At 46.7% G+C, this 57,671-nt stretch carries 53 protein-coding genes and 1 pseudogene (1 of these 54 running past the window's edge); 34 read left to right on the top strand and 20 right to left on the bottom strand.

Features of this window, described 5'->3' with window-relative positions; all coding sequences use genetic code 11:
* Positions 1-483, top strand: the 3' portion of a protein-coding gene (locus ABRS97_RS24100; RefSeq protein WP_367818248.1) for an S-layer homology domain-containing protein. It extends 573 nt beyond the left edge of the window; 483 of the gene's 1,056 nt are visible here — the last part of the coding sequence; its start codon lies off the left edge, out of view; it ends in the stop codon at positions 481-483.
* 608 nt (positions 484-1,091) lie between these two features.
* Here the strand turns inward: ABRS97_RS24100 and ABRS97_RS24095 are convergent.
* The 4 genes from ABRS97_RS24095 to ABRS97_RS24080 form a co-directional block, all read right to left on the bottom strand.
* Positions 1,092-2,264 carry an RCC1 domain-containing protein gene (locus ABRS97_RS24095; protein ID WP_367818246.1) on the bottom strand — a complete coding sequence of 391 codons (1,173 nt, stop codon included), beginning with the start codon at positions 2,262-2,264 and terminating at the stop codon, positions 1,092-1,094.
* 119 nt (positions 2,265-2,383) lie between these two features.
* The gene (locus tag ABRS97_RS24090; RefSeq protein ID WP_367818244.1) at positions 2,384-3,910 is read right to left on the bottom strand and encodes an MDR family MFS transporter; all 1,527 of its coding nucleotides are present in this window, start codon (positions 3,908-3,910) and stop codon (positions 2,384-2,386) included.
* Between the two features lie 147 nt (positions 3,911-4,057).
* Entirely contained in the window at positions 4,058-5,386 is a 1,329-nt protein-coding gene (locus ABRS97_RS24085; RefSeq protein WP_367818242.1) for a sensor histidine kinase, read from the bottom strand.
* Positions 5,383-6,075 carry a response regulator transcription factor gene (locus tag ABRS97_RS24080; RefSeq protein WP_367818241.1) on the bottom strand — a complete coding sequence of 231 codons (693 nt, stop codon included), beginning with the start codon at positions 6,073-6,075 and terminating at the stop codon, positions 5,383-5,385. Before ABRS97_RS24080 ends, ABRS97_RS24085 begins: the two co-directional genes overlap by 4 nt.
* Positions 6,076-6,269: 194 nt before the next feature.
* On the opposite strand from ABRS97_RS24080, the gene ABRS97_RS24075 reads away from it, so the two are divergent.
* The 4 genes from ABRS97_RS24075 to ABRS97_RS24060 are packed head-to-tail and all read left to right on the top strand — an operon-like array spanning position 6,270 to position 8,864.
* Positions 6,270-6,683 (top strand): SDR family oxidoreductase, encoded by a 414-nt coding sequence (locus ABRS97_RS24075; RefSeq protein WP_367818240.1) that lies wholly within the window; start codon positions 6,270-6,272, stop codon positions 6,681-6,683.
* Positions 6,684-6,715: 32 nt separating this feature from the next.
* Complete coding sequence (locus ABRS97_RS24070) at positions 6,716-7,555, top strand: SGNH/GDSL hydrolase family protein (RefSeq protein ID WP_367818238.1); 840 nt, start codon at positions 6,716-6,718, stop codon at positions 7,553-7,555.
* Complete coding sequence (locus ABRS97_RS24065) at positions 7,552-8,184, top strand: NAD(P)-dependent oxidoreductase (protein WP_367818236.1); 633 nt, start codon at positions 7,552-7,554, stop codon at positions 8,182-8,184. Before ABRS97_RS24070 ends, ABRS97_RS24065 begins: the two co-directional genes overlap by 4 nt.
* Before the next feature lie 14 nt (positions 8,185-8,198).
* A complete protein-coding gene (locus ABRS97_RS24060) occupies positions 8,199-8,864 on the top strand; it encodes a DUF2306 domain-containing protein (protein ID WP_367818234.1) in 666 nt (221 codons plus the stop codon).
* A 58-nt stretch (positions 8,865-8,922) separates the two neighbouring features.
* Here the strand turns inward: ABRS97_RS24060 and ABRS97_RS24055 are convergent, their stop codons facing one another.
* The 4 genes from ABRS97_RS24055 to ABRS97_RS24040 form a co-directional block, all read right to left on the bottom strand.
* Positions 8,923-9,276 carry a hypothetical protein gene (locus ABRS97_RS24055; RefSeq protein WP_367818232.1) on the bottom strand — a complete coding sequence of 118 codons (354 nt, stop codon included), beginning with the start codon at positions 9,274-9,276 and terminating at the stop codon, positions 8,923-8,925.
* Between the two features lie 228 nt (positions 9,277-9,504).
* Positions 9,505-10,320, bottom strand: coding sequence for a protein-glutamine gamma-glutamyltransferase (locus tag ABRS97_RS24050; protein ID WP_367818230.1), 816 nt, complete (start codon positions 10,318-10,320; stop codon positions 9,505-9,507).
* 180 nt (positions 10,321-10,500) lie between these two features.
* A complete protein-coding gene (locus tag ABRS97_RS24045) occupies positions 10,501-11,058 on the bottom strand; it encodes a DJ-1/PfpI family protein (protein WP_367818228.1) in 558 nt (185 codons plus the stop codon).
* Between the two features lie 101 nt (positions 11,059-11,159).
* Complete coding sequence (locus ABRS97_RS24040; protein WP_367818226.1) at positions 11,160-11,663, bottom strand: DinB family protein; 504 nt, start codon at positions 11,661-11,663, stop codon at positions 11,160-11,162.
* A gap of 339 nt (positions 11,664-12,002) precedes the next feature.
* Here ABRS97_RS24040 and ABRS97_RS24035 point away from each other — a divergent pair, with 339 nt between their 5' ends.
* The 4 genes from ABRS97_RS24035 (at position 12,003) to ABRS97_RS24020 (ending at position 16,220) form a co-directional block, all read left to right on the top strand.
* Positions 12,003-13,313, top strand: a complete 1,311-nt coding sequence (locus ABRS97_RS24035; RefSeq protein WP_367818268.1) for an LLM class flavin-dependent oxidoreductase — start codon at positions 12,003-12,005, stop codon at positions 13,311-13,313.
* A gap of 29 nt (positions 13,314-13,342) precedes the next feature.
* Positions 13,343-14,176, top strand: coding sequence for a sulfurtransferase (locus ABRS97_RS24030; protein WP_367818224.1), 834 nt, complete (start codon positions 13,343-13,345; stop codon positions 14,174-14,176).
* A gap of 156 nt (positions 14,177-14,332) precedes the next feature.
* Positions 14,333-14,902 (top strand): NAD(P)H-dependent oxidoreductase, encoded by a 570-nt coding sequence (locus tag ABRS97_RS24025; protein WP_367818222.1) that lies wholly within the window; start codon positions 14,333-14,335, stop codon positions 14,900-14,902.
* 664 nt (positions 14,903-15,566) lie between these two features.
* Entirely contained in the window at positions 15,567-16,220 is a 654-nt protein-coding gene (locus tag ABRS97_RS24020) for a FusB/FusC family EF-G-binding protein (RefSeq protein ID WP_367818220.1), read from the top strand.
* A 74-nt stretch (positions 16,221-16,294) separates the two neighbouring features.
* Here ABRS97_RS24020 and ABRS97_RS24015 read toward each other — a convergent pair whose 3' ends face one another.
* Positions 16,295-17,275 carry an aldo/keto reductase gene (locus ABRS97_RS24015; protein WP_367818218.1) on the bottom strand — a complete coding sequence of 327 codons (981 nt, stop codon included), beginning with the start codon at positions 17,273-17,275 and terminating at the stop codon, positions 16,295-16,297.
* Between the two features lie 364 nt (positions 17,276-17,639).
* Between ABRS97_RS24015 and ABRS97_RS24010 the strand changes: the two genes are divergently transcribed.
* From ABRS97_RS24010 to ABRS97_RS24000, 3 genes are all read left to right on the top strand, one after another.
* The gene (locus ABRS97_RS24010) at positions 17,640-18,119 is read left to right on the top strand and encodes a GNAT family N-acetyltransferase (protein ID WP_367818216.1); all 480 of its coding nucleotides are present in this window, start codon (positions 17,640-17,642) and stop codon (positions 18,117-18,119) included.
* Positions 18,120-18,281: 162 nt separating this feature from the next.
* Positions 18,282-19,271: a cysteine synthase A gene (gene cysK / locus ABRS97_RS24005; protein ID WP_367818214.1), complete on the top strand. Its 990-nt coding sequence runs from the start codon at positions 18,282-18,284 to the stop codon at positions 19,269-19,271.
* 12 nt (positions 19,272-19,283) lie between these two features.
* The gene (locus ABRS97_RS24000) at positions 19,284-20,327 is read left to right on the top strand and encodes a 1-aminocyclopropane-1-carboxylate deaminase/D-cysteine desulfhydrase (protein WP_367818212.1); all 1,044 of its coding nucleotides are present in this window, start codon (positions 19,284-19,286) and stop codon (positions 20,325-20,327) included.
* A gap of 880 nt (positions 20,328-21,207) precedes the next feature.
* Here ABRS97_RS24000 and ABRS97_RS23995 read toward each other — a convergent pair.
* Positions 21,208-22,551 carry an LLM class flavin-dependent oxidoreductase gene (locus ABRS97_RS23995; protein WP_367818210.1) on the bottom strand — a complete coding sequence of 448 codons (1,344 nt, stop codon included), beginning with the start codon at positions 22,549-22,551 and terminating at the stop codon, positions 21,208-21,210.
* Positions 22,552-22,905: 354 nt separating this feature from the next.
* On the opposite strand from ABRS97_RS23995, the gene ABRS97_RS23990 reads away from it, so the two are divergent.
* Positions 22,906-24,177, top strand: a complete 1,272-nt coding sequence (locus ABRS97_RS23990; protein WP_367818208.1) for an MFS transporter — start codon at positions 22,906-22,908, stop codon at positions 24,175-24,177.
* A gap of 67 nt (positions 24,178-24,244) precedes the next feature.
* Here the strand turns inward: ABRS97_RS23990 and ABRS97_RS23985 are convergent, their stop codons facing one another.
* From ABRS97_RS23985 to ABRS97_RS23965, 5 genes are all read right to left on the bottom strand, one after another.
* Positions 24,245-25,465, bottom strand: coding sequence for an MFS transporter (locus ABRS97_RS23985; protein WP_367818207.1), 1,221 nt, complete (start codon positions 25,463-25,465; stop codon positions 24,245-24,247).
* Positions 25,466-25,532: 67 nt separating this feature from the next.
* Positions 25,533-25,814 carry an ArsR/SmtB family transcription factor gene (locus ABRS97_RS23980; RefSeq protein ID WP_367818205.1) on the bottom strand — a complete coding sequence of 94 codons (282 nt, stop codon included), beginning with the start codon at positions 25,812-25,814 and terminating at the stop codon, positions 25,533-25,535.
* A gap of 91 nt (positions 25,815-25,905) precedes the next feature.
* The gene (locus tag ABRS97_RS23975) at positions 25,906-26,601 is read right to left on the bottom strand and encodes a 4'-phosphopantetheinyl transferase family protein (protein WP_367818203.1); all 696 of its coding nucleotides are present in this window, start codon (positions 26,599-26,601) and stop codon (positions 25,906-25,908) included.
* 158 nt (positions 26,602-26,759) lie between these two features.
* Entirely contained in the window at positions 26,760-27,941 is a 1,182-nt protein-coding gene (locus ABRS97_RS23970) for an NAD(P)/FAD-dependent oxidoreductase (RefSeq protein WP_367818201.1), read from the bottom strand.
* Positions 27,942-27,962: 21 nt separating this feature from the next.
* Positions 27,963-28,394 (bottom strand): DUF1641 domain-containing protein, encoded by a 432-nt coding sequence (locus ABRS97_RS23965; protein WP_367818199.1) that lies wholly within the window; start codon positions 28,392-28,394, stop codon positions 27,963-27,965.
* 315 nt (positions 28,395-28,709) lie between these two features.
* Here ABRS97_RS23965 and ABRS97_RS23960 point away from each other — a divergent pair, with 315 nt between their 5' ends.
* The 8 genes from ABRS97_RS23960 (at position 28,710) to ABRS97_RS23925 (ending at position 36,122) form a co-directional block, all read left to right on the top strand.
* Complete coding sequence (locus ABRS97_RS23960; RefSeq protein WP_367818197.1) at positions 28,710-29,234, top strand: DoxX family protein; 525 nt, start codon at positions 28,710-28,712, stop codon at positions 29,232-29,234.
* Between the two features lie 42 nt (positions 29,235-29,276).
* Entirely contained in the window at positions 29,277-29,399 is a 123-nt protein-coding gene (locus ABRS97_RS23955) for a cytochrome c oxidase subunit 2A (protein ID WP_367818196.1), read from the top strand.
* Between the two features lie 26 nt (positions 29,400-29,425).
* Positions 29,426-29,896 carry a cytochrome c oxidase subunit II gene (locus ABRS97_RS23950; RefSeq protein WP_367818194.1) on the top strand — a complete coding sequence of 157 codons (471 nt, stop codon included), beginning with the start codon at positions 29,426-29,428 and terminating at the stop codon, positions 29,894-29,896.
* A gap of 30 nt (positions 29,897-29,926) precedes the next feature.
* Entirely contained in the window at positions 29,927-31,591 is a 1,665-nt protein-coding gene (locus ABRS97_RS23945; protein ID WP_367818193.1) for a cbb3-type cytochrome c oxidase subunit I, read from the top strand.
* Positions 31,592-31,871: 280 nt separating this feature from the next.
* Positions 31,872-32,375 (top strand): hypothetical protein, encoded by a 504-nt coding sequence (locus ABRS97_RS23940; protein WP_367818192.1) that lies wholly within the window; start codon positions 31,872-31,874, stop codon positions 32,373-32,375.
* An 871-nt stretch (positions 32,376-33,246) separates the two neighbouring features.
* Positions 33,247-33,666 (top strand): cytochrome-c oxidase, encoded by a 420-nt coding sequence (locus ABRS97_RS23935; RefSeq protein ID WP_367818190.1) that lies wholly within the window; start codon positions 33,247-33,249, stop codon positions 33,664-33,666.
* Between the two features lie 268 nt (positions 33,667-33,934).
* Positions 33,935-35,023, top strand: coding sequence for a glycosyltransferase family protein (locus ABRS97_RS23930; protein WP_367818189.1), 1,089 nt, complete (start codon positions 33,935-33,937; stop codon positions 35,021-35,023).
* Between the two features lie 13 nt (positions 35,024-35,036).
* The gene (locus tag ABRS97_RS23925) at positions 35,037-36,122 is read left to right on the top strand and encodes a glycosyltransferase WbsX family protein (protein ID WP_367818187.1); all 1,086 of its coding nucleotides are present in this window, start codon (positions 35,037-35,039) and stop codon (positions 36,120-36,122) included.
* On the opposite strand, the gene ABRS97_RS23920 is transcribed toward ABRS97_RS23925, so the two are convergent.
* A complete protein-coding gene (locus ABRS97_RS23920) occupies positions 36,097-36,477 on the bottom strand; it encodes a hypothetical protein (protein WP_367818185.1) in 381 nt (126 codons plus the stop codon). The genes ABRS97_RS23925 and ABRS97_RS23920 overlap by 26 nt on opposite strands.
* A gap of 185 nt (positions 36,478-36,662) precedes the next feature.
* Here ABRS97_RS23920 and ABRS97_RS23915 point away from each other — a divergent pair, with 185 nt between their 5' ends.
* The 8 genes from ABRS97_RS23915 to ABRS97_RS23880 all read left to right on the top strand — a co-directional run bounded on the left by ABRS97_RS23915 (position 36,663) and on the right by ABRS97_RS23880 (position 41,122).
* On the top strand, positions 36,663-37,145 hold the full coding sequence (locus tag ABRS97_RS23915) for a MarR family winged helix-turn-helix transcriptional regulator (RefSeq protein WP_367818183.1): 483 nt from the start codon (positions 36,663-36,665) through the stop codon (positions 37,143-37,145).
* A gap of 70 nt (positions 37,146-37,215) precedes the next feature.
* Entirely contained in the window at positions 37,216-37,752 is a 537-nt protein-coding gene (locus tag ABRS97_RS23910) for an HXXEE domain-containing protein (RefSeq protein WP_367818181.1), read from the top strand.
* Between the two features lie 85 nt (positions 37,753-37,837).
* Positions 37,838-39,043 (top strand): ArsA family ATPase, encoded by a 1,206-nt coding sequence (locus ABRS97_RS23905; protein ID WP_367818179.1) that lies wholly within the window; start codon positions 37,838-37,840, stop codon positions 39,041-39,043.
* Positions 39,040-39,288 (top strand): hypothetical protein, encoded by a 249-nt coding sequence (locus ABRS97_RS23900; RefSeq protein WP_367818177.1) that lies wholly within the window; start codon positions 39,040-39,042, stop codon positions 39,286-39,288. Before ABRS97_RS23905 ends, ABRS97_RS23900 begins: the two co-directional genes overlap by 4 nt.
* A gap of 123 nt (positions 39,289-39,411) precedes the next feature.
* Entirely contained in the window at positions 39,412-39,864 is a 453-nt protein-coding gene (locus ABRS97_RS23895; protein ID WP_367818176.1) for a DUF3995 domain-containing protein, read from the top strand.
* Positions 39,865-39,930: 66 nt separating this feature from the next.
* Entirely contained in the window at positions 39,931-40,257 is a 327-nt protein-coding gene (locus tag ABRS97_RS23890; RefSeq protein ID WP_367818174.1) for a hypothetical protein, read from the top strand.
* Between the two features lie 19 nt (positions 40,258-40,276).
* Positions 40,277-40,732: a hypothetical protein gene (locus ABRS97_RS23885; RefSeq protein ID WP_367818172.1), complete on the top strand. Its 456-nt coding sequence runs from the start codon at positions 40,277-40,279 to the stop codon at positions 40,730-40,732.
* An 81-nt stretch (positions 40,733-40,813) separates the two neighbouring features.
* Positions 40,814-41,122 (top strand): MGMT family protein, encoded by a 309-nt coding sequence (locus tag ABRS97_RS23880; RefSeq protein WP_367818170.1) that lies wholly within the window; start codon positions 40,814-40,816, stop codon positions 41,120-41,122.
* On the opposite strand, the gene ABRS97_RS23875 is transcribed toward ABRS97_RS23880, so the two are convergent.
* The 4 genes from ABRS97_RS23875 to ABRS97_RS23860 all read right to left on the bottom strand — a co-directional run bounded on the left by ABRS97_RS23875 (position 41,119) and on the right by ABRS97_RS23860 (position 45,057).
* Complete coding sequence (locus ABRS97_RS23875) at positions 41,119-42,123, bottom strand: zinc-binding dehydrogenase (protein WP_367818169.1); 1,005 nt, start codon at positions 42,121-42,123, stop codon at positions 41,119-41,121. The genes ABRS97_RS23880 and ABRS97_RS23875 overlap by 4 nt on opposite strands.
* 34 nt (positions 42,124-42,157) lie before the next feature.
* The gene (locus ABRS97_RS23870; protein ID WP_367818168.1) at positions 42,158-43,144 is read right to left on the bottom strand and encodes a ParB/RepB/Spo0J family partition protein; all 987 of its coding nucleotides are present in this window, start codon (positions 43,142-43,144) and stop codon (positions 42,158-42,160) included.
* A gap of 153 nt (positions 43,145-43,297) precedes the next feature.
* Complete coding sequence (locus ABRS97_RS23865) at positions 43,298-44,035, bottom strand: glycosyltransferase family 2 protein (RefSeq protein ID WP_367818166.1); 738 nt, start codon at positions 44,033-44,035, stop codon at positions 43,298-43,300.
* Between the two features lie 5 nt (positions 44,036-44,040).
* The gene (locus ABRS97_RS23860; protein ID WP_367818267.1) at positions 44,041-45,057 is read right to left on the bottom strand and encodes a glycosyltransferase family 4 protein; all 1,017 of its coding nucleotides are present in this window, start codon (positions 45,055-45,057) and stop codon (positions 44,041-44,043) included.
* Between the two features lie 262 nt (positions 45,058-45,319).
* Here ABRS97_RS23860 and ABRS97_RS23855 point away from each other — a divergent pair, with 262 nt between their 5' ends.
* The 5 genes and pseudogenes from ABRS97_RS23855 to ABRS97_RS23835 form a co-directional block, all read left to right on the top strand.
* Positions 45,320-46,315 carry a sugar phosphate nucleotidyltransferase gene (locus tag ABRS97_RS23855; RefSeq protein ID WP_367818165.1) on the top strand — a complete coding sequence of 332 codons (996 nt, stop codon included), beginning with the start codon at positions 45,320-45,322 and terminating at the stop codon, positions 46,313-46,315.
* Positions 46,312-47,604 carry a UDP-glucose dehydrogenase family protein gene (locus tag ABRS97_RS23850; protein WP_367818163.1) on the top strand — a complete coding sequence of 431 codons (1,293 nt, stop codon included), beginning with the start codon at positions 46,312-46,314 and terminating at the stop codon, positions 47,602-47,604. The genes ABRS97_RS23855 and ABRS97_RS23850 overlap by 4 nt, the downstream gene beginning before the upstream one ends.
* Before the next feature lie 92 nt (positions 47,605-47,696).
* Positions 47,697-48,761 carry a dual-specificity RNA methyltransferase RlmN gene (gene rlmN / locus ABRS97_RS23845; RefSeq protein WP_367818161.1) on the top strand — a complete coding sequence of 355 codons (1,065 nt, stop codon included), beginning with the start codon at positions 47,697-47,699 and terminating at the stop codon, positions 48,759-48,761.
* Between the two features lie 963 nt (positions 48,762-49,724).
* Complete coding sequence (locus tag ABRS97_RS23840; protein WP_367818159.1) at positions 49,725-53,267, top strand: S8 family serine peptidase; 3,543 nt, start codon at positions 49,725-49,727, stop codon at positions 53,265-53,267.
* Positions 53,268-53,281: 14 nt separating this feature from the next.
* Positions 53,282-57,671: pseudogene (locus tag ABRS97_RS23835) on the top strand (hypothetical protein); the annotation flags it as partial.

Below are 57,671 nucleotides of genomic sequence, written 5' to 3'. Positions count from 1 at the left end.
ACAGGGGAGTGCATATTTAGTCCCAAGGCTCCTGTGACTCGAGCCGACTTTGTCATCCTGCTTATGCAGGCGTTGGAGCTCAAAAGCAAATCTGGACTTAGCTTTGCTGATGTGAGGGAAGGTGAATATTACGCAGAGCCTTTGGCCGAAGCAAGAGGCTTGGGAATCGTGCAAGGGGACGCAAACGGCAGCTTCCATCCGCAGGATTCGATTACTAGAGAGGATATGATGGTTCTTGCAGAGCGGGCCCTGCGGTCGGCGGGTCAACCTTCCACGATGATCAGCAGTTCGTCTGTATTGGATGCTTTCACCGACTCTTCCGCGATATCGGATTATGCAGCTGGCAGCGTTGCTTCCTTAGTGCAACTGGGGCTTGTTCAAGGCTATGCGAATGGCATTCATCCGCATGAGACGACGAATCGCGCGCAGGCTGTGGTGTTCATGCATAAACTCGTGACGTATGTACAGCAAAAGCATCCCTAGCGTAAACGAGCAGCACATACGGAACTCTATGTCCCTGAGTTCATGCCATTCAACGATGGCATGAACTTGAGGATTTGGGCTAAACCGTTAAATCCGCCTTCAGAGAACGCTCTTGCATGCAATTCGTAAATGACGGAGCTTTTTAACCATTCGGGGCTTTCAATTGCTTTAAAATTTTGATACATATACCCCGGATTTTCTTCCGAGATAGCTAAAGTTCTGATCAGGACTTCTCAGTTTTCCGGTACGGTGATCGACGAATTATGCTGTCCGTCCTCGGAGATGGAAGGATTCAAAGGATCTAGGATCCTTTAGTCATGGGGAGAGGAACGTAGATGCGTTATCGATTGCTATATTTGCTTTTTAAGGTCATGAGCGGAACTACAGTGCTTTATGCGAAGGCAATGACCGGGTTTAGGCAGATTTTAACCTATTTAACGTACCGTAGTTCCTTTCCGAAGTGAAAAAGAGGATTATTTAGACGAATAGAGGATCGTTGTTCCGTCTTCATGAGGGAAGAACTAAGTGCGCGGCCGCCGATCTTATATGGAGAGGCCTGTTGTCGCCGGGTCGATTATTGGACTGGAGACGACAGGCCCATTTCAATGCTACTTCATATTGGCATTGAATTCTACTGGAAGCGGATCTTTAATGAAGGTACTATAAGAATTGTTTGTTCCCCACAACCATAACGTGCCGTCCTTTTTCACTACTGCATCAGTACCACTGATTGGGAGGTAGGCAACATCGGATAATGATTTCAATTGGAAAACGTCTCTCCAAGCGCCAACGGGTTCACTGCCAGGGATCCAATCTTCGCTGAAAAACCCCCAGCCCCACACGGTACCGTCTTTTTTCACAAAGAGCGTTTTATTACCCGACTTGCCATTATCGACGATTTTGGAAAAATCGACAATATCAGCAAGTCCAGCTACCTGAAAAGGAGCGATTGCCTTTTCCGAAATGTCACTTTCCGGTTTTGCAAACTTATCGCGTCCCCATATCCAAACCGTGCCGTCTTTCTTCAACGCAATATTATTGCCTAGCTTCGCAATATCGTTTAAATTATTCATCCGAACCGGCTTCGTAGATCGGATTGTGTCGTACAAGGATGGATTATCACCGTGAATTCTTGAAACTGGGATATATGTATCGATCCCCCATATAGTACCATCGTCTTTTAAAAACATTACGCTGTCATTAGAGACGGATACGTCTTTTACATGATCCAGCCCCTCGATAAGTACCGGCTTGGCTTTCAAAGTAAACGTTGGATCATTCTTCAACCAGCGAGGAGCGGATTCAAAGAACCAAGCTTTTCCTTCTCTATCGATCGCTAACCCTAGCATACCGATATCCTGGATTTTGACGATCTCTTTCAGATCGGGAATAGGATCGCCTAACTCTGCAGAAACATGTTGCTTCAAATCGGATGGAGCCACATCGGGCGTTTCGATGGTCCACACCGTTCCATCTTCTCTTAGTACAAGATCCCCGCTCATACGAACTACATGATTCAGTCCCTTAGCCTTTATCATAAGATTGGGGTGATAGCCATCCTTGACAGAAATGGCATGTAACGCACTACACCATACATTTCCTTGGTCGTCAAGCGCTAAAGATGAGCCGGAAGCTGCTACCTGGACAATTTTCGGAGCTGTCTCGGACGTTTCTGCCGCTTGTGCATTCGGAACAGCTAAACAAGAAAGCGATAAAATGGCGGTAGCTGCAATCATAGCAGCTGATTGTTGGATTCGTTTCTTCATCATCATTTGCATCATCTTCCAATCCTCTGTTAATTTAGGGAAACTATAAATGAATATTCCAATTTTACCCAAAAATTAGACGTGAGAAATATGAAAAAAGTTGCGCTTTCCGTTAAATATCATGATTTCATAGCTCACACATTCGAGCTAGGATTAACGACAGCCGGAGCGGCCGGAGCTTCTTCCTTGGCCGTAAGCAGCTCCTTTTTCATAAATAAGCAAGCGATGAAAGCCACAATGGCGAAGCCGATGCCTATGGCGAAAATGTGTTGGAAGGACTCCGCAAAAACCATTTTGATTTTCAACAGCAGCTCTGCGGAAAGTCCCTGTGGAAGGCCACCGTTCATAATCGTCTCTGAAGTTCCGGCAGGGAATTCGCCGGACAACCCGGATAAACCGCTGGAAATATTTCTGGAAAGCAGGCTCCCGAAGATGGAGAAACCGAGCGTTGTGCCTATGGATTGGAATAACTGAACAGTGGCCACACCTACTCCGGTGTGCTCCTTTGCAACGGATTCCTGGACGATCAGATTATCTCCGCCGAATAGAACGCCGATGCCAAGCCCTAGTATGAAAAATGCTGCGATCATGTACATAACCGTCGTATCGACATGGATTTGCGACAGCAGCACGTAGCTGACGATCGGAAAGACGAACGATACGATGAACAGGTACTTGTAGGGAATCTTTGTAATGAGATTTCCGCAAACGATGCTAGCTGGAATAGCACCTGCCATGAAAGCCAGCGACATGTAGCCGGAAGCGGTTGGCGACATGCCCATAACAATCTGAGCGAAGAACGGGAAGCCGGACATGCCGCCCATAATGCCGAGCATCGTTAGAAATACGATACATGACAGGACCACGACCGAGCGATTTTTGAAGAGAACTAGCGGGATAATGGGTTCTTTGGCCTTGGATTCGATTCGAATAAACAGCACGACAAGCGCTAGGGACAGAACCAATAGGCCTATAATGACAGGGGATGACCACGTATAGCCTTTGATGTCGATCAGCACAGGAGCGAGCAGAAGCGAGAGCATGGATAGCACAAGGGTGAAGGCGCCTGCCCAGTCAATGGATTTCTTCTCGCTGTTGTTCGATTCACGCAAGCCCTTGGACACGATAAAGGCAGAGATGAGCCCTATAGGAATGTTGATCAGAAAGATCCAGTGCCAACTCACATGGCCGACAAGATAGCCTCCAACAGTTGGTCCTAGCAGCTGCGGCAGAATTAATAAAGGCCCAATTAAGCTCTGAACCTTAGCACGCTGCTCGAGCGGAAATGTATCTCCGATGATGATCATGCCTAACGGCATAAGGCCACCGGCTCCAATGCCTTGAATGCCTCTTCCGATCAGCAGCACAGTCATGGAATCTGCGAGCCCACAGATGATCGATCCGATCATAAAAAGGGCGACACAGCTTAAATAAATCTTCTTGCGTCCGTAAATATCCGCCAGCTTGCCGAAGATTGGCATGAACATCGTAATGGCGAGCATGTAAATCCCTGCTACCCAGCCGTAAAGCGACAGGCCATGGAGATCACGAATGATGGTTGGCAGCGCTGTTGATACGATCGTCTGATCCAGTTCTGAGAACACCACGCCGAGCAGCAGCCCGATGAGTACCAACGTCTTGTTGTTTCCTTGCTGTTTCACAAGAGCACCTCTATTTCATTTTAATTGGTTGCAGGTTCTACACTTGTTGTCAATTTCTCTTCACTTTTCAAGTATAAGTGAACAAAGGAAAGCAATCGTCAGACGCAGGATTTAAATCCACTCGGTCTAGAGAACGATATGCACCGTCTAAGACGTAACTAAATAAGCTATCCAGCCTGTAAAAATAGCGCTTCCTGTCTGGCTGTGATTCCGGGCTGTGAGATCGCCTTTGTGCGCCCTTAGAATTCGCTGCGCAATGGTAAGTCCAAGTCCGGTGCCGCCATTTTCTGGATTCCTTGATTCATCGCCCCTGTAAAATGCTTTAAAGATGTTAGTCAATTCGTACTCGGGTATTCCCGGGCCCGTATCTTCAACGGTGAAGAGGATGCGAGTTTCCTCCATATGCAAGGTGAGGGTAATGACGCCGTTTCCTGGGGTATAGCGGAGGGCATTTTCGATCAAATTTCCTATCGCTCGCCGCAGCATATGTGCGTCGCCTTGGCGTATATGCTGCTCAGCCGGTTCATCGTACTTCAAAGTTATTCCTTTTTCCTTCGCAATTGGCAGATATTCCGAAACAATATCTGTGAAAAGAGCACTTATATTCAGCTGTTCTTGTCGCAGCAATTGATCCAAGGATGCCATTTGGCTGTAAGAAAAAAGATCGGATACAAGACGTTCTAGCTGTTCCGCTTTTTTACTGCAAATGGCGGCATATCTGGGAATCCTCTCCGGATTGCTGGCCAGACCGCGTTCCAGCCTCGTTAAGAATCCCCGCAAAGCAAATAATGGCGTCCTTAGGTCATGTGCGATCGAGCTAATGAAAAAGCGTCGTTCTTCCTCCAGCTCGGACTGACGAATCAGCGATTCCCGAAGTCCCTTGCCCATCGCATGAAAGGCTGCACGCACATCGGCCACTTCCAGAACAGTGGATTCGGGAAGATGAAAATCCAGATCGCCTCCCGCGATTCGTCTGGCTGCGGAACTCATCGCTTCCAAAGGTTTCACGACAACACGACCCATCTGCCATCCAATAAATAAAATAGCGCAAAGACCAGCTATAAAGGCGAACGCTGTCGCGAGTCCGCTTGTTTGTTTAGGAACGAAGAAGAGGGCATTACCCCGCAGTTGGCCTTGCTCCACGATGCGTATTTGTCGAGAAGCGGTTGCTTCCACTCCTGAAGGCATGGAATGATAGATTTCACGATCGGAAGCATCAAGGAGAATAATCCCCAAATGCGAAGCTGCGATCCTATTCCCAATAGCAGTCTGCCAACTGGGATCGTGCCAGTGCGTGATGTCCGTTTCGCTAACCTCGCTCACCAAGGTGTTCAAGGTTGTTTGCCGCTGCGAATGCTTGGTGTTCTCCCACACATAGCGATCGAACAGGCCAGGGATTTCATAAGACAACTGCGGCAGGATCAGCATAATGAGCATGCCGATCAACATCCATTGGCGTATGCGGAGCGGTTTCATCTTCGCACCCCTTCGAACCGGTAGCCTACGCCCCAAACATTGGTGATGAACGTTGGCTTTCTGGGATCTTCCTCAATTTTCTCGCGAATTCTTCCAATATGAACGGTGACGGAATGCTTGTCTCCAATCCCTTCCCAGAAACGCTGCAGCAATTGTTCATATGTGAATACTTGTCGGGGGTATTCCGCAAATAAGCAAAGGATATCGAATTCTTTGGGAGTTAAAGGCACTGGATGTCCTTCGACTCTTGTTTCATGGGCCAACACATCTAGGACGAGTCGACCGAAGTCAAGCTCGAGCTTGTGATCCTTCTCATTCTTACCGAAGCGGCGGAGCACAGCTTTGATCCGAGCGACAACTTCCTCGGGCGTTGCAGATTTCACAATATAATCGTCGCCGCCTAAGCTAAGGCCACGTATTTTGTCCACATCCTCGCCCCGTGAGCTAAGGAAGAGGATCGGTGTATCTTGCGTTTTCCGAATTTGTCTGCAAAGCTCAAGACCGCTCTGGCCGGGCATCATCACATCCAGCAGGATGCAGTCAACCCGATTGCGGTCCATTGCTTCTAAAGCTTGAGCGGCGTTATAGGCTTCGACCACGCCAAACTGTTCATCTTCGAGGAAATCCCTCATTAACTCTACAATCTCTTTATCATCATCTACGATCAATACCGTACGGTTGATAGGCATGTAGTCCCCTCCAACAAGTTGTAAGAAAGATTTGGAATTATTGTAGCATATCCTTTGTCGCACGTGGTCGGATTGACTGCAATGTACTTGTTTGTTGATCGTTTTGTGACTTTTTCGCACAGCGTTTCGTGAGACTCAGCGGTTATTGTAAGAAATGTTGATCAACCAGATCCATGTGAGAGGAGGGATAGAAGATGCATGTCGGGCGTCTCATCTACAACATATTGGCTTGGCTGTTTTTAGCCTGCATTGTGGTGCAAGTATTTATTGCCGGGATGGCCATTTTTGCTGATCCTGTGAATTGGTCGGCACACAAAACGTTTGTAAAGATCTTCGTCTTGATCCCATTGATCATGTACCTGCTGACTTTTGTTGGCAGGATAAACCGAATTCACGTTAACGCGATTACGCCCGGTGTGATTGCCAACACGTCGAACGATCGGTTTAAGACCGAGGAAATCCGCAAGTCCATCATCGCAGTCATCCCGTTAGGGTGGGAAGGGTTACCGGAAGACGTGGCGGGCGGGGTGCTTTTCCTAGCTTCCGATCTCTCCTCTTTCGTGACAGGAGAGACGATTGAGATCAATGGCGGCATGTTCATGCGATAAACAAAAAAACAACAAAAGGAGATCATACAAAGATGGAACCAACATTAAATCCTAGGTGGGTAAAACTTGTTCAAACACAGCATCCTGAAAAGCTGCTGAGTTTTGCGCGTAATCTCGATGAAAAAACCGTAGCGGCTATATATGGCATAGACTTGGAGACGTATCTGAACGTCAAAGTCCTTTTGGTTCAACAGGCGAAAGTAGCAGCGCAGCAATTGCTGGAAGATCCGGTTTTTGCCGACAGGGTCGATCATCTGCCGTTCAAGGCGGGAGAAACGGTGATTGGAGTAGGCGAAAGTACGACAGATGATCTGCTATCCTGGTTTGAAATCCTGCGCCAGCTGCTTGTGCTGCAAAGACCGCAGGATGGAATACGGTTGGTCAATGAAGGGATTTCCGGCCATACCTCCACGCAAGCCCTTGCGCGCTTCAGCGGCATTGTCGCCAAACAACCGAATTGGATCTTATGCATGCTTGGGGGCAACGATGTGCTGCGCGTCGGTCCGGGTTCGGCCAAAACGCAAGTCAGCGCGGAAGAAACCGCTAAGAATTTAAAAGAAATAAGGCGGATAGCCTCAGCGCGAACCACGGCTAGCTGGGTATGGATCACCCCGCCAACGTTCGACGAAGAACGAGTTGCCGCGTTTCCACATTTTCAGCAGGGACAGCTGAGCTGGCGAAATGAAGATATTCTCGTGATCGGCAACACGATCCGCAGCCTGCCTGACCCAGTCGTAGACACGCAAGAGGGATTTGGATTACCGGCGTCGGCGACATTCATAGGGCCGGATGGACTCCACCCTACAATTGAGGGACACAAAGCCATTGTAACCTGGCTGGTCGAAGAGCTTACAGGGGGAAAAGCGAGATGAAGGTCGTCGTTTTTGGGGCTACAGGCGGCACAGGTCGTCAAGCCGTCATTCAGGCGCTTGAGCTCGGTCACGAAGTCACCGTCATTGTGCGCAATCCCGCAGCGGTTGATATTCGCAATGAACGCTTGGAAGTTGTCCACGGAGATGTTCTGGAGCTATCGTCGTTCAGCAAATGGCTAGCTAACAAAGATGCGGTTCTATCAGCTCTTGGCGTAGCTCACCGCAAACCTACGACCGTTTACTCGGAAGGAACAGATCATATCATGAAGGCGATGCAAGCTGCGGACATACGCCGTTTAGTTTGCTTATCTTCAGCGGGGCTGGAAATCCCTTTAGACACTCCAATGTTGCAGCAGTTTGTCATTCGGCATGTGATTCAGCCCATGTACAAACATGCTTACGAAGATATGTCGCGTATGGAGGCGATCGTGCGAAACTCGGGGTTGGACTGGACGGTTATACGTCCCCCTCGGTTGACGAACGGGCCGAAGACGGAAACGTACCGAACGTCAATCAATGGCGCGTTGCACCAGGCACAGGGGATTTCGCGCGCCGATCTGGCTAATTATATGTTGAGATCGCTGCTGGATCGATCCTCCTTTCAGGCTGTTGTTGAAATATCAAATTAGAGAGGAGCTGCCAAATGTCGAGTGTCCATAAAAACAGGATCGGGTGGAACTCTATCGTCTTGCTTACGTTAGGTGCCGCCGTCTTTGCAATAGCTCCATATATCTTATTAGACCCAGGATATAGCCGCGTAGCGCTTGACGCTTCGTTTTTCCTGCATTTCCCACTGCTGTTAGTCCATATTTTCGCATCGTTTCTTGCTCTCGTTGTAGGCTGGCTGCAATTTCTTCCTGGCCTGCGAAGCAAACGACCGCATATTCATCGTATGGTTGGACGATTTTATTTAGGATTCGTAGCCATTGGAAGCGTGACTGGGCTAGTGGTGGGAATGTATACGGCGAGCTATATCCGGCAAATGGCCTTTTTCACCTTGGTTGCATTATGGTTATTTACTGGATGGATGGGATATCGGGTGGCTCGACAAAAAAGGTTCGAGGCTCATGGCGTATGGATGATCCGCAACTATGCTGTGACGCTTGTCGCAGCAAGCGCGCGTATAGTGACACCGCTGTGTATCATGATGTATCTCGCAGGACATAGGGGGTTACCGTTCCAAGGTGTGGGGCCTATTCTGAATCAGGTACTCGAGGTCAATATTTGGCTCGGTTTGGTCGTTAATCTCGTCATTGCGGAATGGATGATCGTTAATCGTAAACAAGCCTCACGTTTGCACGACTCTTGATATTCAATATTATTTGATCAAAAAAAGGCTCTATTCGCATGAAAGCGAAAGGGCCATTTTACGTTGTACGGGTCAATTGTTTTCCATCAGTACTGGGATCCTTGGTGTTGCTGTGGATGCGTAGCATGGTGATGCGGATGCATAACATGATGATGGTGCGGGTGTAAAACATGGTGATAGTGTGGATGTATAACATGGTGATGGTGCGGATGCGTAACATGGTGATGGTGCGGATGGTAAACAGGGTGATGATGTGGATGGTACACGTGATGCTGCTGCGCATGGTAAACAGGGTCGTGATGTGCATGGTGCGCTTGATGGTGATGATGTGGATGGTACGCATGGTGGTGCTGCGGATGATAAGCATGGTGATGGTGTGGATGCTGAGCATGATGGTGTGGATGTTGAGCATGATGATGATGCGGATGCGCAGGGTGGTACGGGCCAGCTACAGCTGGATTTTGATGAATCGGGAGGTTATCCTCTGTTCTTGCCGGCGTTTGATACAGCTGGAAGTTTTCCTCAGTAACAATTTCTTTAATCATGGATGTTCCCCTTTCTGGTTTGGGCATACAGCATCCTATGCATGGTTGGGAAAAAAAGGCACATGTCTATATAAATTGGGCTTAATCGAATATGTTCATGAAAAGGGCTGGCTTGGTCGTACAAACGTACAATCCCCAACTTTAGCAATAATGGGCTTCACCCGAATGTTGGATTGAAACTTGGCAAAGTAGGAGAAATCGGGAAAAACAATCGTGTCCGTCAGGAACGCCGATTGCGTGCTGTCCGGCTTTCTGTATTTGTTCAGGACAGTAATGATGTCACCTTCAGAAGCGACACCGATACCATGCCCGTGCCCATAGTAAAGGCCGTCTGTCATCTTGACGACGTTTTCTCCTCTCCACCAAGGAAGTATAGGGGCAAATTCGGGGTTATCAAAATAAAGCACATCCCCTGGGACGGCCTCCTCCATACATGTCCGGTCGATTAGATGTAAGTTAGCGTTATAGTCCCAATTAAATAACAGAAGATCTGAAAACAACCAATCGAATTGTTCGGGATCAATGGATTCTAATAAGGCCTTATAGAGGACGACGACGACAGCCGTGGAACATTCGAACGCATACAAGTTTCCGTGGCTGAAAATATCTCTTATCGCAGCTTGCGGGGAAACTCCGCTTTTCAGCCGGAACCTCCCTTGATCGGTATGATGCCAATAAGCCTTGTTGCACACGGAGTTGTTAAATCCGGCAAAAAAAACACCGCTCTTACTCAGTGCCCATGAAGCTTCCATGATTTGAGTTCTCAGTTTGAGTTCAAACAACAGGTCATCGACACAAGCGAACGGGTACTCGACGGGGCTGCTTTTCTTTTTTTGATAGATGGCTTGCTCATCTTCGGACAGTGTTCCTTCTTCAAAGATTATAGTGCTAGTTCCCTCGATTACGATCATGAGCTACTCCTCATTTTGTAAAAACCGCATGGATGATTTTACCTATTGTATGGGGAATACCGATATGAGGTGCACGATGATATCATTTATGTGATGTTCAAGGCGCTCTGCATTGAAGCAGGCTGCCTTAATGACAAAGAGGCTGCCGAATAAGGCAACCTCTCTATATTTATTTAAGGCTTAAGAGAGCAGCTTCAAAAATTCGCGCATGAAGCCAGGCAGATCCGGCCAAGCGTGGCCAGAGACAAGCTTCCCGTCAACATGAAGCGTTTCTTTCGCGTAATGAGCTCCAAGCTGCTCCACATCTAAACGGCATGCGTTATAGGCAGTCATGGTTCGGCCTTCAAAAAACCGATTGTCCTTTAGAGCGGCGAATACTTGCGCTCCATGGCATATGGAGCCAATCGGCTTATCTGCCTCTAGGAAGTGACGAATAATGCGTGGAACATCCACATTCGAACGAATGTATTCCGGGGCTCTGCCGCCAGGAATGATCAGGCCATCGTACTGGTTAGGATCAACATCAGCGAACGCGATGTGCGATTGCAGCTGATGCCCCGGCTTCTCCGTATAAGTCTCCCAATCTTCAACGAAATCGTGAACGACAGTACGAAGCACTTTCTTCGTCGGCGAAGCGATGATGGCTTCGTACCCTTCCTCTAAAACACGAAAATAGGGGTAGTAAACTTCCAGTACTTCTGCGGCATCACCAGTAAGAATTAAGATGCTCTTGGACATGGTATCACTCCTTGGAAATGGATGGTAACCCACATTTAATTATGAACAAACCTGGTAACCTTGTAAATGGGTGGAATTTGATACGAATTGTCGAATCGGCGTTATGTGGAGTACCAATAAAGCGCATACTCGGTCATGACGGAAGCGTGCCCCGACTGCCGCAACATGGCTGTAATATTGCCGCGATGATACGTTGCATGATTGACAACTTGCAGAACGATTTCTGAATAACTGGTTTCTCGAATGCCCGCATAGGGATTATCCAAGACGATGGTTTTCTCCATATTTTCTTGCTCCTTGAAAAACAACGTATATGCCTTAGCCAGTTCGGAGAAAGCTGCTTCCAACTCCTCGATGCTCATCTTCTTGGCAGCTTCTTTTAATTGATTGGCTAATGCCATGGCTTCATTCATGCTCTTACCGGAAAGAATGTGCAACCAACAGGTATCTGTGATGTAGATATGAGGCATCGCCTTTGAAATTGTTGGGAAAACACTTTGGATTTCTTGATAATAGAGCTCCTGCGGAATTTCTTTTAAACGGTCTAGCAGGGTTTTATTCGCCCATACGTGGTAGTTGAACATGTCGATTGCAGATTGTGTCATTAGAATTGACCTCCTGGTTACCATCCAATTTTCGAATGGATTCATGTATATCCCAATCATAACATGGTGATCCTGACAACAATTTGTCAGGAATGTTTCAGATCTTCGGATATGAGGATGAAAAAAAGGAAGCAGCCTCATGAACGGCGGCTCTTTTTGCTGTTGACGGGCAGGAATCGCGGGTGATATGATCGTATTATTCCGACTATTTTAATATGAATTAACGAATTTAAAATGAACATTCATTTCTACCAGACCACTGGAGATTCCGCCTCGTATTTGCGTACCGAGTGCAGGAGTCTCTTTTTGTTTGGAGAGAAGAACAATGACAGAGGTGTGATGACAATGAGCGATCGAAGAATGATTTTGAATCTTATGCTGCAAAATGCGGGCTCTCACCGCGGGGCCTGGCGTCATTCCAGCGCGAAGCTGGAGGAGCTTCATGACAGGAAGTATTTTCAGCGGATTGCCCAGAAGGCGGAGGCTGCCCGGGTGGATTCGCTGTTTATCGCTGACGGCCTGTCGATTGAGGCTAAGGCTGTACAGCATGGTCCCATACTTGGCTTTGAACCGCTCACCTTGCTATCAGCGATCGCCACGGTGACCGAACATATCGGCTTGATTGCCACCGTATCGACAAGCTTTAATGAACCGTACAATGTAGCAAGAATCTTCGCATCGCTGGATCATATCAGCGGGGGCCGGGCGGGCTGGAACATCGTGACCACGGGGGTGGATCGCACAGCGTATAACTTCGGGCTTCCGGGGCTCCCGTCTCATACGCAGCGCTATGAAAGAGCCAGGGAGTTTACAGAGGTAGCCCTCAAATTATGGGACAGCTGGCATGAAGACGCGCTGGTTCAAGATCAGGTTAACGGCATTTATGCCGACGTGGACAAAGTTCGTGATATTCACCACGAAGGCGCCCATTTCTCGGTTCGGGGTGCGCTGAACATTATGCGTACGCCGCAAGGCAGACCGTTGCTCGTTCAAGCAGGCGCATCCGAGGAAGGCAAAGATCTGGCGGCGCAGTATGCGGAGCTGATCTTTACCGTGCAGCAATCGCTGGAGGAAGCGCAGCTTTTTTACCAAGACATTCAATCCAGAGCTGCCAAAGCGGGTCGGCCCCCGGGCAGCATCAAGATTTTGCCGGGCCTGCAAGTGATTGTGGGCAGAACAGAAGAAGAGGCCAAGGAAATTGCCGGCGAGCTGCGGAAACTCGGCTCCATAGAGCGTTCCCTGATGTCGCTATCGAATCTATTAGGGATCGACTTTTCTGTGTATGCGCTGGACGATCCTTTTCCTGAATTGCCTGATCTGTCCCAAGTTAATGCCTATCAATCCTTTTATCAGCGAGTAAAAAAGATCGTGGACAATGAAAAGCTGACGATTAGAGAGCTGCTTGAGAAACACTGGGTAGGCACCGGCGAGCTTACCCTTGCAGGGACAGCGGAGCAAATTGCGGACGTGATGGAGAAATGGTACAACAGCGGCGCAGCTGATGGGTTCAGCGTAATGCCGCAGCTGGCGTCCGGGGGAGCTGAAGCTTTTTTGGAGCAAGTCGTTCCGGAATTGCAGCGGCGTGGATTGTTCCCCAGCTCGTATGCGGGCAGGAACTTGCGTGAAAATTTGGGATTCGAGCGGCTCTAACATTACGAATAGAAGGAGGGGATAAAACAATGACAGTTGTACAAGGTTCCGATTATCCGAACGGGCATCTGCTCGTCGATGTAGAGTGGGTGGATGAACACCGATTTTCTCCAAATGTGATTCTACTTGATGCCAGATCAGAGGGCTATCAAGCCGGACATATCCCAGGAGCAGTCCCCTTGCATGTGAAGGATGTGAAGGATACATCCAACCATACGTTTGTCCGGTCAGATCGTTTGCAGCATGTGCTGGAGGCTGCCGGTTTGAACAATGACACGACGATCATTGTCTACGACGAGGGAGGCGGAGTTCTGGCGGCACGGCTTTTCTATGTTTTGGAGTACCTTGGATTGAAGGATCAGGTGAAGCTGCTGAATGGCGGTTACACGGCATGGGCTTCGGCGGCGAAGGAAATCTCGACGGAATCGCCTGATGTGCCTGCCGGTTCAATCACCATTTCTGCGGATTCATTGCGAGTGGTGACGAAGGAGGACATTCAGAAGGGGCTGGTCAACAGTGTGCTGCTGGATGTTCGTTCCGCGGAAGAGTACGCAGGTCTTGATAAGCGAAACAATCGCAAGGGAGGCCATATCAAGGGAGCGATCCATAAAGAGTGGAAAGAAGCGCTCGATCCGCCGGACGAGGCCGGAGTGATCAGATTTAAGCCGTATGCCGCATTAAAGCGGGAGTTTGAAGTTTTAGGTCTAAGAACGGATCAAACCATAGTGCCCTACTGTCAATCCAATCAGCGAGGTGCACATTCGTATTTTGTTTTGCGCTTGCTCGGTTATTCCGATATACGGCCTTACGAAGGATCGTGGGACGAGTGGGGAAATGACGAGCATACGGAGGTTTTCGTTTAAAAAATGCCGCAAGTAAAAAGCCTGCCCCTCATTTTTAGAGGGCAGGTTTTTCGTTATGGCTGCCCTTCTAAATGTTAATTTGATAAAACTTTACCAAATAAACTTTACTTAATAAATTTTATTTGGTAAAGTTTATTGGAGAGGAGGAATTCATTTATGAAAACGTTGGTTATCGTTGCGCATCCGCAACTGGACATCTCAAAAGTAAACAAAGTATGGCTGGATAGGCTGAATCAAAATGAAGACATTACCGTTCATGATTTGTACGCCGTTTATCCGGATAAAGTCATTGAGGCAACAAAGGAGCAGGAGTTGCTCCTTGCCCATGACCGCATTGTGTTTCAATTTCCTTTTTATTGGTATAGCGCGCCGTCCTTTTTCAAAATGTGGCAGGAAGTGGTTCTGGATTCAAGTTGGCTGATAGGGGGCGGGGGCCGAGGCCGAGGACTTGCTGGCAAAGAGCTGCTTCTTGCCATCTCGACAGGTTCCCACGAGCAGGCGTATCAAGCTGGGGGCTTCCAAGGCTTTGCAATGAGTGAATTTACCAAGCCGTATCAAGCGCTTGCGGGGCTCATTGGCATGAGCTTCTTGCCGAGCTTTATCTTTCATGGAGCCGCTAACGCTTCAGAGGAAGCTATTCAACAAAGCGCTGAACGCTATCTGCAGCATGTGTTGAATCCGAATCTCGACCCCCGGAAGAGCTTAATGCAGGCTATTTCCAAATAAAGCTGATTAGGACGCTGCGAATTACATTATTCTTCTCATATGAGGCTCGCCTGATTGCAGCTGAACATTGAAAATTTCCTTTATACGTGGCAAAATGCAGCTTCATATAAGTAACGATCTGCCGAACAAGTTGTTGTTCGGCTTTTTCTCGCCAGTTTTATCGCTGGACGCAGCAGTCACGAATATGGAAAACGGCTCACGGAACGTGAGTTTCTTATTTATTGATGTAATCGCATACAAGTTATATTCGCGGAACGTCAGTACCTTATTCCTGAAAATTCCGCTTTTTTTCTGGCAAATAGTCAGAATAAGGGAACCATGTTCCTTCACTGCGCTGGAATAAGGGTAAAGTAAATCTTATAAAGGAACGACGTTCCGCATGGGCCAGGAGACGGGACCGGAATCTTCCTTGAACAATACTCTCCATTGAGACAATGGGGAGTATTTTGTATAATGTTTGTATTCAACGTGCGAAGGAGTTGGTATAGATGGCAATTAAAGATTGCCAGATTGGCACAGTCTCATGCAAAGCCTGATGTAGAGGCGATACTTTGCATGGGCGTAACTAATTTCACAAATAATCGCCCTAATAAAGAATACATCGTTTCTAATAACTGGCTTTGCTCCTTATTTTTAATATGAAAAATAAGGAGCTGACCACACCATGTGTGAACCATTCATTAGAAACCATCAATATAATGTGATTAAAAAGCAAGCGGGGATTTTGCAGCAAGCGCTCAGCACGATTTCCGACCCGAAAGTACTGGAAGCCGTCCGGTATGGTGCAGCAACCAAAATAGCCGAACTGTTTCCGGTGTGTACGGACAATCAGAAGCATTTGCTGGACCCATTTATTGGCTTAGACAAACCCGATGATTTTCAAAAGTATCTGACCTCGATAGAATCGCATCTAGCGGCATTCCCGCAGATTACGGAGAAACAGATTCAGAAATTATTCCCCAAGAATAAGAAGCTGAAGATTCCTGATATATCCCTGATCGATTTTCGTTATGTCACTTATCTGGGTTGGACAGATATTGCAACCAATAAATTGTTCATGGTCTACAGCCTGCAAGGAAAAGTCATTGGCATAGAAGGCAAGTTTACACCGACCAATAAGAAGAGTTTTTGCTTTATCTGCAACAGGTATGAGGAGCTTGCGTTATTTTCGGCGGTTTCTAAAAAAAGGCCAGCCAACGCTTCGCCTGATTACTATAAAGCGGTCGGCAACTATTTGTGCATGAATAGTGAGGAATGCAATAAACATATAACCGATACAGGTTCACTGGAAAGATTTATTGAAACGGTTATCGGCTAGACAGGTTTTGAAAATGAAGAAGCAGGCACGATCATTGAAGATGATGATCGTGCCTGCTTTTTGGGTTGCAAACATTAACGTTCAGCACCGGCTTCTTCACTGCGGTCGGTTGCCAGTGGAGGCGCGACGGTAAGGGCAGAGATCGCTGCACGCGTTTCAGCATCCAAGCTATAATCGAGCGCTGCCAGCGACGGCTCCAACTGCTCCACGCTGCGGGCGCCGATGATGGGAGCCGTTATACCGGGGTGGCTTTGCACCCAAGCTACGGCTAACGTAGCAGGATGCACTTCGCGCTGCTTGGCAAATGCGGTAAAGCGCTCCGCTGCATCAAAATAAGCAGCTTCCTCGTAGCGCTTCGTATACATAGGCTGATCCACCAGCCGGCCTTGCTCGGGTTTGCGCTGCAGCCCGTATTTGCCGCTCAGCAATCCGCCGCCCAACGGGCTGTAGCTGATTACGCCAAGCTGCTCGGATTCCGCTAAAGGCAGAATCTCCACTTCCGCCTGTCTTTTCACCAGGTTATACATGGGCTGAATAAGCTCGAAGCGCGCTAATGCCGCTTTCTCCGAAATGCCCAAGGCTTTGGCAATCTGCCATGCAGCCCAGTTGCTCACGGCCGGATAAAGGATTTTGCCTTGCCGCTGCAAGTCATCGAGCGCGCGCAGCGTCTCTTCAATGGCCGTTTGCGAATCAAAATGATGCACGAAATAGAATTCAATCCGATCCGTTTGCAGCCTGCGCAAACTATCTTCAATGGAAAGAAAAATATGCCGGCGAGACAATCCTTTCGCATTCACATCGGATCCTGTCGGGAAGAAAACCTTGCTGGTCAAAACAAGCTCGTCCCTGGACCCTTTAATCAATCTGCCCAGGATTTCCTCCGAAAGACCTCCGTTATAGATGTTCGCCGTATCAAAAAAATTAATGCCTTTTTCGCGGCTTCGGTTAAATATCTCTTTGGATGTTTGCTCATCGGCATTTCCGCCAAAGGACATCGTGCCTAGACAAAGGCTGGAAACGCGTATGCCAGTTTTGCCAATCGTTCGATAACTCATCCTTGGTGCCTCCCGTTTAATTAGATTTCATTTGCGACAATGGTACCAGTTCTTCTGTTTCAAAACGCCAACTTATTCACCATGCAAAAAAGACCCTCTTATTTGCTGAATCAGCGATATAAGAAAGTCTCCATAGGTAAGGTCGACAGGAAGGCATGTGCATTTTTGGAACGCTTGTCATCCACTATAGCACCGTAATTTGCAGGCGTCAAACCGTAAGGAACGATAGAAAAATTAAATGCTAGAATAGAATATCCCTATTAGACGCACCATCCTGGGGATGTTAAATTTAACGATATACTTATTACCTATAAAACCAATGGGCATTATCAGAATATTAACGTCAGATAGGAGTGGTAAGCCGATGAGATCAACCCTAACTGCAGGTCCTGAACCTATTCGCAGTGAAGAATCGGAGCAATTAATCAAGGAGTTGAGCGTAGAACTGGCGGCGCTCTATGACTCCGACGGAACAGCAGGTTTCAAACCGTCCGATGTCGAAGTTCCGCGTGCAGCGTTTGTCGTCGCTCGTCTGGATGGTCATCCGGTTGGCTGCGGCGCGTTAAGGCCGCTTGACGAAACCACAGTTGAAGTGAAACGGATGTATACGCGCTCCGATTATCGCCGCAAGGGCGTAGCGCAGGCTATCCTGGCCGAAATCGAGCGGTTGGCCATCGAATTCGGTTACAGCAGCATTAAGCTGCAAACAGGACCGAAGCAGCCTGAGGCCGCTGCGCTTTATGAACGAGTGGGTTATTACCGGATTCCGATATTTAGCGGTGATTGGGATCTAGTCCTGGCTTATCAGAAAGATCTGATCCCGGTATCCAGTCAGGCCAATTAATGTCCAAAGATTTGGTCCCGCTCGTTGTGACGGTGGAAACCTGGTGCCATGTTGATTGAATGAGCTGAGATACAGGTTTCCCCTAAGGAGGTCTGTATTTTTTTCATATGGAAATGCTTTGTCTGCTGGTGCCCAGCGCTCAAATTGAAGGAGGGAAATCCTGTGGGAGACAGAAAGAAGCTTAGTGACAGTATTCTTGATTTGATCGGCCAAACTCCGCTGGTGCGCATTAACAAGCTTGTTCACGAAGAGGATGCGGAGATCTATTTGAAGTTAGAATCATTTAATCCAGGCGGCAGCGTGAAGGATCGTACGGCATACGGCATTATCCGGCAAGCGGAAAAAGACGGAACTTTGCAGCCTGGAGGCACAATTATTGAGCTTACCAGCGGCAATACAGGGATCGGGCTGGCCTCGATCGGAGCTGTTCTTGGCTATAAAACCATTATTTATATCCGTGAGAAATATAATAAAGAGAGATTTGATCTGCTGCGCGCGTTTGGGGCGCAAATTATTACGTTTGGCGCAGACGAAGAGCTGGAGGCGGTAAAGGAGCGTGTCGAAGAGCTTCATCGCAACACGCCCAACAGCATTATCGCCAGACAAGCCGAGAATCCAGCGAATCCAGCTATTCATCGACAGACGACTGCGGAAGAAATTTTGGAGCAAACCGATGACCATATCGATGCCTTCGTGGCTACGTCCGGTACAGGAGGCACGATAACGGGCGTTGGTGAACGGCTTAAAGAAGTCGTGCCGGGTGTGAAGATTTATCTGGTGGAATCTGAAAGTTCCAAAGTGATCGAAGGAGAAGAGCCAGGGGAGCACAGCATTTATGGCATTAGTCCGCCGATGCTTCCAGAAGTGCTGAACAAAGAGATTTTAGAGGAAATCATTCATATTTCTGATGCGAACGCTTGGGAAACATCGAGGGATTTGGCGCGTCAGGAAGGCATTCTCGCAGGTCCGTCGACAGGAGCCGCCGTATGGGCTGCCCTGCAAGTCGCCCGTAAGCTAGGCAAAGGCAAACGCGTTGTCGCGCTCGCGCCGGACACGGGGGAGCGTTATTTGAGCATCGGCTTATTCGATGAGGAATTGAACTTGCCGAATCTGACCAAGCAGCCTGTTGAGGCGGCCTCATCATCCCATTAGGAGGATTGGATAATGGCACAAGACGTAACAGCGTTACCCCGAGTGGCTTTAGGAGAATGGCCTACCCCTTTGCAGGAGGCAAAGCGTCTGTCTGAGCTATTGGGCAGCAGAGTGCTTGTGAAGCGCGAAGATTTATCAGGACTCGGCGCAGGAGGAAATAAAGCGCGGAAACTGGAGTATCACCTGGCGCAAGCGTTAGCGGAACAAGCGACACATATCATTACGACTGGCGCCGCCCAATCGAATCATGCACACCTGACTGCTGCGGCCGCCAGAAAGCTCGGTTTGAACGTTCATTTGGTCTTAAATGGTCCGGAAGGCGTCCCTTTCACTAGCGGCAATCTATTATTGGATCAAATCTTGCAAGCGGACGTTACTTTCGTTGAAGCTCCAGTCGGCCCAGTCGGTCAGGATTTTATTAATAAAAAGATGCTGGAAGTTGCCGAAGGCATTGCCCAAGCGGGAGGCAAAGCTTTCATTATTCCCGAAGGCGGTACGGACGCGTTGGGTACGGTAGGCTACATAACCGCGCTGCAGGAGCTCGGATCGCAATTAGAGCAATTGAGTCCTAAAGTTAGGCGGGTGCTTGTTGCGGTAGCAGCGGGGACTTGCGGCACGTTTGCCGGATTGATTTCGGGGACGCTGCTTGCGTCATTTCCGTTTGACATTGATATTCTGGGAGTGAGCATCAGCGGCTTTTCGGACCTTAAACGGGCGAAGACGGTCAAGCTTGTGAACGATGCACTTCGGTTAATAGGTTCTGGAACTTCGATACGTTCAGAGAAGATCTGGCTCGAAGACCGTTTTGTCGGTAAGGGGTATGCCCAAATGACGGAGGAGGGTAACGAGGCGATCCGCATCACGGCTCAAGCGGAAGGCATATTTCTCGATCCCGTTTATACGGGGAAAGCGATGGCAGCATTAATTGCCAAAGGACGTGCAGGCGAGCTGAGCGGGTATGATGCAGTCGTTTTTGTGCATACGGGAGGCCTTCCTTTGTTGTTTCATTACGGCGATGATTACATCGATCATAGTTCCGCTAAATTCACCGTCTAGGCCGGGCAAGGGTAATTTGCCCACCACAGATCGTGCAAAAAATAAAAGACCTGAAGCAGAGCCTCAGGATCTTTTGGACAAAAGCCAGCATGTTTAAACCATTTACAGAACTAAAATATTAGGGATACCCGTTCTAATACGTCAGAAAGTATATGTCGTCAGCTATGTGTGTGACGAGCTCGCAGAGCGGAGATTTCGCACGCATCGTGTCGTATGAGCATTTGACAGGATAGACGTAGAAGATCCGGAAGTGCGACAGCGGTTTGGCGTATTGAAATACCGCCTCGATCTGCGAGAGATCGTCTATTGGCACGGGTGAGCGGAACGTAGGTGCGTTATGAGGCGGTATTTTCGGTCGTAGGGACGTTTCGCGGAACTACCGTGCGTTATGAGCAAGAAATGCTGGACTCTTGGTATATTTTCGCTCATTTAACGCACCCTAGTTCCGCTTCAGGGGGAGAAAAGGGACGTTGCCGTGGAATAAGGCATCGTTGTTCCGTCGAAATCGCTGTGCATGGGGCATGGGAGGTCTGGAAGTACCTCCTCTCCTCGGGCGCGTTGTGTCGCTTCCGCATGGCGGCTGTTACACGTTTCTTGCGAAGGCGAAATGTAACCGGAACACCCAATTCCCTCCCCATGCCTTTTAGAAAAGGACCTGAGGCTCAGCCGGGGCCACTGAAAAAGTCCGCTCTTCTAAAAATAATAAAATATTAGAAAAAACGAGCCTATAGAATCGCTTCTAAGGCTCGTTTCGTATTTAGGGAGACATTTTTGATCCTCCTAAATTCTTGATTTTTTCAAAACATTAGTTTTTCAGTGGCACATGCACAGCCTCAGGCCCTTTTGGTATTGCATGTTCCCTACACTAATCCAGCACTGCTTAATGATACAGCTTCGCCTTCGCAAATGAGTTCGCGGGCATGGGCAGCCCATAATGATCGCGCAGCGTTGAACCTGTATACGCTGTGCGGAACAATCCTCGCCGCTGAAGCTCAGGCACGATCAGCTCAAGAAAGTCATCCAGCCCGCCGTTCATAAGCTGCGGCATAATATTAAAGCCATCGGCAGCTTTGCCGGTAAACCATGCTTCCAGCTCATCCGCGATTTGCTTCGGCGTACCGGCGATGGTTTTATGCCCGCGTCCACCTGCTAATTTCAGGAGCAACTGCCTGATCGTTAATTGTTCTCGGTCGGCCAGCTCTTTGATCAATTGTGTACGGCTTTGATGGCCGGCAATCTGATTCGTGTCAGGCAATGTGGGCAGCGGGCCATCGAGCGGATAGCCGGTAAGGTCGAATCCTATCCGGTTGGAGAGCTGCATCAGGCTGTAGACCGGATTGGTCAGCTCATGGAGCTCGGCTTCCTTCGCTTTCGCTTCGGCCTCGGTTGCTCCGATAACAGGGCAGATGCCGGGCAATATTTTTACATGCGCCGGATCCCGCCCGTTCAGGAGCACACGCCTCTTTACATCTGCGTAAAAGGCCTGTGCATCTTCTAGCGTTTGCTGTGCGGTAAAAATCGCTTCCGCACTCTGGGCGGCAAAATCACGCCCATCCTCGGAAGAGCCTGCTTGCACAAGGATAGGACGTCCTTGCGGCGAGCGTGCTGTATTCAGCGGTCCGCGTACGGAGAAGTACTTTCCTCTGTGATGCAACTCATGCACTTTGTTTTTGTCGGCATAGATTCCCGATGACTGGTCAAGAATCAAGGCGTCATCTTCCCAGCTGTCCCACAGCTTGGTTGTGACTTCTACAAATTCCTTCGCACGCTCATACCTTTCATGATGCTGGCTTATTCGATCATGGCTAAAGTTCTGGGCTTCGCTGTCAGTGCCTGAAGTAATGATATTCCAGCCTGCCCGGCCATGGCTCAGGTGATCCAGTGAAGCGAACATGCGGGCGACATGAAACGGTTCGTTGAAACTTGTTGAAACGGTGGCAATAAGGCCTATTCGCTTCGTAACAACAGCAAGGGCGGACAGGAGCGAGATTGGTTCGAAACCGCCAAGTGCGCCATATTGAACGGCTGTTGGCGAGTTCGCATAGCGGTCTGCAATGAATAATGAATCCAGGTTAGCAGCTTCTGCTTTCCTTGCCAGTTGCTGATAGTGTGCAAATTCGTGGACACCGCTAAGATCTGAGCTTGGATGCCGCCAAGCCGCCTCGTGGTGCCCCATACTGACAAGAAAGAGGTTTAAGTGAAGCTGTCGAGGTTGTGCGTTCAATTTCAACACCCTTTACAATTGGCTTATGGATGACGGAATACAAACAAAAAAGCTCCGCAAAACTACCGGTGATTACACGGGCAGCAAGGGAGCCTTTGGTGGACCATTGGGCGTATATGGCTGTTGAAAGTCATGTTAACAGATTTAATCCGACTATACAAGTGGGCAAAATAAGAAAAGTCCTGATTTACTTTTTATTGACAATATTTAGTCGGGGAATTATATTTGTTGTACATACAAAATTGGAAGATGTGCATGGGTTGAAAGCATCAACAATTGCTTGTTTTTCACGGCAAACTGCCTAGGCAAGCAATAACAACAATGGCTAAAATGGCGTTGAAGGGTGGAGATCAAATGAATACAGATGTGAAATCATCAAAAGTTTTTTATGGATGGGTGGTTGTCCTCATTACCTTTGTAACTCTGCTGGTATCGGCGGGAATCCGTTCTATGCCGAGCATCTTCATGCTTCCGTTTGAAAAAGAATTCGGATGGAATCGCGGCGGGATATCCGGCGTTATATCGATGGGTATATTTTTATATGGATTAGTAGGGCCATTCTCGGCCGCGCTGCTGGCGAAGTTCGGTATTCGCAGAGTCATGGTAGTGTCGCTCGCTGTCCTGGCTGTAAGCTTGCTGATAACCCCTCAAATGAAGCACCTGTGGCAGTTTGAAATTTTATGGGGGCTTGTGGCAGGGCTCGGGACAGGAATGATGGCGAACGTGCTGGGCGTTACGGTTTCCAATCATTGGTTCGTGAAGCGAAAAGGACTCGTCGTAGGATTGCTTACAGCGAGTGCGGCTACCGGGCAATTGTTATTCCTGCCTTTGCTGGCCAAAATTACGGTAGAAGTCGGCTGGCGATCTGCGATTTATACAGCAGTGGCATTTATTGTTGTTCTGCTTATCATTGTTGCCATTTGGATGCGAAATCATCCCTTTGATATCGGTGCTGCGGCTTATGGATCCGACGAGCTTGTGCGACCTGCTTTGTTTAAGGGGAGCATCTTTTGGACACCGCTGCGTACACTTCGATCGGCGTTAACCAATAAAGCTTTTTGGCTGCTGGCGGGAACATTTTTCTTCTGCGGTTTCTCGACAAATGGGTTAATCGGCACGCACCTGATTCCCGCCTGCGGTGATTATGGAATTCCTGAAGTGATGGCAGCGGGACTGCTCGCTTTGATGGGGATGTTCGATCTTGTAGGCACAACCCTTTCGGGCTGGCTCTCAGATCGGTTCGACAGCCGATGGCTGCTGTTCTGGTATTATGGCCTTCGCGGTCTTTCCTTACTGTTCTTGCCGTATGCGCTCGATTCAAGTCCAACGTCATTGCTGATTTTTTCCGTGTTTTATGGCCTTGATTGGATTGCTACCGTACCGCCAACCGTTAAACTGGCATCGAAAGAATTTGGCAAAGAACAAGCGGGGATGATATTCGGCTGGATCGTTGTGTCTCACCAAATGGGCGCTTCAGCAGCCGCTTATGGGGCAGGAGTAGTAAGGGAGTGGATGGGATCGTACTCACTTGCTTTTATGAGCGCTGGCTTCGTCTGCTTATTTGCAGCATTAATGGCTATGCGGTTATCCAAAAACAGTGCTTCGCATCAGCAAATACACGCGTAAAAATAGCCCGATAGCCATCTTGATCAGACGGTATATCGGGCTTTGCATGATGAGCTGAGAGCGGTACTCACACGGGGTTCCTGGTGTTAAGAGCTTCTGCTTTGTGCAAAATGGTTTCTTCTGTCTGCCGGAGGGAGCGGCGCGAACGCGACTGTCCGAGAGAAGCGGCAGCAATACCTGCCGCGATAACGACAGCCGCTGCTCCGATCCAACTGATGGCTGCCAGTGACGCTTGCTGAATGACGATGCCGCCAATTCCCGCACCTGCGGCCATGGCAAGCTGTATCGCCGAACTGTTTAGGCTAAGCATGATGCCGGAAGCTTCTGGAGCAAGCGAAATTAAATAAAATTGCTGGGTAGGGCCGGATGACCAGGCTGACATGGACCAGAGCAAGAGCAGAGGGAACACGACAGCAGGAGAGTGCGCCGCTAACGAAATGGCGATAAGCGCAACCGCATGGAGCAGCATGCCACCGATCAAGGTGCGGGGAACGCCCCATTTATCTGTGCTAAAGCCTCCGAATTTGGAGCCGATCAAGCTGGCAATACCGAAAGCGAACAAAGCTATGCTTACTATTTGTTCATTCATGCCCGTAACGCTAAGCAGAAATGGCGATATATACGTATACACGGTGGAATATCCGACAATCCAGAAAAAAGTGATGGATAAAGCAACGACGATTCTCGGTTCCTTCAGCAGCGCTAATTGCTTGAGAAGCGGCACGGGTTCCTCCCCGTCCGTTCGCGGAATCGCAAACGCAACCAGAAAGATGGCGACGAATCCGAGCACACCGATTCCTCCGAATATCGTCTTCCACTCATAGGAGGAAGCAACGATCCGCCCAAGGGGGACACCCACGATGAGAGCAGTGCTGAAGCCCATGATAAGTGTCGCAATGGCGCTTCCCTGTTTACCCGGGGAAGCTAGTTTGGATGCTACCGTTAAGGCTGTAACAACAAAAACGCCGGAGCTTAAAGCTAGAATGATGCGCGAAGCGATGAGCGATTCAAAACCGGACAACACGACGGCGGCGACGTTCCCGATGACGAAAAGGCTGAGTGCGTACAGCATCAGCTTACGCCGCTCTACGCGTGCCGTAGCCGCCATCAGGAAGGGGGTGCCGAAAGCGTAAGCGAGCGAGAAAACAGTGATGAGCTGACCTGCCGCGGCAACTGAAACCCCGATATCCTCGGCGACCTTATCTAATATTCCTGCAATGATAAACTCCGATGTTCCTACCAAAAAACTGACGATGGCCAACATGTATATTTTCCATGTGTTCGACATTCATGCACAGCTCCTTCCAAAATTTTATATTTTATATTTCTAAAAATATAGAAATAAAACAAAAAAATTATTCCAACAGGTAGGGGGCATACTTTTGAGCGATATCGCGGTTTACGCTGTAGTAAATGTATGTTCCGTCTTTGCGGAGGTCCAGCAGACCGCAGTCGGTCAATTGCTTCAGATGGTGCGACAAGGTTGAGCCTGCAATGGATTCCAGCTTGCCTGCAATGGCAGAACAGCACAAATGACTCTCGTCGGTAAGCAACAGAGCGATTTTAAGCCGGGTTGGTTCTCCGAGCGCTTTATATACTTTGACGGCTTGCCGTACGTCTGCTTTTTCCTCAACCATTGCGATCTCACCTTTGCTGGAATTGTTTTTTTGTTGTTTCTATATGTATCGAAATTAGAGTATCACAACTTATGATAAAAGTAAATAAGGTTTATCCACCGTTCAGCATCAAATAAGTTAGGCATGCTTCTGTGCCTGTGAGCTGTGTTGGAGCGGCTGCGAAGTGCTTATGCATGGAACATGCCGCTAACTTGTAATTTGGATCGATAGCGTAATGCTGATAGAAATATTGATCTTCCGGGTAATCCGCGCTCGTGAAGCGGTAGCCTCCATCCGCTTTCGTGAACGAGAAGGAATCAAGGGGAATGGAAAGACCTTTACCTACGGCTTTGATAAAACTTTCTTTTAAGGTCCAGAGATCGAAAAAGTAAGAGATACGTTCATGCTGCGGCTGGCGCATCAAATCTTCATATTCATTCTTTGCAAAGTAACTCTTGGCGATTGCTAGATCGATAGCGCTTATTTCTTCCACATCGATGCCAACAGGATAGGAATCGAAGAGACAAGCGACCCACTTCCCGGAGTGGGAGACATTATAATGGAGATTGAATGGGCCAGCCAAATAAGGTTTGCCATATGGACCTGTCTTAAACTCGATATCTTTATCAGCTTGGTGCAAGGTTTGCATGATATAGGTCCGCACTGTGATTTCTCCCAGTAAAGTCCTTAATTGATCCGATTCCCGGCGATATTTGCGGATTTTCTCTTGTTTGTTGTGCGGCAGGCAGGCCAAGACTCTTTCAAACAAAGCACGATCGATCTCATCAAGATGCGAAATGATGATCAATTTCTGGATATAAACCACCTTTTTCCTTTAAGCATTCTGTAAAATAGATCCCCTAACTATTAATTCAATAGGATAGAAGGAATTCCTCTAATCAAAAAAGGATGTCCCCTAAGCCGGAATAGGCTGAGGAACATCCTTTTTATATTCATGATTTGTATCTAGTATGCCAATGCGAAAAGGCCATGTATATGGGAGAGGTAACGAATGTTACTTGCTTCTTTCATCAGGGAAGCCGGTAAGCCTTTAAGCTGCGTGCTGTTGCCGCCGATTGTACCAATACCGTCTTTGCGGCCCAGGCTGCCGAGCGTTCCGGAGAAAACAGGCACGAATTTGTCCATAACGCCGCCTTTCAATTGAACGGACAGGTTGTAACCGACGGTTTCACCCATTTGCCAAGCCAATTGAGCGGTTGGAGGATAAGGACGGTCTCCGCCTTCCGGGAACACAACGGCGCAATCGCCTGCAAGGAAAATATCAGCGTGCGATGTGGATTGCAGCGTTGAAGTAACGGTAGCGCGGCCGCGGTCTTCTGCGATTCCACAGCTTCCGACAACAGGGTTGCCTTTCACGCCGCCAGTCCAGATGATGGTGTTGGACTCGATGGTTTGTCCGCTTTTGAGCGAAACTGTGTTCTTCGTAGCTTCAGTAATCGCAACGCCAGTAAGGAACGTAATGCCACGTTTCTCAAGGCTTGATACCGCGCGTTCGATCAGAACTTTAGGGAAAATAGGGAGAATGGCTGGGCCGGCTTCTACGCAATATATAGAAATATCGGAGAAATCGATCCCTTTGCTGCGGCAAACTTCAGGCAGTTTATCTGCGAATTCGCCAACAAGCTCAACGCCGGTCAAGCCGCCGCCACCAACGACGATCGTTGCATCGGCTTTATTGCCGGATGCTTTATATGCATCAAGACGCGCTTCGACATGCTCGCGAATGCGGTTAGCATCAGAGGCTGATTTCAGCACGAAGGAGTTCTCTTCGAGGCCAGGAATGCCGAAGTAGTTCGTTTCGCTGCCCAGAGCAACGACAAGAGCGTCATACGTATGAACAGAACCGCTATTTAGAACGACTTGTTTGTCGTTTGGTTTAATTTCTTTAATCGTATCGACGACGATATTCACGTCTTTGTCGCCAAGCAGCTTTTGTAGAGGAAGCGCTACGGCTTTCTCCTTAATGGTGCCGCCAGCTAGACGGTGCAATTCCGTAATAATTTGGTGCGTATCATAGCGATTGATAATCGTAATGCTCGCTTCCGCAGCCGACAAATGTTTGCGAGCTGTCAATGCGGCCAACAGACCGCCATAGCCCCCGCCAAGAATAACAATTTTTTTCGACATCTCAAGCTCCCCTATCTCTTATTATTGTTTACGTTCAGCCAAAACATTCAAAAATGATTGAGCAAAACGAAGAGTTTTTTGGACTTCCGGGTCTTTCAACATTTTGAGCATCGCAAAAAGGCCGATTGTAGAACCGGCTTGAGCTTGTGAACGTTCGCCAGCTTCAATCGCAGCCGAAGCGATGTCTTTTGCTTTTTCTTGCACAGGTTTAACAAATTCGCCGATGCCTTGTGCAAAATCATTAATTAATACTTTATCGGTTGCAACGCCTTGCGCGAAATCATAGGCTTTGGTTAATAGTGTAACCATTTCCGCTAATTTAGGCAGGTTGTCCACCAATACAGTTAAGGATTGTTGCACCTCAGGCTTCAGCAATTGGTCGAGCACGTCTAACGATTTCGGTTCAGCAGCAAGGGTAGCCGCTACTTCTTGAACAGCAGGTGTTTGTGACATCTGAGTTCGTCCTCCTTTACATTGGCAAATTAGTAAGTATAGTCGCGATTGTGTGAAGAATATGCAAGACGTCGTTTCCCATGAGGTTGTAATATTTTTCACATATGAGAATGCAATATGCAATAGACAACGTCTACTAACAATCGGATTTAATCTTACTCATATTCTACAGCTTTTGACAACAATTTTATAAAAGTAAATATTTCAAATTCGTGACGATTCCTGTCTATTTGATTTTTTATGTGTGACTTTTTTCACATACGCACTTATTTTTTGGAGCTAAACTAAAGTCAGAAACGAAAGGAGATGGATCAGATGATGAAATGGTTAAGGGAAAACCGTTACGCTGCCATGTTACTGACGATCATTCGGGTATATGTTGGGTGGGAATGGATGACAGCCGGATGGCACAAAATTACGGGTGAAAAAGCATTTGATGCCGCTGGATATTTAACGAATGCGATTGCTAAGCCGGTTGTCGAAACTGGCACGACCCATGCGGTTTATGGCAACTATCTGGCATTCCTGAAACATGTTGCGCTCCCCCATGTAGGGGCATTCAACATCCTGGTTCCATGGGGAGAAATGTTAGTGGGGCTGGGTCTTCTGATTGGAGCATTGACAACGACGGCGATTTTCTTTGGCTTACTCATGAATTTCATGTATATGTTCGCCGGTACGGTTAGCACCAACCCATGGCTCGTGTTGCTTGGATTCCTGATCATTGCTGCTGGCGCAAACGCTGGCAAATTCGGTGTCGACCATCTGATTCTTCCCTATCTCCATAAATGGATGGACAAAATCATGGATAAATTTCATTTGAAGCCTAAATTACGCTAGTGGCGCTATATCGCCAAACGCAAGCAGGAGGTGGTACTTCATATGAAGCAAAAGGATGACAAGGAACCTGCGCTGAAGGGGACATTCGCGGCAGTCATGCTGTTGGGCGCTTTTCTGGTCATAAGCTGGGTGGCGGTATTTGTCCTCTTCCTGGTTCGGCAATAGAGACAATGATAAAGGTGGGTTAAAGCATGCATATTCATAGGCTTGAAAAGCTTTGGTTGACGATCGGTATCGCGACATTATTTATTTTTCTTGGCGTGCTGGGCGTTTCCGCATTTGCCATGGGCGTAAAACCGCCAAGCGAGCACCATCATCAGATTGATCCGGCAAAGGTCCAAGAGACAGCTCCTTTCGACAAGCCTGGCCTGCGGAAGACAGGTGAAAATGAATACGAGGCGGTGATGACGGCATTCACCTTTGGTTATGCGCCGGATAAAATGGAGGTTCCCGTTGGAGCCACCATCGAATTTGTCGTCACGAGCCAAGATGTTGTGCACGGGTTTGAAATCCCTGGAACCAACATTAATATGATGCTGGTTCCAGGGGAAGTCAGCCATGTGAGCCATACGTTTACGAAGCCGGGCGAATATCTCATTCTTTGCAATGAATATTGCGGCGGTGCGCACGAATATATGAAAACAACCATCATCGTAAAATAGCGAAGGGTTCTCAGAAAGGTGGAAGTCTGCATGAAGTCAGGACGACAAGAGGGGCACGATCTCAAGTTCGATCTCAAGGATGGCAAGCTCGTCGTTGCCCATATCATTGTCGCTTTCATTGCCTTGCTTATTGGCGGTATCGCAGGTTTGCTGCAAACGATGGTAAAGAGCGGCACGATCAAGCTGCCTTACGGTATCGGTTATTATGAACTGTTAACGGCGCATGGCGTTTTGATGGCGATTGTATTTACGACTTATTTCATTATTGGGTTTTTATACTCCGGGGTTTCTTACACATTAGGGGGAAAATTGCTTCCTATTGTCAACCGAATGGGGTGGTTGGGCTTCGCGCTGATGACGGTGGGCACAGCACTTGGCGTCGTGATGGTTTTGGCCGGGAAAGCCAGTGTGCTGTATACCTTTTATGCGCCCCTCAAGGCGTCGCCTTATTTCTATATTGGGTTAGCGCTCCTAGTGGTTGGAAGCTGGATTGGCGGCTGGGGGGTATTTTATCAATATAAATATTGGAAAAAGACGCACCAAGGGAAGTTGTCTCCTCTATTTGCTTTCATGTCCGTCGTTACGTTCCTGATGTGGCAAATCGCGACAATCGGCGTGGCTGCCGAAGTGCTCATACAGCTTATCCCCTGGTCGTTCGGGTGGGTGGAGACGATTAACGTGATGCTGAGCCGCACACTGTTCTGGTATTTCGGTCATCCGCTCGTGTACTTCTGGCTTATGCCTGCTTATATTTGCTGGTATGTCATTATTCCCAAAATCATTGGCGGCAAAATTTACAGTGATGCGCTCGCCCGATTATCGTTCATTCTGCTGCTGCTTTTTTCGATTCCAGTCGGCTTTCATCATCAATTGATGGAGCCGGGCATCAGCGCTTTTTGGAAGTATTTGCAGGTCGTCTTGACCTTCATGGTTGTCATTCCATCGCTCATGACGGCATTCTCCTTGTTTGCGACGTTTGAGCTGAACGGCCGGGCAAAGGGAGCTACAGGACTGTTCGGCTGGGTAAAGGTTATGCCGTGGAAAGATGTCCGTTTTTTTGCGCCTTTCATGGGCATGCTGATCTTCATTCCGGCTGGCGCCGGCGGACTCATCAATGCGAGCAATCAAATGAATGCCGTCATCCACAACACGTTGTGGGTCACCGGGCACTTTCATTTGACTGTGGCGACGAGCGTGGCACTTACGTTTTTTGGAATTACGTACTGGCTGCTGCCTGCCGTAACCGGTCGTGTACTCACGGCGCGCATGCACAAATTGGGCATTCTCCAAACGGTCATCTGGTGTGTTGGCATGTTCTTCATGTCAGGGGCCATGCATCTGGTCGGACTATTCGGCGCACCGCGAAGAACAGCCTTCACGAATTATGAAGGACACGCGGATGCGGCAGGATGGGTGCCTTATTATATGTTTATGGCTATAGGGGGCACGATACTTTTCGTCGGCGTACTGTTAATGGTGTACAATGTGTTCGCTCTGCTTAGAGCGCCGAAAGGCATAACGGAGTATCCAATCGGTGAAGCGATGGAACAAGCGGAAGCGACACCAGCCTATTTGGATCGCTGGCGCATATGGATTGGCTTGTCGATTGCTTTGATTTTGATTGCCTACACCATACCGCTTGCGGATATGATCATGCATCCGGGAGTTGGATCGAAGCCGTTTATTACCTGGTAATTGGGGGCACGAGGGTCGGGTGATTTGTGAAGGGGCTCCAATTGCGGAGCTTCTTTTCTTTTTCCTCATCGTTATTAGGGTTGAGTCTGCCTCCGGGAACGTGGTGTGACATGGTCGAAACAATTGACACGCGAAGAAAGCGAGGCATTCAAGGCGGATCGTGTTCTTGCGGGCGAGGGCGGCTGGAACCCTGTACATGAAGGAGCTTGACAAATGAGCCGCTTTCAAGTGAAATGAATAAGAGCCATAAAGCAGCACGTATCCGGGAGGTTGTCTATAGATGTCGCGCAAGTGGGAAAGAATGGTAAGCAAGAATGCGAAAAAAGCAAATAAAACACGGCTAAAACAAGGGATTCCCCCCGTATCGGATCCGAATCCGAGTCAAGTGTTCAAAGGTCGAAGCACGATATTTTCTCTCTTTTTTGTTGCTGTTTCCATATTTCTGTTGTTTTCGACAAGAACAGTGGACGGTGACAATATGTATTGGTTTACTACACTGAGTTATTTCGCTGTAGGGGTGCTCTTCTATTTCGCGCGCCGGCCGTATTTGAAGGTGAGCAAAACGACGCTTTCGAAGAGGGGATTTGCCAAGGAACTCCACTTAACTCCAGATGCGATTAAACAAATCATCCGAACGAAGGGTTCCGTGATTATCGAACTTAACAATAAATCACGTTGGGTGTACGCCAAAGTGATTAACCGATTTGATGTGGCAGCGATGGCAGACAAGCTGAAGAGCTTCGCTGAGCAACATAACATTGCCTTTGTAGATCAAAGCGTATAAGCAAGGAACGATGAGCCGTCCGGTATCCGGGCGGTTTTTTGTGCAGGAATGTTTAAATCCTTTACAGAACTAAAGCGTTAGGGATACTCTTTCGAAAGTCTATCGACGAGCTCGCGGAGAGGAGAGTCCCGCACGCATCGTGTGGTACGGGCATTTGACAGAATGGACGTAGCCGGAAGTGCCACCGCGGTTTGAAGTATTGGGAATACCGCTTCGACTGCGATAGATTGTCTTTTTGCACGGGTGAGCGGAACGTGGGTGCGTTATGAAGCGGTATTTTCGGCTGTAGGGACATTTTGCGGAACTACCATGCCTTATGAACAAGAAATGGTGAGTTTTTAGGCACATTTCGCTAATATAACGCACCCTAGTTCCTCTTCAGGGGGAGAAGATGGACGTTACCGTGGAATAAGGTATCGTAGTTCCGCCGATATTGCTGTGCATGGGGAATAGGCGGTTCGGCAGTACCTCCTCGGTTTTCTTGCGAAGCTTGCGGAGGCGAAATGTACCCGGAATCTTACAGGGGTGTTCATGGGTAGGAAAACCGGATGGAAGACAGGTTAGTTAAAAGAGAAGAAGAAGGCCGCTCAAAGTAGAACAGAAAGGGAATGGGCATGGGGTGGAGAAGCGATAGCGGTTGGAAGCCCATACCCAATCATATCCAATTCCCTCCTCATGCGTCCAGGCATGGGTTTAGACAAGGACCTGAGGCGCAGCCTCAGGTTTTACTTATGGATAAGAGACTTTTTAAGACTAATTGAAAAAATCACGATCTAAATAAGAATTTTTTGTGAAATTTTTAGTATATATATGACAACGCGCATGCTAAAATTTTCATGAATTTAAGAATATTCCGTTGGGAGAGATGGAAATGGGGCCAAAGTTAATTAAAATCGCTTCGTTGTATTTTGTAATTGGCGTGTTTTTTGGCATGTTTATGTCGATTACGCACAAAATGGAGTATGCATCGGTTCACGCTCACATTAATTTAGTGGGGTGGGTGTCGCTAGCTCTCGCTGGTTTGGTCTACAGCGTGTATCAACAAGCTGCGGAAACCAAGCTGGCCAACATTCATTTTTGGTTGCATAATATTGGGCTTCCGCTTATGATGATCGGGCTTGTCCTGTTGATCAGCGGCGTACCGAATACAGAACCGGTTATCGCAGTCGGAGGTACGTTAACGGCGATTGGCGTTCTCCTATTTGTCATCAACATTTTCAGAACGGTGAAAGCGCCTTCTATTTCAAACAACCCAACGCTTTCAAAGGAGAACAAAACAACCTCTACCTAATCCGTCAGATTAGAATGATCTAATTAAAACACTGTTGGGCAAAAAATGAATGGTGAAAGATAGGGTTCGCTTGAACACGCGCTCAGAGCGCTTCTGTGCTGAAACGAATGCTGCGCTATTTGCCATTTATGAATTAAATCTAAAAAAGGCGAGAGCACACGGGATGTGCGCTCGCCCTTTTTGCATGGGGAAGGACAACTATCATGCTCTAAGCATTATTTGCCATCATAAAATAAGCAGAAACTGCTGAATGGCAAGGAGGCACTTGATGATTAAGAAGACGAAACGCACCCTTCATATTGTCGCTAAGAAAAGCATAGAAAAAAAACGGGCGAAAACCGTACGGTTAGATTCGGTATCCGAACAACTCGTCATGGATAAAGTACTTCACGTTTTGAAGAGAATGAAGACCGCAGAACCCGTAAAACGCACAAATAACTCGAACCCGGCTCGTGTGATATATAAACAATTAAGGATACTTCTCATGTCGGCCTTGTCCGTTGATACGGATTGGCTCACGGAGCATATTATCAAAGAGGGACTGCGCCATCAGGTTAAAGAGGTCGTTTCAATGCCAGCGAATCAGGATCTGTCCGATGCACTGTCTCAGCTGAATCCCGACTTGTTATTGGTCTTGGGCAGCGAGGAGCCGATAGCTGCACATCATCTGAGGGCGCTCGAAACAGCGACTGTCTCCAAAGCGATATGGTTATCTGATGATGTTAATGTAATGGAAACTACTAAGCAAACAGCAGCTTTATTCGATTTTGTATTCACGCAAAATGTTGATCATATCCCCCAATACGAGCATGCAGGGTGTAAAAATGTCAGTTATCTCCCTTTTGCGGCAGATCACACGGTCTTTCACCCGAAGCATGTCGATGAGGCATATCAATCTGACGTTCTTCTCATCGGGGATGCAAAATCGATCCAGAGCGAACAAATTCAAGGGATACTATCAATAATCAGCAATAAAAAAATATTCGCTGCCGGAAATGGGTGGGAAGCTTATGACCCTATCCTAACGATCCAATCCAATGCTCCGCTGCAAGAGTATTACAACGGTGCGGGAATCATCCTCAATTGGCAGCCTTCCCAACGCCAGATCCTTGAAATATCAGCTTGCGGAGCTTTTCAATTCGTTGAAGAGCATCCCAATGTAAATCGCATGATGAATCCCGACGAAGATGTGATTACATTCCGTACGGCGACCGATCTGTGTGTAAAGCTTGAGTATTATATGAATCAAGCGGATCAAAGAAGAATCGTTGCAACCCGAGCGCTGATGGGAAGCAAGTATGATTACTCCTTTTCGCAAATGATTACGAAGCTGCTTGATGCGGTTTTTAATACCTAAGGAGGTAAGCCGTTTGAAACTCATCGCTTTTTTGTTGCCGCAGTTTCATCGCATCCCTGAAAACGATAGGTGGTGGGGCGAAGGATTTACAGAGTGGACGAATACGAGAAAAGCGAGTCCGCTATATGCGAATCACAAGCAGCCGAAAGAGCCGTTATATGATTATTATTACGATTTGACTGATCCTGCAACGCGAAACTGGCAGGCAGAAACAGCCAAATCGTTTGGCATCTATGGTTTCTGTTATTATCACTACTGGTTCAAAGGAAAGCAATTGCTTGAAAAGCCGTTTCAAGACATTCTTGAACTTGGGGAGCCTCGGTTTCCTTTTTGTTTGTCTTGGGCAAACGAACCCTGGACGCGCAAATGGGACGGACTGGAGCATCATCTCCTGATGCCGCAGGAATACGGGGACGAGACGGATTGGGAGATCCATTTCTATGAAGTATTAAAGGCATTCCGGGATGATCGGTATATTCGGATTGACGATAAGCCTTTATTCATTATATATCGGCCTGGGAATATTCCGCGCTGCGAGGAGATGCTCCAATACTGGAACAGTTTGGCCAAACAAAACGGATTAGCAGGCATTTTTTTTGTCCGAACTTTAGGCGGATTTAAAATCCCTAATCAAAGGGGTTTTGATGCAAGTGTGGAGTTTGAGCCGCATTATACGTTTGCGCATAACGAATCGAATCGGTTATGGAGTTATGTGCATATTGACGATAAGAAACACTTGGTGTTTGATTACGATCAGGTTTGGCACTCAATCCTAAATCGTTCTCATCATAGGGACGGGGAGCAAATTTTTCCCGGCGCCTACGTCAATTGGGACAATACGCCTCGGCTCGCTCATGAAGGACAAAGCTGCTTAGGCGCTTCGCCGGCGAAGTTCGGTTATTATTTAGCGAAGCAAATGGAGCGGGCTGTTACGCTATACAATAGCGAGTTTCTGTTTATCAATGCCTGGAATGAATGGGCGGAGGGAACGTATCTGGAGCCAGACAAGCAGCATAAATACGAATATTTGGAGGCGATCCGGAAAGCGTTAGAGACCTCAGGTTTGCAAAAAGTTACAAGGTATGGATTCCGATCGTAGGCGTTGCTCCGGAAGCATCAATGAATATCACATAATCCACGCCATCGGTTCCTCTGAGCACCAGTCCCGGCTGACCTGAAACGCTGTTCGTATGAAATTGGGCCGATACAGACGTCGATCCTCCAACTGGCAGTTGGGCTTGATTCGATACTTTCAGTCCCATATTCGCCGAGGCGATGCCGCCAACGCCCAAATTACTAACGATGGATTCACTGCCATTGATCTGCATGCTCCCTTGAATGGTTGAGCTTCCACTGACATTTAAATTGTTCTGGATCGTTTGACTTCCATTTACTTGCAAATCCTGTTGAATGGTTTGGCTGCCGGTTACCAATACGCTTGAAAATGTTGGCAAAGTTATCAGTCCTTTCAATCTTTATACGCTATAATATGTAAATCGATTAATAGTGTACTAGATTATTGCCAGCATTGCTCATAAATTTCGAGCGTGCTGGTATTTTTTATTTGCAATTACTACGAAAACGTAATAATATAGGTTTATCAAATATTTCCATTTCGTAGTAACTGGAGGAGCAACAGATGTTGGATCAGATGTTGGAGCTATTTTTACAAAACGGTCTGCGGCCCTTGAGCTATTTATCAGAAACGGCTGAGTTGGATCGGGAAGTGAACCGCTCCGAACTAACCGCACTGCTGGTGCTGCAATTTCGGGGACAGCTGACCACGTCCGCGTTGGCCTCACAATTAGGGGTTCCGCTTAGTACGACTACAAGTTTGGTAAAGAGACTTGTTCGTAAAGATCTTGTCAATCGGACCCAGTCCGCCAAAGACCAACGTATCATTCATCTCGAGCTTACCGAAAAAGGCATGCAGCTAGGGTCGGAGGCAAAGGCAATCATGGAAGCGATGTTCGCTCGTGTTCAGTCTGTCCTTAGTCAGGAGGAATTACAGCAGTTTCTTCTGCTTGCAGTGAAAGTTGGAAAGGCTATGCAAGGGAAAGAAGTTCAAGAGAATCATGTGTCAACAGATACAAAACTACGCAAAATTGTGATTGACGACTAACAGGTGCATCCTTATTTTTTGGCTATGTTAAGGGGAATGACTGTTTAATAATTACTTACAGGAGGAGAGTATGCATTGGTTAAATGAACATATAAGTCTGCATTCGCTCATTTGGTTGTTTATCGTTACATTTATGATTCATGATTTCGAAGAAATAATATTTGTAGAGAGATGGATGAACAAAAACCATGCGTCGGCACGTTTAGCACTTCCAAAGCCCCTTAGACGGAGGTTCGATTCCTTTCGAAATATTACTTCCTCACAATTTGCTGTGGCAGTTGCTTTGGAGTTTATTATTTTTATTCCAACAACGATAATGGCGGCTGATTTTCATTATTTCCTACTTTTCATAGGTTTTAATGCTATTCTTCTCATTCATGTTTTCACTCATTTATTTCAAGTCTTTTTCTTACGAATGTACACCCCTGGAGTAGTTACAGCGGTTTTTGTGACCCTTCCTTATTCTGTTTATTTATTCTACCGTTTAGCCGAAATAGGCGTTTTAAATTGGTCATTGTTTTTAAATAGTTTGAATGTTGGGTTAATCCTCCTCCCCCTTGTTATATTCGGGCATATTATTGCTAAAAGAATCATTCCTAATCAATAACAAAGAAAATCAACAATTACGTATAGCTGAGCCATTTTTTTAAGTCAATAATACGAAATCGTAGTAAAGATGGAGGGTCATAACAATGCGAATTATTATTTATACCGGTAAAGGCGGAGTCGGAAAAACGAGCGTTGCTGCAGCAACCGGAGTGAAACTAGCATCGCAGGGGCATCGTACTTTGGTTATGAGTACAGATTCAGCACATAGCTTATCAGATTCGTTTCAATTGCCTCTTGGAAGCGAGCCGGTACAGATCAGCGAAAACTTATGGGGTCAAGAGGTAGATAATTTACGAGAGACGGAGAAGCATTGGGGAGCCGTGCAGAACTGGCTATCCGGCATGATGAGCTGGGCGAAGCTAAACGATATCTCGACGGAGGAAGCACTTGTGTTTCCGGGTATGGAGGAATTGTTCAATCTTATGCAGATTAAGCAGCATGCCGTAAGCGGCGCCTATGACGCAATTATCGTGGACTGCGCTCCCACAGGGCAAACGCTAAGGCTGCTAAGCTACCCGAATTTGCTCAGGTGGTGGATGGAGAAAATTTTTCCGCATGAGCGCCGGTTGATCAAAATGGTTCGACCGATCGCAAAGGTGGTAACAGGGGGCTTAGAGCTGCCGAACGACAACGTTATGGACAGTATCGAGAAGTTTGTGCGCGAGTTGGAAGATCTACAAGCCATGATCGCGGACCATGCGGTTACGACTGTACGGATCGTGATCAATCCGGAAAAAATGGTCATCTCTGAAGCGAGACGGGCGTTTACGTATTTGAATTTGTTTGGATTCAATACAGATGCCGTGATTGTTAACCGGGTGCTTCCCGCAGAGGCGGGTACCGGCTATTGGTCGGCGTGGCGGGACATTCATGCCAAATATGAAGAGGAAATTCGCGACTGCTTCAGTCCATTGCCGATTTTCCGAATTCCCATGATGGAATTGGAAGTGCACGGTTTATCCATGCTTAAACGCATCGGAGAAGCGGCCTTTGCTGAGTGCGATGCCGAAGCGGTGCTGTTCCAGGGCAGAATTCAGGAGATTCGCAAGGCGGGGGACGAATACTACTTGGATATAGAACTGCCTTTTGTGCAAAAAGACCAGCTTCAGCTCAGTGAAAAAGGAGACGAATTGACGATCCAGGCAGGTCCCTATAAGCATAAGGTACTTCTGCCGCGATCCTTGCAGGGACGGCCAATTGCCGGGGCGCGCTTTACGGGGCAAAAGCTGTCGATCCGTTTTGGCGAACGAGCAGATGCTATTAAAAATGAGGAGGGCTATGCAAAATGAATAAGGATTGGATCAAAGTACTGGAGAGTTGGAATGAACTGCGCGAGACGATATGCGAGGCAGTTGTTCCGGCAGAGGCCGGGAAACACTTTCGTTCATCGAGAAGGGAAGCGCTGCTCGGGGTGAGAGCGATTCTAGATCATACTCTAGAGAGGTTGGATGAGCATGCAGGCGCAAGCTCGCAAGAAGGGATGTGCTCTAAGCACTCCAAGCAATCCAGTCATTCCATTCAAATTACAGAGTAGGACTTATTTTTCTGCGTTATGCATTCAACATTCCGATTTTCGCACACTCAATGGGAGGTTCCTGTTGCTTATCGTCTTCACGATCACACTAAAGCTAGAACTACTTCTCGGAGGTGTAAAACAATGAACGAACAACTGGTAGAAGCTGCAGGAATACTCGTAGCAGCAGTTCTTGCAGTAGATGGCTTGCTGCATGCTTATTGGGCGACGGGCGCAATTTGGCCGGCATCAAACAAGCTATCATTGGCTCAGGCAGTGCTCAATAGCAACAAAACGCAGCTCTTCAAACCGAGAGGTCTTATTTTACTCACTACTTTGCTCTGTCTAGGTGCTTTGATTGTGCTGGCGCGGATTCATCATCTAGGCGTTCTAGGGGATTTAATCTCGGATTCGGTACTCCAGCTTGGAATCCTTGTTGTTACTGCGGGGCTTTTACTGCGTGGTCTGGCCGGCATTGTATGGGCGCTCGGCCTTGTAGCTGCCAAGAGCAAGCTGTTTTTCAAACTAAATCTGATGGTTTACACGCCAGCTTGCCTGATACTCTTCGCTGCTGCGGTCGTTGTTGCATGTTCCTAGGTTTGAATGGGGGAGTAACCTAAATGGATTGCACAAAACCTATAGCAAGCAAATTGGAGGGGACAAATGCAAACTTTATATGCTGTGATCTCATCTTTAATCATACTAATTGGAATCATTCACTGTGGTTTAACATGGAAAATATATTCGGAAAAATCACGACTAGAGGCGCTTTGGTTTTTCGGCTGCGGGTTACTGCTGATTGTGGATGGTTTGTTTAATTTTGCGTTAATAAGTGGAAATGATCATGGTGTGTTGAAGTTGTTATGTGTTGCGAGCAACCTTATTGGCACTCTTTTTACGATAGGCGCGGCAATCCTTCTCCCTAAAGTACATGTATATGTTTTACTAGTTTTGCTTATGAGTATTTCAGTGCTTTCTGTATTCATATAAAAGAATGAGGGTGATGGCTATGATTCGATGGAGTAAGGTTATCAAGAACGGCGTTCTTGCTACGATAACGATGGAGCTGTTCTATAGAATAACGAATGTTATCTTTCATCATGGCATTGATGTGCCATACGCGAATGGAACCGTGCTCGCTCTAACTTCCCCGTTTTTGATTTATTTGGCTGGATACTTCGTTTTTTTGTTTGGTGGCGTTATGTTCTCCTTTTTCTATGAACGATTTATCCGTACCAAAAACTATGTGTCAGGTATCCTCTATACGGTATTGTTCGTCTGGCTCATTGTGGATGGGTTGATTTTTGAACCTATAGGGCCTGCAGGCATCTTAATGCTTGGCGCCGGTATAAAGGCTGCTGTGATTAATTTGATTGCACATGTTGTGTACGGTAGTGTTCTGGGATTGACATTTGCAAATGGACGACAAAAAGCACTAACAAGTAACTTTGCAGTGAATAAATAGGAAAAATATAAAGGAGGGTGTTCCTCAGTCAATTATATGACCTTTTGGACACCCTCTTTCGCCGACAAGAGAGGAAGAACGATGACTGCTTTTACAGAGAAAGTAATTGCCATTATCCAATCCATACCAGAGGGGAAAGTCATGACATACGGGCAAATTGCCCGGCTTGCAGGAAGTCCCAGAGGAGCAAGACAGGTCGTTCGCATTCTGCATGCGATGAGTAAAAAGTATCGTTTGCCTTGGCATCGGGTGATCAACGCGAAAGGGGAGATCAGCATTCCCGATGATGAAGCGTTCCACCTGCAAGCCTTTTTATTGCAAGCGGAAGGGATAGAAGTAATGAATGATCGCGAGATCAGTTTGGAACGGTATCAAGTTCAGGTAGATTAGCTGTCAGAAGGCAGTAAAAGCACTTTGCCCGCCGTCATCTGGCTGCTGTAGTGATCGATGGCCGCAGCGGCTTGATCGAGCGCAAAGGTTTGGCTGATGTCCGTTTGAATGGTGTCTCCGATCCATTTTTTCATAGAGGATTGCAGAGACAGAAGCTCTATGATCGATTGCGTCTTCACCCAATCCGATGCCCAGAATCCAGCGATGCGTTTCCGCCGGAAAACAAGATCCTCAGCTTGCACACTCGTGCTGCTGCCGCTTAGTAGTCCGAACTGGTAGAGGGTGGAACCGTCCGGCAAGGCGGAAAGCACTTGCCCTGTTAAATCGCCGCCTACTGCATCGAAGCAGATGGATGCGCCCAGTTCCTGACAGCGTTGCTTTAGTTCGGCGTCAAAGCCGGTTGACTGGCTGTTCACGACGTGTCTAGCCCCGACGTCCTGGAGAAGACGGGCTTGCTCCTCTTTTCTCACAATGCTAATAATCTCTATGCCGGAAAGCTGCCCAAGTTTTATGAGCACTTTGCCTAGTGCGCTGGCTCCTGCGGTTAGTACGATTGCTTTTGACTTTTGCTTCTTGGCTATTTTGATCATCGCAAGCGCGCTCGCGGGATTTACGAAGAAGACGGCCCCTTGCTCATCTGAAACAGAATCGGGCAGAACCATACAGGTCATCGCGCTAGCTTTGGTGTACGGCGCCCATGAGCCGTAATGCTCGGATACAAAAGCTACTCGCTTGCCTTTCAACATGCGGGCTACGATGCTGTTTCCGGTTGCGATAACCGTCCCGCACCCTTCCATACCGCCTACGCAAGGAAGTTTGCGTTTAATTCCATAGTTTCCATGAATAAATAATAAATCGGCCGGATTGATCGAAGCCGCATGAACTTTAATGAGAACTTCCTGATTGTTGATCTCTGGGACCGCTGTCTCCCCGAAGGATAAACCGGAATTCCCATTGTATGCATGGAGCATAATCGCATTCATCGTTTTCATGGTTGGCATTTGCAATCCCCTTTTTTAGCTGTATGTATTTGTTTTATTCCAGCAGTTCTTTGACCTTTGTCCATTCCGCCAAGTGTTTCTCCAGAGAATCGATCAGCGATTCGACATGATTCCGAAAATCAGGCCCATCGGAGGCTTTAATTTCCTCTGCTCCCGCTGACAGAGAACCTGGGGCAGGCAGCGAGGCCATGAGTTGCTGCAGCTTGACCTCGAGCGGAGCTGCTGACGCGACCTCAGGAGCTTTCTCTGTTTTTGTTTCTGACTTCGCTGTTTTGGCAGCTGCCTTAGGCTCTATCGTTTTCGCCCGTTCCGCTTTATTTTGCTGGAAGACAGACCAGGTTTCGATTAACTCCGGTCCCGATTTGTATAAGAGCTTGTCCTTCGTTCCTGCCGAGATGCTCGGATCTTTGAACAGTTTCGCGAGCTTTTTGACGTCGCTGACGGGCAGTTCGTCCCGGGCAACGATCAAGGCGAGGGAATCACGATGCTCGATTGGCAAATCCTTCAGTGGAATTAACTGGTCCTCCGTCAATTTATCCTTCCGGATCTCGGTGCCCCCTACGATCAGCTTTTTCACGGAATTACTGAATTTCAGCAATTCTACTTTGTTTTTGATATAGGATTCCGGTTTACCGAGCTTGCTGGAAAGGTATTTCGTTGAGGCGCTGAATTTCGGATTGTTCAAAAGCTTGCTGAATGCTTCCGCTTCTTCGATCGGCGAGAAGCCTTCTCTCGTCAGGTTCTCAGCGACCTGCTCCAAATAAATCTCCATTTCATCCGTGACCGTGGATACGATACAGGGGATGGTTGGGCGGCCAAGCATCATGCAGGCTTTGTACCGTCTGTTCCCATAAATAATCTTATATCGGCCGTCATTTGTGGTTCTTACTTTAATAGGGGACAGCAGGCCGATCTCTTCAATGCTTTTCATTAATTCGTGCAAGGCTTCTTCATCAAATTGGTATCTGGGTTGATCCGTATCTTCATCAATCAAGTCTGCTTTAAGCTCAATAATGTCCATTTGGTTTTCTCCTATCCTTGGATGAGGTCTTAGCGCGATGCCTGTGGGGACATACGTATTATATACCACGACTGGGAAACTGGAAATGTTTTGCTTATCGAACGCTGAACATAAAGAACCTGAGGCATGAGAGAGCCTCAGGTTCTTCTTATTTTATCGAAAGCGGCGGCTAACGATGTCTCCGTTGGATCCCATATCGCTAGTGGTAATGTAGGGGATAAAGTTATCGGTATGGGCAATTAGCTGGCACATGGACATGTAGGCTTCTGTACTTCTCTTCTGTGTATGTGAATTCGTGTCTCTTCTTCGGATGCAGACGTAGTTATTTTTGGAGACGGAATAGATCGGAATTCCGGCGTCCCGGCATTCTTTTAACCATTGGGAATCGCTGCCGGCGACCTGATTTTCACGAAATTTAATTTTTCTCCACACTTCCTTTCGGAATACCAGTGTTCCCCCTTTCAGCCTGCCCAGATGTTTTTTTTCCCGGCCCTTTCGATACTCCATCAGCGCCCGCTTTTCTTCAAAATACACATAACACGTATGCTTTCCGACAACAGGCGCTTTCTTAGCCCGTAAAGCATTCACCGACTCTCTTAGATAGGCGGGCGCATAGTAATCATCATCGTCAAATTTGGCTATGAACGTGCCTTTCGCTCTGGCAATCGCCCAATTCAAACACTTCCCTAACATATACCTCTGAGGAAGTTGGTATACCCTGACTTCATTCACTTTGTACTGTTGTGCCCGTTCTTTCCAGGCGCGGATGTCCATTTGGTCATTGTTTAGAATAATAATCAGTTCTTTATTCGGCCAATCTTGTCTTTCATAGTTCGCGAAAAGATTATCCATATAAGCGGATCTCATCGTACACGCTATAATTGAAACCAATTACGTCATCTCCTTTTTCGGGCTACTCCCATGTTCCGCTTCTTCCATATCGGATTTTTCAAGATTTTATATGCTTTTTCTCTAATAATTTTTCTGTAGAGCCTGAGAAAGTTTGTGGTCATGATCCGGTCGGAAAAATGTTTTCGGACATAATTTCTACAACTCAGAGGAGAGGGGAATCCGCTTCGATTTTGTACTTTGAGAGCCATCTCTTCGGTACTGTTGCACAGCAATTGCGGGAATCCCTTTAATATTTCCGGGACAGCGCCTTTCTTAAATCCAAGCACAGGGGTGCCACAGGCCAAGGCCTCGATCAGCACGAGTCCGAATGGTTCTTCCCAGGTGGAGGTGAATAGCACGCAACTGGCACTCGACAGCAGGTTTGTTTTAGTTCTGCCTCCGACAGGTCCTACGTATCGGATCTGCTGATTGAGATGCGGTTTAATCTCGGCATTGAAATATTGTTCATAGCTGCTTGTGTTATTCAGCGTGCCGGCGATAATAAGATCTTTTCCCGTTTTTTTCGCCACTTCGATCGCCAGATGGACGCCTTTCTGCTGCATGATCCTTCCTAAATATAGCAGATACCCTTTCTTCTTCTGCCGGAAATTGTAATCGCTGAGCCGGATGCCGTTATGCACATAATAGCCATTATTTTTTCCGATTTTCCTTAACATCGTCTTGCTTACATAGACAGGGATTTGCACCCCGGTAAGGCGTCTATTGGAATGGCTTTGCCTCAAGGTCGGAATAGGCGGGTTTGCTTTGCTGACAATGCCGTAATGGTCATGAATAATATCAGCATCACTTGGCAAATGGCGCATAATAAACTCAAGTTGTTGATCGAGGTCATTGGATGTATACTCAAATATTTTGGTTGCGTTTGTAGTCGATCCCTTCATGGCAAATAAAATGACCTCATGCCCACGCCGCACCAACTCTTCGGTCAAGTAGTGAATGTCGCGTTGCGTCCCCCCATAATCTTTTGGAGGGACCGGTATCGTATTCGTGGATATTTGCACGATTTTCAAACGCCAACAACTCCCCGAGTTTTCATTAAATGATAGGTGTTTTACTTGTTAACATATGGTGATCTTCCGCGGGCTGGAACGGCGATTTCATCAATGAGATGGGGGTATTAGCTGAAAATAGGCATGGGGCGGCGGCCGTTCCTTGCCGTTTTCCACTGTGCGAAAGTTGAACTTTCAGGTGTTGTCCAAACCAATAGTAAAAACTTTTCATAGTTTGATATTATTTGAGATTCTAATTTAGGGGAGATGCGTTTTGAAAGGACTCATTCTTTGTGCTGGAAAAGGAACGCGTTTGTATCCTATCACTCTCTCATATCCCAAAACCCTTATACCTGTAGCCAATACACCACTCTTGCACTCCTGTATTGAAAAACTAGTAGAACAAAACATTGCAGAAATTGGGATTGTCCTTCATCCGTCGCAAGATTCCGCTATCAAGGAACAGATCGGCACAGGCGAGAGATGGGATAGAGCCATCACTTATATTTATCAGACTGAGCCGAAAGGCATTGCGGATGCCGTGAAGCAAGCGGAGCCATTTATTGGCGAAGAATCATTTCTCCTTCTATTAGGAGATAATTTGCTTTTCGATTCTCTCACTGAGCTCAAGGAAAGCATAGAGAATCAGGGCAGCCATGCGGCCATTCTGCTGGAAGAAGTGGTAGATACGCAGCATTACGGCATTGCGGAAGTAAGTAATGGGCGTATTGTCAGCCTGGAGGAGAAGCCGCTTGCTCCTAAATCGAATCTAGCGATTCAGGGCGTATATGCGTTCACTTCATCCATCTTTAAGGCGGTAACGCACGTAAAGCCATCCGCGAGGGGCGAATATGAAATTACGGATGCCATCAGGTGGCTGATTGAGCAAGGCTTTCCGGTGACCTATCATTTGACGCAAAAGATGAACATGGACGTTGGAACATTGTCGCGTTGGCTGGAAGCTAACCGTAGGATGCTTGACCAATTAAATGGTCATACGCAGCTGATCCACGAAACTGTTGCTTTGGACAATTGCGAGATCATCGCCCCGGTCTCGATCGCACAAGGCTGTGTGCTCAAAGACTGTGTCATAGGGCCTTATGTGTCCATAAGCGATGGTTCTCAAATTGAAGGGTGCCGGATCGAGAACAGCATAATTTTACAGGCGGTTCATCTGAAGCAAATACCCTATTCGTTGAAAGATACTGTGATTGGTAACCGGTCCGTCATGGCAGGCACACATGCAAGTGGGGAAGTGAGAGATCAATGAATATTTTGGTCATCGGTACAGGCTATGTGGGGACAACGACGGCCCTTGTATTTGCTGAGCTGGGGTGGAACGTGACGGGGCTCGACAGTAATGCCGCCAAGATCGAGCAGCTGCGGCAGGGCCATCTTCCCATCTATGAACCTGGATTGGAGGAATTGTTAAGGAAACATCTGCAATCAGGACGTATCCGTTTTACGACGGACAAAGCCCAAGCGTTCAGAGCAAACGAAGTGATTTTCATCTCAGTAGGGACACCGTCTCAGCCTGACGGCAGCGCCGATTTACGCTTTGTTAAGCAAGTAGCCGAGGATATCGGTCAAGGCATGAACGGTTATAAGCTGGTCGTTATCAAAAGCACGGTTCCTGTCGGCACGCAGGAGCAGGTGACAGCCTGGATCCAAGCTGCACAGCAGGAAGATCATCCATTCGATGTGGCTTCTAATCCGGAATTTCTGCGGGAGGGCAAGGCTTTGACAGATGCCTTGAATCCGGATCGAGTCATTATCGGCTCTACGAGCAGCAGAGCGATCGAGCATCTCCAAACGCTGTATCAGTCGCTCTCCTGCCCGCTAGTCGTCACTTCGCCGCGAACGGCGGAGCTGATCAAATATGCGTCAAATGCTTATTTGGCAACGAAAATTTCATATATGAACGAACTTGCCAAACTTTGCGATCAATTGGGGGTCAATGTGAAAGAAGTGGCAAACGGGATCGGGCTTGACCATCGCATCGGACCCAGCTTTCTTCATGCCGGTATCGGTTATGGAGGCTCCTGCTTTCCAAAGGATGTGGCCGCATTACTGCGTATAGCACAGGAGAATGCCGTAGAGCTCGGCGTGCTTAAACAAGTCGAATACGTTAACCAGACGCAGCATCTATACATGCTGGGCAAAGCCAGGGAGTGCTTGGGAACCTTGGCCGACGGTACAATAGCCCTGCTGGGGCTAGCTTTTAAACCGGATACGGATGATATTCGCGAAGCGCCAGCCATCCGCCTGATTCAGAGCCTGCTCAGCGAGCATGCGATTATTCGATTGCATGATCCGGTAGCGAAGCTCCCGGAGAGCCTGATGCATGAAAGCGTGACGGTCTGTCCTACACCGGAAGATGCGCTGAAAGGCGCCGATGCGGTATTTCTTTGCACGGAGTGGACGCAATATCGCCAGTTGGATTGGGTGCGGATGAAAAGCTTGATGAATCAGCCCAACCTATTTGATGGCAGAAATCTGCTGGACGCCGATCACATGAAGTTCATTGGCTACTCTTACAGAGGCATCGGGTACGAATAAAGGAAAGCCTTCCCCTTGTGTTAATAAAAAAAATTTGGCACAATAATAGACGGAAGAAGTTTGAATTTGAATGTTTTGAAAAGAGGACAACGATGAGTAAAGAATCCATTTATGGATTGACATTTGATCAATTGGCGGCATGGCTTTTGGAATATGGGCATAAAAAGTTTCGGGCCTCGCAAGTCTGGGATTGGCTGTACAGGAAGCGGGTTACGGACTTTTCTGAAATGGTCGATGTCAACGCAGCATGCATACAATTATTAGCAGACCACTTTGTCATCCAAACCTTAAGCGAGCACCTAAAGCAAGAATCGGCGGACGGTACGGTGAAGTTTCTGCTTAAGCTGCAGGACGGGAACCTGATTGAAACCGTGTTGATGAGACATAAATATGGCTTATCCGTTTGCGTCACGACGCAGGTCGGCTGTAACATTGGATGCAGTTTTTGCGCGAGCGGACTATTGCCAAAAAGCCGCGATTTATCGAGCGGTGAAATCGCTGGACAGATTATGAAAGTCCAGCTGTATCTGGATCAGGCTGGCCGTGATGAACGCGTGAGCCACATTGTGGTGATGGGCATTGGCGAGCCGTTTGATAATTTTACCAACCTGATTGACTTCTTAATGGTTGTTAAAGATGACAAAGGCCTTGCAATTGGCCCCCGACATATTACCGTATCGACGAGCGGTCTTGCGGATAAAATCATTCAGTTCGCGGACACGCCGAATTTGCCGGTCAACCTGGCGATTTCGCTGCACGCCCCGAATAACGAGCTTCGAACGCGAATCATGAAAATCAACCGCGCCATCCCTATCGAGAAACTAATGGAAGCGATAGATTACTATTTGGCAAAAACGAAGCGGAGAATTACGCTGGAGTATATTTTGCTGAAGGATGTTAATGACCGTGTCGAGCATGCCCTGGAGCTTGCCGAACTGGTAGGAAATAGAAGGCAGCTTGCTAATGTGAACTTGATTCCTTATAATCCAGTGGATGAGCACAGCCAATATCAAAGAACCGAGCAGGAATCGGTGCGCGCGTTCTATGACACGTTGAAGAAACAAGGGGTAAGCTGCAGCGTTCGCCTTGAACACGGCACAGATATCGATGCCGCTTGCGGCCAACTGCGAAGCAAACAAATTAAAGCGGCTAACTAGCTAGTGAGCCGGAAGAAGCGCATCCATATGGGTGCGCTTTTTTTTGTGAAGGTAAGGCGCGCGGGGGGAGAGTAGGACGAGAGTAGAGCGAGAGCGGGACGAGAGTAGAGCGAGAGTAGAGCGAGAGCAGGGCGAGAGTGGGACGAGAGCAGGGCGAGAGTGGGACGAGAGCAGGGCGAGAGTAGAGCGAGAGCAGGACGAGAGTAGAGTAGGACGAGAGTAGAGCGAGAGTAGAGCGAGTGTCGGTGAACGGAGGTGAGCCGGGTGAATATGGGGCAAGTGTAGGCGAATGTGGCGAGAGTAGAGCGAGTGTGGGAGTGAGTGCCGGTGAGTCGGGTGAATACGGGGCAAGTGCAGGCGAATGTGGCGCAAGAGTAGAGCGAGTGTGGGAGTGAGTGCCGGTGAGTCGGGTGAATACGGGGCAAGTGTAGGCGAATGTGGCGAGAGTAGAGCGAGTGTGGGAGTGAGTGCCGGAGGTGAGTCTGGAGAGTACGGGAGCGAGTGCAGGCGAATGTGGCGAGAGTAGAGCGAGTTGTAGACCTAAGCGGAACTGGAGTTCGCTATTTCGCAGAAATAGCGGGCCAAGCACTGTCTTGGGGAACTACAGTTCGCTATTTGGTTTGAATGGCAGTTTTAAGCGACTGGAATAGGGGAATAAAGGCCTACAGTTCCCTTAATAGCTCAAAATCACCCAATTTGCGAAGGATAGCGCATCTGTGTTCCCTTTGGCTATTGAGGAACGTAAATTTGACATGCTGACCGATATAGGTGATCTGGTGAGATATCTATTATATGGAATTTCTACCTCAAAGTAACTTGTCCATCAATTGGGCATGGTGCTTCTTTTGCATGCAAATTTTTGTAGTGAATTGATGTAATTCGACAAAACCTCTTACTGATTTAAATACACATTGTCCCTTATATTAGAAATTGTTAGTAGAATATATCGGAAGGAGTCAATTTATGAAGATGATGTTAAAAAATAAGCGTTTTGCCTCTGGAATTATGGTTGCGGCTTTACTCTTTTCACTATCTCCAGCAAGTGGAATGGCAGCAGCGCCTTTTAACAAGAAAGAGGAGGGGGCATTTGCATTATCAAATGCAAGTCAGTACAAACCTGTAAACAGCCATGCCTTTAACCTAATTCAAAACAGTCCCATTTTGTACGCTTCTATTGCAAATAGTAGTGAACACCGGGTCATTGTCACATTTAAGGACAAGAAGAAAATGAACAAGTCCCTCATTCAAAAAGGCAAAGGGAAAATCAAGCGCGAGAACAAACATACTCCATCACTAGCGGTTACGATGACTTCCAATGAAATTGAAACGTTAAAGAATGACCCTGCTGTAGAATCTGTTGAACCTGATATTCAACTGCAAACAGCTGCTCAAACCATGGATTGGGGGGTATCTGTAGTTAATGCAACCTATGCTTGGAACAATGGTTACACAGGTAAGGGAGTGAAGGTGGCAGTTCTCGATTCTGGTATCGATACACATCACGAAGATCTTGTTGTAGCGGGTGGTGCCTCATTTGTGGACTACACTACTTCATTTGATGATGACTTTGGACATGGAACACATGTAGCAGGGATTATTGGGGCTAAAAACAATAATATTGGCATTGTTGGGGTAGCGCCAGATGCAGATTTATTTGCGGTGAAAGTACTTGATTCCACAGGTAAAGGCTATTTATCAGACGTTATTGCTGGTATTGATTGGGCAGTTGAAAACAAGATGGACATTATCAATATGAGTATGGCAACGGGTGTGGATTCACCAGCACTGCATCATGCAGTTGATCAGGCATATGCAAGTGGGCTTTTGGTTGTTGCAGCTGCGGGGAATACAGGAAATGCTGAGGGAACTGGGGTTACGATTCAATATCCAGCGAAGTATAGTTCGGTTATTTCTGTGGGGGCTGTTGACCAAAATCATCAACGTGCATCATTTTCGGCTACGGGAAGTGAACTTGAGATTGTAGCACCAGGTGCTGGAATTACAAGTACATTTCTGAGTAATGGGTATTCCGAGGCTAACGGTACGTCAGTCGCTACACCGTTTGTAGCAGGAGAGTTAGCACTATTAAAACAGCAAAGTCCAAAACTGGGTAATCAACAGATACGTAGTCTCTTAGATATGCATGTAACTGAGCTAGGTGTTGAGGGAAAAGACTCACTTTACGGCTATGGATTACTGGATATCGCAAATACGTCTAGCCATGAAGTGAATAATACGGTTGACCCAACTGTGACTGATGATGTCTATAACAATGTGTACGGAAACATATTTGCTGCCATATCGCCTACAGGTGTCGTAACTGTTGGTGCTCCACCACCTGTAAATACAGGTTTTGCTGGGCTGAGTTCTTTATTGGACGGGAGAATTTTATGTACAACGTGGACAAATATTTATAATCCAGATACTGGGAATTTCGATCTCAAAAACTATGTATATATTTATGATCCAAATACGAATATTTGGACTACAGCAGCTAATTTCCCAACAGCTATGTCAGATTTCAGACAAAGTACATTAAATGATGGTAGAGTTCTAGTTGTAGGGAAAGATCACAGTTATATCTATAACCCTTCAACTAATAGTTGGTCTCAGGCAGCTAGTTTACCTAATCTTTTTGGTATCTCTAGATTCTTTGGGTTTGCTCTAAGTACGCTAAAAGATGGCAGAGTTTTAGCGACTGGTGGAGGATATGATGGTTATGTCCCGACTAAAGTTCTAGATTACGCATTTGTCTATAATCCAAACACAAATCAATGGTCAACCGTGGCTAGTTTGCCTTATCCAATATATAATCATGCGCAAAGCACGCTTGTGGATGGTCGGGTCCTCGTATCGGGAGGGGTAGTTTGCAGTGATGGTTGTATAGACCACACTTTCTTTACTATCTATGATCCAAATTCTAATACGTGGACTGAAAGGAGTTCTCTCCCATTCGAATCGTATGGTCAAGTAACTTTGAGTGATGGTCGAGTTTTTATTCTTACTTGGACAACTAGCTATTTATACGATGTGACTACGAAAAGTGCTGTACAAGGACCTACTCTTCCTTATGCCTCCTATGGACTCACAAAGAGTTATTTACCCGATGGACGGGTAATTGCTATCAGTAGTAGTAATACCTACATTGTCTCCTTCAACACTCCCCCAACCATAACTGTGAATAACAATAACCAGACCGTTTGGTCACAAGCGGGCTATCAAACGATCTCTCTATCAGGAAATTCCCAAGATAAGAATAATGACAGTCTTACCATCAGCGCGAATTTCAATGGAGTTACCAAATCGACAGTTGTGGTGAACACGAGCTCCAATCCCACATGGACATTACAATGGGATATTAATACAGATCATATTCCAGCAGGAACTTACACGAACATTCCTATAACTGTCAACGATGGAAACGTGACAACGACGATTAATTATACAGGGACAATTATCGTTGCACAGGCTCCATATGCTCCTTCAAATGTTAGCCCAGGTAATTCAAACTCATCAACTCCAATGATTACAAGTGCTACCCCTACCTTGAGTTGGATCTTCGCTGATCCTGATTCTGGAGATACGCAATCAGCTTACGAAGTGCTTATTTATAATGCAGCAGGAACTACACTTATTAACGACTCTGGTTGGGTGAGTTCAGCAGCGAACTCCTACACGGTACCTGCTGGCAAACTTAGTCCTGGTGCAACTTACAGCTGGCTTGTAAAAGTCAAAGATAGCAAAGGAGCTATTTCTCCAAATTCAGCCTCACTTTATATTCGCATAAATAAACTTCCAACACTATCTCTTACCTCTTTTACAGACGGACAACAAGTCTCAGATAATGTATTGAATTTTACATGGGCATATGGTGATGCAGATGGACAAGCCCAAAAAGCATATCAAGTATTAGGATCACAAAATAATTGGGCTACTGTGGGATATAACTCAGGAATAGTTAGCTTATCAAATACATCTATGCTAACGCCAGCACTTGCAAGTGGGACGTGGAGTTTCAAAGTTTTGGTCAGTGATGGGATAGATTGGTCTGTCGCAGCGTTGAGAAATAATCTCCTGTTACCGAATGCTTTTGAACCTAATGACACTAACACTCAGGCTTACGCTATTAACTACAATCAAAACTATACATCCTTACTTGGCTCAGCTGCTGATATCGACTTCTTTAAATATACAGCCTCCACAACTGGGGCGGATCGTTTTACGATGACTGTACCAAGCGGTCTTAATTATGATGTTTACATTTATGATTCAGGCTTAAACCTGATTGCAGTAGGTGTGAAAGGTGCAAGTTTAGCGGAAAATGTGCTGTATGATGTGACAACGGGCACCACTTATTACATTAAAATTGTTGGCGTAGGCGGTAATTACAGTACATCTGCTTCCTATGGTTTTACATTGAGCAAATTCACCATGCAACTTCAAACGAATTACCAATATGATTCCAATGGAAATATCACAGGTAAAACGACGACTAAATCTAACTAAGGAGGGGTCTCCCTTTGAATACATTATTCGTGAGAGTACTCTCTCTAATTCTACTCACAACTCTATTGGCAACAAGCTTTCCGATTGCATCCAAAGTCTCTTACGCGGCGTCAGTTGAAAATCAAACTGCGCAAGAGCTTCAAAGTGATGCTACAGAGACTATGAAACAAAAACTAAAAGATTCTTATTCGATCTCAAGTGATGATATACAAAGACTGCTAGACCAAGGATATACGTTAAAAGAAGTTGAATCAGCTTTTCAAGATCAGAAAGAATCGCAAAGCGAACTAAAGAAAAGCCTGAGTAAGATAAAGCCAGAATCTGTTAACACATCCGTGTACGCTCAAAGTGTGATCCAGAGTGATCTTGGTGCAAAAGACTATGCGACGCAGGTGGTTAGTGCAGCTACAACAAATCCAGTGCCTGACTTTAGTTATGTAAATACAACGCCTGACACCGCACCATATACGGTTAAATTAGATCAAGAAAGTATATCTACACTTTCTGGCGGGCTGTCTATGCAAGTAGCAGATATGTCATTACCGGGACGGAACGGTCTCGGATTTACGCTTACAAGAACTTATGACAGTGGATCTTCCCAGTATAATCAAATGGTTACCTATGGCGATTCAAATGGAACGATTCAACCTTTTGAAGAGAAATTTTTTCCAATTGGAAAAGGGTGGACATGGAACATTTCTTATATTGAAATAGCAGGAAGCGATTTATATTTACATTTAGGCGGAGCTGGCGTATACAAAATTGTTAATTATAACATAGCAGGCTATCCATGGAGAGACCTAACTTTTACGCCCGATACATCGGTAACGGTTGGAGCGATCACATCTGCTTATGCTTTACACTCTATTAAAGGAATTAATCAATACTTTGATTCTAAAGGTCATCTTATTGAGTACGTGGACACTTATAATAATACAGTTAAATTTAACTATACCACTGACCCTGTTTACGGTACGGTTCTTAGTTCAATTACGGACGCGATTGAGAATACAATTAATATTACTTACAGTACAAGCAAGGTTGTATTAACAAAAGGGACACAGACAGTTACTTATCAGAAAACGACTGTAAATGGAAAAGAGATGCTCTCCCAAGTAGTCGATCCTATCGGTCGAACAACAACCTATGATTATTACATGAAAGATGCATTCTTTAACTTACTTGTAGGTACATCAGCGCCTAAAAGCAACCCTTATGCTCTACTGATCGGTGTTACTCATCCGACAGGTTCTAAAACAGTGTATACCTACGAGGATGCCGCCACAGTGCGCTATACGGGTGAACATGCTACAAATCAAGTGTTCCGAGCACTATCGCGGGAAGATCAGGTCACATTATCGAATGGAACAATTGAGCACTATAATCATAAAGATCTTAGTTACTCTGGTGATATGGGCAGTTCCTACGACAAGGATATTGCTGCTTTCTCCACAACGATTGCAGATGGATTAACATCCAATGTTTTTACGAACAAAAAGCACTATATTGATAAAAATACACCTTCCGTATTCTACAATATGAGCCAGGTATCGTCTGCACCTCAAAGTGCGCCTGTGTATACGATTACGACCAATTATATCTATGATGAATCGAATAAATATCCTGCACCAATCAACACACAAGTGATCAAATCGGCGCAAGGAAAAGATAATCCTTTTACGATAAATACAAGCGCCAGTTATGATCCTTTTGGGAATGTCACAAGTTCTGTCGATGCACTTGGGATTACTACAACGTACACCTATGATGTAGCGTCGCATTTATTAACTGGTGTATCCAAACCTGTTTCAGCAACCCAAACGCAATATACGGAAATTGAGCGAGATGTGGTTCATAGAAATGTAAAAGCTGTTAGAGTTCATGATGCAACTCTAGCAGGTATTGTACTACAAGAGACCAAGTATGATAGTTTTGATGCATACGGAAACGTGATCCAGACAAGTGTAAAGAAAGATGCTTCTAATTTTATTAGTTTTCAAACGGAATATAATACGGCTGCCCCTTACTATGGAGCATACCCTACCAAACAGACCATTACTGTAAAAGATGTTAACGCTGTTCCATCAGCAATTATAAAGAAATACGACTACAACACATTGACGGGGCAACTTAAAACCTATACCGATGGTCAAACATTTCCAACCTCCTATGAATACGATGCGATTGGTCGTGTAACGAAAGCCATTCATCCTGATAACAGTTTTGTTAAGGTTGATTACTTTGACTTTCAGAATCAGGTTCAACAAACCGACGAAACTGGTGTACAAACAGTAACGAAGTGGAATCCGCTAGGTTGGAAAGTAGATGCTGGGATTAATCATGGGGGGATCTATAAATCCAAAGCGAAGTATGGGTATGATTCATATGGACGCTTGACCTGGACAGAAGATGCACTAGGTAACCATACAAGCTATGGCTATGATCAATGGAGCCGCCAGAACCTCATTACGTACCCTGATACTTCAACGGAAAGTGTGTTATATGACGATGTTAGTAATACGAAAACAAGCACAGATGCGGAAGGCTACGTAATTAAGGAGTTCTATGATAAAGGAGGGCGTACTGAAAAGAAAGAAGAAACGAAAAAGATTGCTGGTGGTGGAACTAAAACAACGACCTTGGGCACTTTTACCTTCGATTATGCTGGTCATGTTCTGACTGCAAAAGATAATCAAACCCCACAAAATACAACTACTTACAATTATGATACAATTGGGCGTTTAACAAGTGTACTAAATGCTAAAAACGAACCTACTTCATATCAATATGACTATATAGGCAACTTGCTTCAAGTGGTTTATCCAGATGGTAAGATCAATTTAAAGAAGTATGACGAGATTGGACGATTGATCCAAACGACGGATGCAAATAGCAAAGTTGAGAAGTTCTTTTATGATGCGAATAGTAATCAAACAGGATTGTTGGATCGTAATTTGAATTATTTTAAGTACACATTTGATAATCGGAATTTCCTTAAAAGTAAAGAAATCACGGATGCATCGTGGAATCCTGTAGCTGGAGAGGAAAGAATTGATTTCACTTACGACTTAGCAGGAAGACGTAAGCAAATGGTAGATGGTACAGGAACTACGGGTTACACATATAATCCATCTACAGGAGCATTGAGTACCCAGACGTACCCTGATGGTAAAACCATTAAGTATGATTATGACGCCGCGGGTAATCGTTTTGTTATGAATGATCCGTTTGGAGTCAATACGTATTATCATTACGATTCACGTAACCGATTGGATCTCGTTGCTCCGTCAGCGGACTTCTTGAAGAACAGTTCTACAACGGATTATGATGCGAAGTACATGTATTTTAATAATAGCCTGCTAAAGCAGATCACACAGCGCAACGGAGTAACCTCGGAGTTTGGCTATGACGGGCTTCGCATTGGATCTTTAATTGAGAAAAAATCAGATGGGACAGTGCTGAACACTTTCGCTTACACCTATGATAACAACGGTAATCAGAAGACGAAGAAAGAGCAGATAGGGAGTGGTCTAGAAGTTCCTGCAATCTTTAGCAACTTCTCGTTCTCGTATGATTCGCTCAATCGTATCTCCACTTCCAATCAGTTTAATGAGACATATATATACGATAATCGTGGGAATCGTACGAGTATGACGACGAGCAATCCGTTTGATAGTCCGGATTCACAGCGTACATTCGATAAGAGAGATAGGCTCTCGAAAGTGGCTCTAACAAGCGGTGGTAATGTCTCCTACAAGTACAATGGTGATGGATTGCTTTGGGAACGGACAGAAAACGGATTATCAACCCACTATTATTGGGATGGCGATCAGATTATTGCGGAAGAAAAAGATGTTTCACAAATAAAGTTACAAACTGTCGACAATATATCCGTTTCTATAAACTATAGTGGATCGTGGCTAATACAATATGATACCAACGATAATAATAGTGCTACTTCTTCTAGTAGCATAGCTAACACAAGTGCTCAGTTAACATTTACAGGAACTTCTGTAGCGGTTTTTGTTCGTAAAAGTGAAGATTCAGGTAAGGCTGATATTATGTTAGATGGAGTTACAGTTGCTACGGATATGGATTTATACGCCAATTCTCCAAAATTTAAAGCTGCTATCTATACAAATAATAACTTAACGGCTGGTTCTCATACGATTAGGTTGACTGTAAAAGGAACTAAGAATGCAGCATCTACTGGAACAAAAGTAAACTTGGATTATTTCGAATATGGAAGCTCTAGCGGTATTCAGAAGCAACAAATTCGCTATATCCGTGGTCAAGGGCTTGTCTCTCGGGAGGATGGACAAGGAAAGGCGTATTATCTTCAGAATGGTCATGGGGATGTGGTTGAGTTAAGGGATAGTACGGGGAATACACGATTAAACCAAT

Source organism: Paenibacillus tabacirhizosphaerae (assembly GCF_040812395.1).
GTDB lineage: Bacteria > Bacillota > Bacilli > Paenibacillales > NBRC-103111 > Paenibacillus_E.
The sequence above is the reverse complement of the archived record's forward strand: the minus strand, read 5'-3'. Positions and strand labels throughout refer to the sequence as shown.

Excerpts from the sequence above, each read along its gene's own strand:
- ABRS97_RS23895 (WP_367818176.1), top strand. The coding sequence starts at position 39,412 with ATGAACGAACAACTGGTAGAAGCTGCAGGAATACTCGTAGCAGCAGTT.
- ABRS97_RS24015 (WP_367818218.1), bottom strand. The coding sequence starts at position 17,275 with ATGAGTTATCGAACGATTGGCAAAACTGGCATACGCGTTTCCAGCCTT.
- ABRS97_RS23980 (WP_367818205.1), bottom strand. The coding sequence starts at position 25,814 with ATGGTTGAGGAAAAAGCAGACGTACGGCAAGCCGTCAAAGTATATAAA.
- ABRS97_RS23965 (WP_367818199.1), bottom strand. The coding sequence starts at position 28,394 with ATGTCACAAACACCTGCTGTTCAAGAAGTAGCGGCTACCCTTGCTGCT.
- ABRS97_RS23850 (WP_367818163.1), top strand. The coding sequence starts at position 46,312 with ATGAATATTTTGGTCATCGGTACAGGCTATGTGGGGACAACGACGGCC.
- ABRS97_RS24095 (WP_367818246.1), bottom strand. The coding sequence starts at position 2,264 with ATGATGCAAATGATGATGAAGAAACGAATCCAACAATCAGCTGCTATG.
- ABRS97_RS23955 (WP_367818196.1), top strand. The coding sequence starts at position 29,277 with ATGAAGCAAAAGGATGACAAGGAACCTGCGCTGAAGGGGACATTCGCG.
- ABRS97_RS23885 (WP_367818172.1), top strand. The coding sequence starts at position 40,277 with ATGATTCGATGGAGTAAGGTTATCAAGAACGGCGTTCTTGCTACGATA.
- ABRS97_RS23910 (WP_367818181.1), top strand. The coding sequence starts at position 37,216 with ATGCATTGGTTAAATGAACATATAAGTCTGCATTCGCTCATTTGGTTG.
- ABRS97_RS24030 (WP_367818224.1), top strand. The coding sequence starts at position 13,343 with ATGACAGTTGTACAAGGTTCCGATTATCCGAACGGGCATCTGCTCGTC.
- ABRS97_RS24075 (WP_367818240.1), top strand. The coding sequence starts at position 6,270 with ATGCATGTCGGGCGTCTCATCTACAACATATTGGCTTGGCTGTTTTTA.
- ABRS97_RS23940 (WP_367818192.1), top strand. The coding sequence starts at position 31,872 with ATGTCGCGCAAGTGGGAAAGAATGGTAAGCAAGAATGCGAAAAAAGCA.
- ABRS97_RS23880 (WP_367818170.1), top strand. The coding sequence starts at position 40,814 with ATGACTGCTTTTACAGAGAAAGTAATTGCCATTATCCAATCCATACCA.
- rlmN (WP_367818161.1), top strand. The coding sequence starts at position 47,697 with ATGAGTAAAGAATCCATTTATGGATTGACATTTGATCAATTGGCGGCA.
- ABRS97_RS24065 (WP_367818236.1), top strand. The coding sequence starts at position 7,552 with ATGAAGGTCGTCGTTTTTGGGGCTACAGGCGGCACAGGTCGTCAAGCC.
- ABRS97_RS23950 (WP_367818194.1), top strand. The coding sequence starts at position 29,426 with ATGCATATTCATAGGCTTGAAAAGCTTTGGTTGACGATCGGTATCGCG.
- ABRS97_RS23960 (WP_367818197.1), top strand. The coding sequence starts at position 28,710 with ATGATGAAATGGTTAAGGGAAAACCGTTACGCTGCCATGTTACTGACG.
- ABRS97_RS23945 (WP_367818193.1), top strand. The coding sequence starts at position 29,927 with ATGAAGTCAGGACGACAAGAGGGGCACGATCTCAAGTTCGATCTCAAG.
- ABRS97_RS23840 (WP_367818159.1), top strand. The coding sequence starts at position 49,725 with ATGAAGATGATGTTAAAAAATAAGCGTTTTGCCTCTGGAATTATGGTT.
- ABRS97_RS24020 (WP_367818220.1), top strand. The coding sequence starts at position 15,567 with ATGTGTGAACCATTCATTAGAAACCATCAATATAATGTGATTAAAAAG.
- ABRS97_RS24040 (WP_367818226.1), bottom strand. The coding sequence starts at position 11,663 with ATGACACAATCTGCAATCGACATGTTCAACTACCACGTATGGGCGAAT.
- ABRS97_RS24080 (WP_367818241.1), bottom strand. The coding sequence starts at position 6,075 with ATGCCTATCAACCGTACGGTATTGATCGTAGATGATGATAAAGAGATT.
- ABRS97_RS23875 (WP_367818169.1), bottom strand. The coding sequence starts at position 42,123 with ATGCCAACCATGAAAACGATGAATGCGATTATGCTCCATGCATACAAT.
- ABRS97_RS24070 (WP_367818238.1), top strand. The coding sequence starts at position 6,716 with ATGGAACCAACATTAAATCCTAGGTGGGTAAAACTTGTTCAAACACAG.
- ABRS97_RS23970 (WP_367818201.1), bottom strand. The coding sequence starts at position 27,941 with ATGTCGAAAAAAATTGTTATTCTTGGCGGGGGCTATGGCGGTCTGTTG.
- ABRS97_RS24025 (WP_367818222.1), top strand. The coding sequence starts at position 14,333 with ATGAAAACGTTGGTTATCGTTGCGCATCCGCAACTGGACATCTCAAAA.
- ABRS97_RS23990 (WP_367818208.1), top strand. The coding sequence starts at position 22,906 with ATGAATACAGATGTGAAATCATCAAAAGTTTTTTATGGATGGGTGGTT.
- ABRS97_RS23905 (WP_367818179.1), top strand. The coding sequence starts at position 37,838 with ATGCGAATTATTATTTATACCGGTAAAGGCGGAGTCGGAAAAACGAGC.
- ABRS97_RS24085 (WP_367818242.1), bottom strand. The coding sequence starts at position 5,386 with ATGAAACCGCTCCGCATACGCCAATGGATGTTGATCGGCATGCTCATT.
- ABRS97_RS23930 (WP_367818189.1), top strand. The coding sequence starts at position 33,935 with ATGATTAAGAAGACGAAACGCACCCTTCATATTGTCGCTAAGAAAAGC.
- ABRS97_RS24000 (WP_367818212.1), top strand. The coding sequence starts at position 19,284 with ATGGCACAAGACGTAACAGCGTTACCCCGAGTGGCTTTAGGAGAATGG.
- ABRS97_RS24055 (WP_367818232.1), bottom strand. The coding sequence starts at position 9,276 with ATGCTCAACATCCACACCATCATGCTCAGCATCCACACCATCACCATG.
- ABRS97_RS23985 (WP_367818207.1), bottom strand. The coding sequence starts at position 25,465 with ATGTCGAACACATGGAAAATATACATGTTGGCCATCGTCAGTTTTTTG.
- ABRS97_RS23915 (WP_367818183.1), top strand. The coding sequence starts at position 36,663 with ATGTTGGATCAGATGTTGGAGCTATTTTTACAAAACGGTCTGCGGCCC.
- ABRS97_RS24060 (WP_367818234.1), top strand. The coding sequence starts at position 8,199 with ATGTCGAGTGTCCATAAAAACAGGATCGGGTGGAACTCTATCGTCTTG.
- ABRS97_RS24035 (WP_367818268.1), top strand. The coding sequence starts at position 12,003 with ATGACAATGAGCGATCGAAGAATGATTTTGAATCTTATGCTGCAAAAT.
- ABRS97_RS23900 (WP_367818177.1), top strand. The coding sequence starts at position 39,040 with ATGAATAAGGATTGGATCAAAGTACTGGAGAGTTGGAATGAACTGCGC.
- ABRS97_RS23870 (WP_367818168.1), bottom strand. The coding sequence starts at position 43,144 with ATGGACATTATTGAGCTTAAAGCAGACTTGATTGATGAAGATACGGAT.
- ABRS97_RS24045 (WP_367818228.1), bottom strand. The coding sequence starts at position 11,058 with ATGTCCAAGAGCATCTTAATTCTTACTGGTGATGCCGCAGAAGTACTG.
- ABRS97_RS23935 (WP_367818190.1), top strand. The coding sequence starts at position 33,247 with ATGGGGCCAAAGTTAATTAAAATCGCTTCGTTGTATTTTGTAATTGGC.
- ABRS97_RS24050 (WP_367818230.1), bottom strand. The coding sequence starts at position 10,320 with ATGATCGTAATCGAGGGAACTAGCACTATAATCTTTGAAGAAGGAACA.
- ABRS97_RS23890 (WP_367818174.1), top strand. The coding sequence starts at position 39,931 with ATGCAAACTTTATATGCTGTGATCTCATCTTTAATCATACTAATTGGA.
- ABRS97_RS24010 (WP_367818216.1), top strand. The coding sequence starts at position 17,640 with ATGAGATCAACCCTAACTGCAGGTCCTGAACCTATTCGCAGTGAAGAA.